The sequence below is a fragment of the Pseudomonas sp. 8209 genome (assembly GCF_028682105.1).
GTDB classification, from domain to species: domain Bacteria; phylum Pseudomonadota; class Gammaproteobacteria; order Pseudomonadales; family Pseudomonadaceae; genus Aquipseudomonas; species Aquipseudomonas palmensis.
Genome location: NZ_JANIAH010000008.1, coordinates 170586 through 228256 on the forward strand (window position 1 = coordinate 170586; position 57671 = coordinate 228256).

Here is a 57671-nt window from a genome sequence, read left to right on the forward strand (position 1 = left end):
ATCACCTTCTGCAGGGCCGGCTCGGTGGTGGGGTGAATGACCAGGCCTTCGCTCGGGATGGTGCGCACCAGATGGTGGAACTGGCGCTCGATGGCAGCCAGATCAGGGAAGATGTCTGCGTGATCGAACTCGAGGTTGTTCAAAATGGCGGTGCGCGGACGGTAGTGCACGAACTTGGAACGCTTGTCGAAGAACGCGCTGTCGTACTCGTCGGCCTCGACCACGAAGAACGGCGTGGCGCCCAGGCGCGCCGACACCGAGAAGTTCTGCGGCACACCGCCGATCAGAAAGCCGGGGCTCATCCCGGCATGCTCCAGCACCCAGGCCAGCATGCTGCTGGTGGTGGTCTTGCCGTGGGTGCCGGCCACGGCCAGTACCCAGCGGCCCTGCAGCACGTGGTCAGCCAGCCACTGCGGGCCCGACACGTAGGGCAGGCCCTTGTTCAGCACGTACTCCACCGCCGGGTTGCCCCGCGACAGTGCGTTGCCGATCACCACCAGGTCGGGGGCCGGCTCCAGCTGGGCGGCGTCATAGCCTTGATGCAGCTCGATGCCCTGGGACTGGAGCTGGGTGCTCATGGGGGGATAGACGTTGGCGTCGGAGCCGGTGACGCGGTGGCCAAGCTCCTTGGCCAGCACCGCCAGCGAGCCCATGAAAGTACCGCAGATACCGAGAATATGAATGTGCATGGTCGACCTCACGAAACGTGGAGGCAGGGTAGCTTAGGGTGGGAAAAATCGCATCCTGAGTTTGCCTAGGCGCCCCGTGCAATCCCGTGCTTGCGCAGCTTGCGGTACAGCGTATTGCGGCTGACCCCCAGTTGCGCCGCTACCTGGGTCATGTGCCAGCGCTTGTGCTCCAGCGCCTGCAGCAGCGCGGCCCGCTCGGCGTCGTCCAGCGGGTGTTCGGCCTGCGGCCTGGCCACCGTGGGCTCGAGCGCTGCCGGGGGCTGGCGCACTACCGGCGGCAGGTCGTCGAATGCGATGCGGCCATCCTCGCACAGGGCCACCAGGGTACGCAGCACATTGCGCAACTGGCGCACGTTGCCGGGCCAGGCAAATTCCAGCAGCGCCCGGCGTGCCGACGGCTCGAGCCGCACAGGTTGGCCCGCGGCCTCCTCGGCCAGGACAAAGTCGAGCAACTGCGCCTTGTCGCTACGCTCACGCAATGCCGGCAGGGCGACCTCCAGGCCATTGAGGCGGTAATACAGGTCTTCGCGAAAGCTGCCGGCCTCGACCCGGCCCAGCAGGTCACGGTGGGTGGCACTGATGATGCGCACATCCACCGCCTGCGGCTCGCCGCCGATCGGTACCACCTGGCGCTCCTCGAGCACCCGCAGCAGGCGCGTCTGCAGGGCCAGCGGCATGTCGCCGATCTCGTCCAGCAGCAAGGTGCCGCCGTCGGCCTGTTGCAGCTTGCCGCGCATGCCCTCCTTGCGCGCCCCGGTAAAGCTGCCGCCGCGATAGCCGAACAGTTCGCTCTCGATCAGGCTCTCCGGGATCGACGCACAGTTGAGCGCGACGAACGGTTTTCCCGCGCGCTGGCTGGCCTGGTGCACGGCCTTGGCGAAGGCCTCCTTGCCACACCCGGTTTCGCCGTTGAGCAGCAGCGGCACGTCGCGCTCGAACACCCGCAGCGCACGCCGAAAATCCTGTTGCAGTGCCGGGTCGACCAGGCAGATGCGTTGTGCCGGCATTGGCGTGCTGGTGGCCGACGGCGCAAGCGGTGGCGCCATCGCACGGGCCTGGCCGCGCAGGCTGGCGAACAGCACACGGCCATCGCGGGTACGCAGCGGCCAGCTGGTGCTGGCGGCCGCCGTGGCACGCCCGAGCAGTTCATCCAGCGCGCAGTCGAAAAACGCCTCCACTGGCTGGCCGAGCAGCCCACCGCGTGCCGTTGCCAGCAGGTTCAGCGCACTCTGGTTGACCGCACAGATACGCCCCTCGCCATCGAACGCCAGCAGCCCCTCGCTGAACAGCCCGACCGATTCGGCCTGCAGGTGAAAGCGCAACAGCCAGTGGTTGTCGAAATGGCGCAGGAAGTAGCAGCTCTCGATCATCTTGGCCGAGAGGTTGACCAGCGCCATGGTGTGGAACTGGCTCTGGCGCGACATGTCGGGGCGCGCCGACGACACGTCGAGCACTGCCAGCAGCTCGCCCTGCGGATCGAACACCGGGCTGGCCGAGCACGTCAGCCCGGTATGGCGCCCGCGAAAGTGTTCATCCTGGTGAATGGTCAGGGCCTGGCGCTCGACCAGGCAGGTGCCGATACCGTTGGTGCCTTCGCAGGCCTCGCTCCAGTCGGCGCCCAGCCAGAGCCCGGCGCGCTCGAAGATGCGCCGCTCGGTGGGTGCGGTGACGCAGTTGAGGATCACCCCGCGCGCATCGGTCAGCAGAACCGCGTGCCCGGCGCCGCAGAGTTGCTGGTGCAGGCTGTTCATCTCGTTGCCGGCGATCTGCAGCACCTGCTGCAGGCGCTCACGGCTCTCCAGCAGCCGCCCGTGCTCGAGCACGGTGGGCGCAACGCTCTGGGCCGGGTCGAGGTGGTAGTCCTCCAGGCAGCGCAGCCAGGAACGGGCGATCGACGGGTCGCTGCCCGGCCCCTGCAACAACGCCTTGCCCTGGGTGACGGTGAGCACTTGCCGGGCGTGCCGGCTCAGGTGATTGCTCTGCACTTTTTATTGTTCTCCGCACACGAGATGAACCCAGCATCCTCCTGCCGCCAGTGCATTGCAATGGTGGCGGGACCGTCGGGTCACGTTGTGTGCCACAACGGGTACAGAGTGTCACCCAGGCTGTGCCGGGGCTGGCACACAGCGCCTGCGGGGCGCCCTCCGCGCCGCGCCAAGCCCTTGATTTCACTAGGCCAGCGGGCAGTGGCCCGTGCCTTGCACTACGCTTTACATCCTCCCTACAAGCACAATAGCCAGGAGACACACCATGCGTTACGCACATCCCGGTACCGACGGCGCGATCGTTTCCTTCAAGAGCCGCTACGGCAACTACATCAACGGCGAGTTCGTGCCACCGGTCAAAGGCGAGTACTTCACCAACACCTCGCCGGTCAACGGCCAGCCGATTGCCGAGTTCCCACGCTCCAGTGCCGAAGACATCGACAAGGCGCTGGACGCCGCCCATGCGGCCGCCGATGCCTGGGGCACCACCTCGGTGCAGGCACGCTCGCTGATCCTGCTGAAAATCGCCGACCGCATCGAGCAGAACCTCGAACTGCTGGCCATCACCGAAACCTGGGACAACGGCAAGGCGGTGCGCGAAACCCTCAACGCCGACATCCCGCTGGCCGCCGATCACTTTCGCTACTTCGCCGGCTGCCTGCGCGCCCAGGAAGGCAGCGCCGCTGAAATCGACGGCAACACCGTGGCCTATCACATCCACGAACCGCTGGGCGTGGTCGGGCAGATCATCCCGTGGAACTTCCCGATCCTGATGGCCGCCTGGAAGCTCGCCCCGGCCCTGGCCGCCGGCAACTGCGTGGTGCTCAAGCCGGCCGAACAGACCCCGCTGGGCATCAGCGTGCTGCTCGAAGTGATCGGCGACCTGCTGCCACCGGGCGTGCTCAACGTGGTGCAGGGCTATGGCCGTGAAGCCGGCGAAGCGCTGGCCACCAGCAAGCGCATCGCCAAGATCGCCTTCACCGGCTCCACCCCGGTGGGTTCGCACATCATGAAATGCGCCGCCGAGAACATCATTCCCAGCACCGTGGAGCTGGGCGGCAAGTCGCCGAACATCTTCTTCGAAGACATCATGCAGGCCGAGCAGAGCTTCATCGAGAAGGCCGCCGAAGGCCTGGTGCTGGCGTTCTTCAACCAGGGCGAGGTGTGCACCTGCCCGTCGCGCGCACTGGTGCAGGAATCGATCTACCCGGCGTTCATGCAGGAGGTGATGAAGAAGATCAAGCAGATCAAGCGTGGCGACCCGCTGGACACCGACACCATGGTCGGCGCCCAGGCCTCCGAGCAGCAGTTCGACAAGATTCTCTCGTACCTGGAAATCGCCGAGAAGGAAGGCGCCGAACTGCTCACGGGCGGCAAGGTGGAAAAACTCGAGGGCAACCTGTCGACCGGTTACTACATCCAGCCGACCCTGCTCAAGGGCACCAACAAGATGCGCGTGTTCCAGGAAGAGATCTTCGGCCCGGTGGTCAGCATCACCACCTTCAAGGACGAAGCCGAGGCCCTGGCCATTGCCAACGACACCGAATTCGGCCTGGGCGCCGGTGTATGGACCCGCGACATCAACCGCGCCTATCGCATGGGCCGCGGCATCAAGGCTGGCCGCGTATGGACCAACTGCTACCACCTGTACCCGGCGCACGCCGCGTTCGGCGGGTACAAGAAGTCCGGCGTGGGTCGTGAAACCCACAAGATGATGCTCGACCACTACCAGCAGACCAAGAACCTGCTGGTGAGCTACGACATCAATCCACTGGGCTTCTTCTAGGAAGCCCGGCTGCAAGCGGCAAGCTTCAAACAGCAAGAAAAAGCAGACCCCATGCGATTTGCCTTCTCTTGCGGTTTGCAGCTTGAAGCTTGCAGCTGTTCTGGCCCCTTTCGTGCAAGACCATCACCACAGGCCGGCACCCGCCGGTGACTAAAAAAAGAACAGGTGAATCCCCATGCCAAGCGATCATTCCGGCAACGCGCCGGCTTCCGTCGATTTCGAAAAGGTCGGTTCCGAGTATTTCCAGCAACGTGAACTGAAAAAAGGTGCCGCAGGCTGGGTCCTGCTGGTGGGTCTGGGCGTCGCCTACGTGATCTCCGGCGACTACGCCGGGTGGAACTTCGGCCTGGCCCAGGGTGGCTGGGGCGGCATGTTCCTGGCCACGCTGCTGATGGCCACGATGTACCTGTGCATGTGCTTTTCGCTGGCCGAACTGTCCTCGATGATCCCCACCGCCGGCGGTGGCTACGGCTTCGCCCGCAGCGCCTTCGGGCCCTGGGGCGGGTTTCTGACCGGCACCGCGATCCTCATCGAATACGCCATCGCCCCCGCCGCCATCGCGGTGTTCATCGGCGCGTACTGCGAATCGCTGTTCGGCATAGGCGGCTGGGTGATCTACCTGGCGTTCTACATCATCTTCATCGGCATCCACATTTTCGGCGTGGGCGAAGCGCTCAAGCTGATGTTCATCATCACCGCCGTGGCCGCGATTGCCTTGGCGGTGTTCCTGATCGCGATGGTGCCGCACTTCGATTCGAACAACCTGTTCGACATCGCCAAGACCGACGCAGCCGGCGCCAGCAGCTTCCTGCCGTTCGGCTACGTCGGCGTGTGGGCGGCAATCCCCTACGCCATCTGGTTCTTCCTGGCGGTCGAAGGCGTGCCACTGGCCGCCGAAGAAACCAAGAATCCCAAGCGCGACCTGCCCCGCGGCCTGATCGGTGCGATGCTGGTGCTGCTCAGCTTCGCGCTGCTGATCCTGGTGATCGGCCCGGGCGGCGCCGGCGCCGAAGCACTGAAAAGCTCGGGCAACCCGCTGGTGGAGGCGCTGGCCAAGGCCTACGGCGGCTCGACCTGGATGGGCGGCTTCGTCAACTTGGTGGGCCTGGCTGGCCTGATCGCCAGCTTCTTCTCGATCATCTACGCCTATTCACGGCAGATCTTCGCCCTGTCGCGCGCCGGCTACCTGCCGCGCAAGCTGTCGCAGACCAACCGCAGCAAGGCTCCGGTACTGGCGCTGATCATCCCCGGCATCATCGGCTTTGCGCTGTCGCTGACCGGCCAGGGCGACCTGCTGATTCTGGTGGCGGTATTCGGCGCTACGCTGTCCTATGTACTGATGATGGCCGCGCACATCACCCTGCGCATAAAACGCCCCAAAATGGAGCGTCCGTACCGGACCCCGGGCGGCATCTTCACCTCGGGCGTGGCGCTGGTGCTGGCCTGCCTGGCGGTGGTCGCAGGTTTCCTGGTCGACCCACGGGTGGTGATTGGCGCTGCGATCATCTATGGCGTGCTGATTGCGTACTTTGCCTTCTACAGCCGGCACCACCTGGTGGCCGGTACGCCGGAGGAAGAGTTTGCCGCGATCCAGAAGGCCGAAGAGGCCTTGCACTGACCGCCCCGCGCCGCAGGCCTGGCCTGCGGCGCCATGGAGATTGCGTATGAGCAGTTTTGTACACACGGTGGGCACCCAGACCTACCGCTTCGACAGCCTCAAGGACGTCATGGCCAAGGCCAGCCCGGCCCGCTCCGGCGACTTTCTCGCCGGGGTGGCGGCCGGCAACGACGCCGAACGGGTGGCCGCGCAGATGGCGCTGGCCGATATCCCGCTCAGTCACTTCCTCAGCGAGGCGCTGATCCCTTACGAAGACGACGAAGTCACCCGCCTGATCATCGACACCCACGACAAACAGGCCTTTGCCGCCGTCAGCCACCTGACCGTGGGCGGGCTGCGCGACTGGCTGCTGAGCGAGCAGGCCGACGAAGACAGCCTGCGCGCCCTGGCCCCGGGGCTGACCCCGGAAATGGCCGCTGCGGTCTCGAAGATCATGCGCGTGCAGGACCTGGTGCTGGTGGCGCAGAAGATCCGCGTGGTCACGCGCTTTCGCGGCACCCTGGGCCTGCGCGGGCGCCTGTCCACCCGCCTGCAGCCCAACCACCCCACGGATGAGCCGGCCGGCATCGCCGCGAGCATTCTCGACGGCCTGCTGTACGGCAACGGCGACGCCATGATCGGCATCAACCCGGCCACCGACAGTATCGCCTCGATCTGTGCCCTGCTGGAGATGCTCGACGCGGTCATCCAGCGCTACGACATCCCCACCCAGGCCTGTGTGCTGACCCACGTCACCACCTCGATCGAGGCCGTCAACCGCGGCGTACCGCTGGACCTGGTGTTCCAGTCCATTGCCGGCACCGAGGCGGCCAACGCCAGTTTCGGCATCAACCTCAACCTGTTGCAGGAAGGCTACGACGCCGGCCTGAGCCTGAACCGCGGTACCCTCGGGCAGAACCTGATGTACTTCGAGACCGGCCAGGGCAGCGCGCTGTCGGCCAACGCGCACCATGGCGTCGACCAGCAGACCTGCGAAACCCGGGCCTATGCCGTGGCACGGCATTTCAAGCCGTTTCTGGTCAACACCGTGGTCGGCTTCATCGGCCCGGAGTACCTGTACAACGGCAAGCAGATCATCCGCGCCGGCCTGGAAGACCACTTCTGCGGCAAGCTGCTGGGCGTGCCGATGGGCTGCGATATCTGCTACACCAACCATGCCGAGGCCGACCAGGACGACATGGACACGCTGCTGACGCTGCTGGGGGTGGCCGGGATCAACTTCATCATGGGCATCCCCGGCTCCGACGACATCATGCTCAACTACCAGACCACCTCGTTCCATGACGCGCTGTACGCACGCCAGACCCTGGGCCTGAAACCGGCCCCGGAGTTCGAGGCGTGGCTGGCGCGCATGGGCATCTTCACCCAGGCCGATGGCCGGGTGCGGTTTGGCGACAACCTGCCACCGGCCTTCCGCCAGGCGCTGGCGCAACTGGGATAAGCGAGCCATGGACAAGCAACCCACGCAGCACGACAACAGCGACAACCCCTGGCTCGACCTGCGCCGCCTGACCCCGGCGCGGATCGCCCTGGGGCGCACCGGTACCAGCCTGCCGACCCGCGCACAGCTGGACTTCCAGTGCGCCCACGCCCAGGCCCGCGATGCCGTGCACCTGGCATTCGACCATGCGGGCCTGCGCGACCAGCTGAGCGAACGCGGGCGCGACAGCATTCTCTTGCACAGTGCCGCCAGCGACCGCCACAGCTACCTGCAACGCCCGGACCTGGGGCGGCGCCTGCATGAGGAATCGGCCCGGCAACTTCGCGAGCACGCCCAGGCCAACCCGGGCGGGGTCGACCTGGCGATCATCGTGGCCGACGGCCTCTCGGCCCTGGCGGTGCACCGGCACACGCTGCCGTTTCTCAACCGTCTGCAGGAGCACATCGATGCCGAGGGATGGTCCACCGCCCCGGTGGTGCTGGTGGAGCAGGGCCGGGTGGCGGTGGCCGATGAAGTCGGCGAATTGCTGGGCGCGAAAATGACCGTGATCCTGATCGGCGAACGTCCGGGCCTGAGCTCCCCCGACAGCCTGGGCCTGTATTTCACCTACAGCCCCAGGGTCGGCCTCACCGACGCCTACCGCAACTGCATTTCCAACGTACGCCTGGAGGGGCTGAGCTACGGCATGGCCGCCCACCGCCTGCTGTACCTGATGCGCGAGGCCTGCCGTCGGCAGCTCTCGGGGGTCAACCTGAAGGATGAAGCCCAGGTCCAGACCCTGGAATCAGACGCCGACACCCCTAAAAATGGAAACTTCTTACTCGGCAATGATTGAGAACTGACCACTTTTTAGCGGATTGCGCTTTTTTCGCGCTTTAGGCAGCATCTGGGGTGACGGCTGCCCGAGGTTCGCCGCCACTCCCCATGGACCCGAGGCCTGCTTATGCGAATTATCAAAGCAACTCTTGAGCATCTGGATCTGCTCGCCCCTCTGTTCGTCAAATACCGCGAGTTCTATGGGCAATTGCCCTATCCGGACTCTTCGCGCTCGTTTCTGGAAAAACGCCTGGAGCGCGACGAGTCGATCATCTACCTGGCGCTGCCGGACGACGATGACAACAAGCTGATGGGTTTCTGCCAGCTGTATCCGAGCTTTTCGTCGCTGTCGCTCAAGCGCGTATGGATACTCAACGACATCTATGTGGCCGAAGACTCGCGGCGCATGCTGGTGGCCGACAACCTGATGCGCGAGGCGAAGAAACTGGCCAAGGACACCAACGCCGTGCGCCTGCGCGCCTCGACCAGCAGCGACAACGAGGTGGCAATGAAGACCTACGAGTCGATGGGGTTCAAGGCAGATACCGAGTTCAAGAGCTATATCCTCCCGATCCATTCCGACTGACGGGCATCCTTCGTCAGCAAAGCCGGCTTCCACAGGTCTGCGCACTGGCCATGTAGGCGCCAGCCTTGCTGGCGATGGGCTGCATAGCAGCCCCGCTGCGCTGGGGCCCAGAAATCCGCCGCTACAAACTGCTCCGCCATAATCACGCCATGCCCGTATAATGCGGCCTTTCAATTTGTGTGAAATTTTACCCTTACCCCGGGTAACGGCTACACACTTCGCACTGCCAGTCCTCGCATGCCCGTAGAGCCGGGTCTTGAACAAGGTGCCGTACATGGATTTCAACCCGCTGGACCTCATTCTGCATCTCGATACCTACCTCGATTTGCTGGTCAACAATTACGGTCCGTGGATCTACGCCATCCTGTTCCTGGTGATCTTCTGCGAGACCGGCCTGGTCGTCATGCCGTTCCTGCCGGGCGATTCGCTGCTGTTCATCGCCGGTGCCGTGGCCGCCGGCGGCGGCATGGACCCGGTACTGCTGTGCGGCCTGCTGATGGCGGCAGCCATCCTGGGCGACAGCACCAACTACGTGATCGGGCGAACGGCCGGGGAACGCCTGTTCCGCAACCCCGACTCGAAGATCTTCCGCCGCGACTACCTGCAGCAGACCCACGACTTCTACGAACGCCATGGCGGCAAGACCGTCACCCTGGCGCGCTTCCTGCCGATCCTGCGCACCTTCGCGCCTTTCGTCGCGGGCCTGGCAAAAATGGTCTATCCGCGTTTTCTGATGTTCAGCGTCGCCGGCACCATCCTGTGGGTGTGCGGCCTGGTGACGCTGGGCTACTTCTTCGGCAACGTGCCGTTCATCAAGTCCAACCTGTCGCTGATGATCGTGGCGATCATCCTGCTGTCGCTGGTGCCGATGATCATCGGCCTGGTGCGCAGCCGCATGGGCCGTGGCCAGGCCAAGGCCCAGTAACCCGCGCACATGTGGAGCCTGAGCGCCTGGCGGCGCCGTCGTACCCTGGCCCGCTACCCGATCGAGCCGCAGCAGTGGCAGCGGGTACGCGAGGGCCTGCCGATGCTCGACGGCATCAGCGACGAAGAAGATCACTGGCTGCGTGAAGCCTGCATCCTGTTCCTGCAGCAAAAGCACCTCACCACCCTGCCCGGCGTCGACGCCGATGCCGAGCAGCGCCTGCACCTGGCGGCCCAGGCGCAACTGCCGCTGCTGCACCTGGGCGATCTGAACTGGTACCAGGGCTTCCATGAAATCGTGCTCTACCCCGATGACTTCGTCAGCCCCCAGCGACATCGTGATGCCAGCGGTGTGGAGCATGAATGGGACGGCGAACACAGTGGCGAGGCCTGGCAGCAGGGCCCGGTGATCCTGGCCTGGCCCGGGGTGCTGGCCAGCGGTGGCTGGGAAGGCTACAACCTGGTGATTCACGAACTGGCGCACAAGCTCGACATGCTCAACGGCGATGCCAATGGCCTGCCGCCGCTGCATGACAGCATGCGCGTGGCGGACTGGGCGCAGGCCATGCAGCAGGCCTACGACGATCTCAACCGCCAGCTTGACCGCAACCCCGATGCCGAAACGGCCATCGACCCCTACGCAGCGGAAAACCCGGCCGAATTCTTCGCCGTGACCAGCGAGTACTTCTTCAGTGCCCCGGACCTGCTGATGCAGGCCTACCCCGCGGTTTACGCGCAACTGAGCGCGTTCTACCGCCAGGATCCGCTGGCCCGCCTGCAACAGCTGCAACGTAGCCATCCGCACTACCAGCACACGACTAATTGACCAGGCCGGGCATCTGGCCGGGCGTGGCAAGCGTTACGGAATGTGCCTATAATCGCGACCAATTTTTGGCCAAACATGGGGGCAATGCCCAATGAGCTACAGCAAGATTCCGGCTGGCAAAGACCTGCCGAACGACATCTACGTCGCCATCGAGATTCCAGCCAACCACGCACCGATCAAGTACGAGATCGACAAGGACAGCGATTGCCTGTTCGTGGACCGCTTCATGGCCACCCCGATGTTCTACCCGGCCAACTACGGCTTCATCCCCAACACCCTGGCTGACGACGGTGATCCGCTGGACGTGCTGGTGGTGACCCCGTACCCGGTAGCCCCAGGTTCGGTGATCCGTGCTCGCCCGGTCGGTATCCTGCACATGACCGACGACGGCGGCGGCGACGCCAAGGTCATCGCCGTACCGCACGACAAGCTGTCGCAGCTGTACGTCGACGTCAAAGAGTACACCGACCTGCCGGCACTGCTGCTGGAGCAGATCAAGCACTTCTTCGAGAACTACAAGGATCTGGAGAAAGGCAAGTGGGTCAAGATCGACGGCTGGGGTGACGCAGAAGCGGCCCGTGCCGAGATCACCAAGTCGGTGGCAGCCTACAAGGGCTAAGCACTGCGCTTGAGGAAAAGCCCCGCGATTGCGGGGCTTTTTTGCATCTGCGGCTCGCTGCTTGAACCAACAGCGTCCGATTATTCCTACAACACCAACAGAACCCCCTGTAATACCCCCGCTTTTGCCCGCGAAACACTTCAACCCAATGTTTATATAAACCCTTCTTTTCCCTCACTAAACTCAATCACCATGAATACATCTGGTGATCGTTTGAAAGCGCTCCTGCGCGAGTGCAACCTGACCGCTTCCGACTTTGCCGCTCAGCGCGGGGTGACGCCGCAGCATGTGAACAACTGGTTCCAGCGCGGCGTGCCCATGGCGCGTCTGGACGAGATTGCCGAGCTGCTGTGCGTACGCCCTCGCTGGCTACGCACCGGCGAGGGCCCCAAGCACCACAACCCGCTGCCGCGGGTCAGCCGCAACCGTGGCGAGCAGGAGCAGCAGGCCCCGGACCACAGCCTGTTCGCCGCGCATGGCGAGCAGGACGTGCTGCTGCCCTTCTACCATGCGCAGCCCCGGCAGTTTGCCGAAATCCCTGGCCGCCACCTGCGTTTGCCGCGCTGTGCGCTGGACAACCTCGGGGTCGATGCTGCGCAGGCGCTTTGCGTGAGCATGCCCGACTACAACATGAACCCCTTGCTGCAGTACGGCGCGACCTTGGCGATAGACCGCAGCCTGACCCGCGTGATCGAGGGCGAGATATACGCGCTGCTGCACAACGGGCGCTTGCGCGTGCACACCTTGAGCGAACGGGCCAATGGCGCATTGCGTCTGCACAGCCATGACGGTGACGAATTTCCGAGCGAAACCTACAGCCTGTCGCAAATCCGCAACCAGGGTCTGGAGGTACTGGGGTGGGTGTTCTGGTGGGCTCACCTGCGGGATGATCGCCCGCGCTAAAGCGGTTGCAGCGGTTTTTTTGCTGGGCATTGCGATCCATTCCCAGTATGCTGTGCCGCACTCAAGCCCCGGTTGCAGCCTTGCATCCTGAGGGCGTGGCGCGGCACACACTGCCCCCGCCACCCCCGGCCCCAGCGCCGGATCACGATTTGAAGGCGGTTGCGGCTTACCAAAAGTCAGCCAAGACTGTCCCCGAGAAGCCGGCCACAAGCCGGCTTTTTAATTTCTACAGCCCTTGATTTACGGGGCTCCCGCCTAGACCACCACCGCCAGCCCATACTTTGGCCCATACGTTGGCGGCAATCTGCATTCCTTCGCTACCAGCAGCGACCAGTTGAGCTGGATCACCACCACAAAGCTCTCTATAGCCGCTCTGTAGGCTTGGAGTGGAAAGCGTGGGGATAAATGAGGATTCGTCAGGCTTCATTCTGTGACTGCCCCAGCAGCTTCAGAAACTCGATGGCGAGCCTGCGGTTCTTGGGGGTGAGCGCTTGGAAGTTCCGGCGCACTAAAATCACCTCGTTGCTCTGATCTGATGCAGCCTCTTCGCCACTTTCCGAGTCAGATTCCGCTACAGCGTACAGCTCGGAAGTCTTCGTGCCCAGCGCATGGCTGAGCTTGTGCAGCAGCTCTAGGGACGGCAGTTGCTGCGATCTTTCGATCTTGGACAGGTTGCCCGCGTAAGTCCCCGCCTCCAGAGCAACCGTCTCTAGAGTGAGCCCCTTTTCCAGTCGAACCTTGCGTATAGCTGTGCCGATATTCATCAAGCGATTCTGTGGACGGGTTTCCAGCAGGGCAAAGTTACAGAGGAAAAACTTTCGCACATAATTTTTCCTTGTGAGAACATTTGCTGAGCGGCGGATTGCTTTAGGTGCAATTTCGTCAACCGGCGTGGTCTCCTAGGACGGAAAACGAATGGGTGCTCAACAGGGAAATGGTCAGGGGGACGTATCTGGACGGCGAAACGCTTGCGATTTTTGGATCAGCCGCTCGCGCTTGGGCTGGCTCAGCGTTAGATTCGACGGTGGTCCGTGCTATCCCGAAATGGTTGAGTCGCTCAAAGAGATGGTTGATCGATATGGGCACCTGATTAAACGCGGGGATAAAATCTCAGGATCTGAGTGGCTGCGACGCATCGAGCGAGGCAACGCGCGGATCACCAACCGCGAAAGGCAAGCGATTCATACACTTATGTAACGCAATCCAGGAGATCAGTACCGAATCCCCCACCTAGGCCACTTTCACATAGTCATCTCCTTGCCAACCGATTCGAATCGATAGCCATCCAGCATTATCAAAGCGCTCCCCGTGAGTAGCCTATTTTGCGACCACGTGCGATCTGGATCGGCAGCAATCGACCGAGGAACAGATATGACAATCCTCTCCCACGGGCCGGGCATTTCAGCGAGACGCTGAGGCTAGACGCTAGGATAAGATCTGTAAGCCATGGTCATCCTGTCATTGGTGCTTCACACGACTGTGTGCAAAAATAGCCGTTGACAAGGAACGCCGGCGGTTTAGCCGGCTGTTAATCTTTGAGTGACGGCACGTAGACCCAGGAGATTTGCATGGCAACGGTTGTTGGTTTTATTAGCGAGAAGGGAGGTGTAGGGAAAACCACCTCCTGCTACCATGTTGCGGTTGCTTTAAATCGATATCATGGAAAAAGAGTATTGGTGATAGATGCTGATTATCAGCGCGGTGGAATTTCAGGTAGATTCTTTCCCTCACTGATTGAGAATTTTGGGATTGTAAGCCCAACTGGCTCCACTCTCTACCAAAAATTTCAGCAACTTTATAGCGCCACGACTCAAACTTCCGATATTGAAATCTCTAACTTTAGACCAGGCTTGGACGTAGTCCCTGCAGATTCCCGCCTATCCACAGTCTCCATTAACAAGTTACCAAGCACAAATAACATCCGAGAGAATAACTTCTCCCTCCTTGCGCACATGAAGACTATAGATTTGGTTTTGCGCCCTTTATACGAACAATATGACTACATACTGATAGATTCACACCCTGAAATATCAGATGTTCTAAAGTCAATAATTTATGCGTCTCACTATTGTGTATCACCGGTAAAGCTTGATAGACAGTCAGCTATCGGAGTTGCCTCAGTCATGGCAGAAATTTCAAATGTCAACTCTGACATAGCTATGATCCGAGGAGCTCTTAACATAGAGGACAACTATCAAAACACCATCTTTTCCGGCGCCATCGGTATGATGGCAAGAGAATACGCAGAGGTCCTGAAATACACCGAACACTCCGAATATAATCTATTACGTAGATCAGGACCAGTATTTGAAAACTACGTTACCGAAGGTGACGGCCTAAGGATGGCGGCTGCTAACAGGCAAGCCGTTTACGATGTCGGCGGAGCTAATGCAGCGAAGCAAGCTCAGCAATTTCGCGAACTAACAGTTGAATTTATGCGGACGTGCCCATGATTAATCTTGCTCAGTTAATTTCCTGGCTCGGGGTCGAAGGGGCCAAAGCTGGCTTGGACAAAAGCGACCTGACTATATCTGAAATTCTAGACCTGACACCAGGTGATAAGCCTCCACAAACCAGCAAAACTCGGCGATCAGAAGCAATTGAAATGGCCATTGAGCTAAAACGGAAGGAGCTTTACAAGTCCCCCGAAGAGCTAATGGAAATGGACATTGACACTCTAAAACTATACTTCTCTGATTATAGATTTAGCAGGCAAGAAATTTTATCTCTGCTTGAGACGCTCGACATTCGCCCTAGCGGCGAAGCAAGAAAAAAGCTTAACGATTTTGCAGCGAGAGAGATAAGTGAAATAGGAAGGTTTAGGCGTGTTGCCAATGGAAAAACAAGCTTTGACCCGTCCAATAAAAAATGAGTTCGTGGTAAGAACTGGGCAACCACTTACCTCTAACACTTCCGGGTGACCTGCCCCATTCATGGCCTGGGCTTAAGACCAGGCCATAGCTATTCAACGCCTACTAGTCAGCACCTTAGTCTTCCGGCGATTCAATAAATCATCGCTTGGATGCATCAATTAGCAGCGCGCATCCATCATGCTCGTGCTCTATATCACCCCTAGAAACCCAAAAACAAACGAAAACACCCTAAATATAACCACCTGAGCATGCATCATATCTTCTCTTATACTTGACGAAAGTACATGACGGCTCACAGAAAGCCTTAAACCATCTTCATATTAGTCGTTTGAAAGAAACCGCTAACGCAGCCCTACTGACTTTAATTTCTCCACTACGAACTTCAAATGCAGCGCTAAACATTGCACTACTCATCGAATTTATTGCAAAATCCCCACAAGCCCTTACAGTAAATAGGTAAGCTGATTTTATTTCCTCCCAAAAAAATCAACATGTAATCGCTTCATAAATTCATGCGAAGGGACAGTAAGCAATGTCAAATGAAGAGGCGAATGAGTTAGGCCAAGGCTCAAGTCCTGTTGGGCGAGGCGGTGCCGGCGCGTACATCGAGGGCGAGCTTGGCGCTTTTTACCTCTTGTCACTCCTTGCTGGCATCGAGCCACGAGGGTTGCCAGGGTCGCGTATTCAACGTGTTCGCTTTCAGGGCACGGAGCTTGGTTACTCCCTAGATGATCTTGTTGTGCATGGTCTTTCCGATGCTGGAGAGACGCTTCTGGAGATCCAGTCAAAGCGCACGATCACGTTCTCGCCTAAAGACACAGTGTTCAAGGACGTCTGTAGTCAGATCGCACGAAGCTCTGGACATGGCATACCGGAGACACAGCATCAACTAGCGGTTGCTACACAGCGAACGAGCCGCGCTATTTCAGGCCCGTATCAAGATGTGCTCCAGTGGGCGCGGACAGCGGACAGCGGGACCGAATTCTTTCGGCGACTGTCGGCAAAGGGGGTGGCCGGATCGGAAATGAGGCGGTTTGGCGAAACTTTCCGAGCAAATCTCGTTGAGGCTGGCGTTCCGGACGACGACAGCATTCTCTGGGGTTTCCTCCGGCGGTTTCTGATCATGGAGTTTGATTTTGAATCGGGCGCGCCATTGACGAGGACCTACGCTTTATCGATTGCTCGTCATGTCCTGGCACCGGAAGATGGAGCCCTAGTAGAGGCACTTTGGGCAAATCTGATCCAGATCTCTCTTGAGAAAGCTAAGACGGGGGCAGCGATAGCGCGCGACGAACTTCGAGGGGTACTCGTTGATCGCGGCTTTCATTTCACCGGAGACAGAGACTTTTCTGCCGCTCGGAAGAGGTTGGCTGAAATGTCCCGCCAAGCGATTTCCGAGATCGGCAACACCGTGGCAGGCGTGCGTCTTTCACGTCAGCGTGCAGCGGAAGCGCTTGATGACGCTCTTGACCATCATCGCTATGTCGAGATACGGGGTGGTCCTGGTGTCGGCAAGTCGGCAGTGCTCCGACAACTGGCAGAGCGTATTTCTGGCGAAGCTAATGTCTTGGTGCTTGATCCGGTAGGCACACCGGAAGGCGGATGGCCTGCCTATTCCCAGTGGCTTGGCATACATGCGACTGCGGGAGAGTTTCTGACTGATCTCGCGGCCAGCGGAAGTGGTGTTTTGCTCATCGATAGCCTTGAGATGTTCACAACCCCAGGACGTCGCCGAACGGTCAACGACCTTCTACGTGAGGTCGCTGCGATCAATGGGTTCTTGGTCGTTACAACGGCACGGCCGGATTTTGGTATTGACGGAGATAACTGGCTCGCCTCCGAAGCACTATCTGCGCTTGGACCAAGCCAGACCGTCGTCGTTAGCGAACTTGACGACATGGAAGTCGAGATACTAGGCGAGCAGACTCCGGAACTCCGAGCGCTTCTTGCACCTGGCCATGCTGCAACCGCTATCGCGAGAAACCTGTATCGCTTATCGCGTCTATTGAAAGTCCCGTCATCCACGTCAATCCGCACAGAAGCGGCGCTTGCAAATGACTGGTGGCGGACCGCAGATCATGCAGAGATGGTGGACCGACGTGCCTCCCAGCGCCTAATTGCGGACCTCGCAGACGCCGCGCTCGCGGGTGACGACGTCATTGAGTCCCGGGATGACACGCCCGCTCGGATCCATCTACTGCGTTCGCAGACTTTGGTAGAGCCCAGACGTGATCACCTTAACTTCTACCATGATGTGCTACGAGACTGGGCCGTGGGCGCGCGGGTGCATGAAGACTATGCTGCGATAGGCAGACTTGATCTCGCCGCTCCAGTGTCAGCTAAGATCGCGCGCGGAATCGAGTTTGCTGGACGTCTGTCGCTGGAGTTAACGCAGGACGGCAATCAATGGCTTGACCTTCTAGCAGTACTCTCTCCCGCCGGATCGCATAGTTCATGGCGGAGGCAGGCGCTTCTGGCCATTATGCGCTCAGAGCTGTCGGCAGCACTTCTTCAGCGAAGCAGTGCGGAGTTACTTATTAACAATGGTGAACTGCTCCTAGAGCTCTGTACCGTCATCGCAGCAGTAGAAACGGTGTCCCCTGCTGACCTCGCTCGCGAGTTGTCCGGCGACGTGACCGTCGCGACTGCTTCACTTCCGAAATCGATACGAATCGCAGCAACCGCATCTCCTGCCAAGCTTCTGAATTGGTGCGTCGCGCACTCGGAGGAAATACCGATTCAGGCAATTGGCGCTGTTGTACGGCTCGTACAGACGCTTCTCCCTTATTTCTCGAGTAGATCTACCACTGCCGCTTCGGTAGCCGGCATGTTGTTTAGCTGGCTGCGACAGCTTGATGAGCCAGAGGCTTGCGCGACCATTCCTGGAAGAGATCCTAATTTCTTCGGTCAGGAATATATGCGAATGCTCGCGGATCTAAGGATGATGTCGCTACTTTTATCCGTCCATGCGCCGGAGCAGATCAAAGCCTACTTGCGCGCATTGATCAAAGAAAAAGACTCCTACAAGGTCAAGGATATCCGTCCGTTGAGTGCAGCAATCGCGCCAGTGGCTCCAAAGGAGTTCGCGAAGCTGATCGAGGCAAGCCTGCTTGAGGAAACTGGTCGCAGAAATTCGGGAATGCGTCGCGAAGGTGCACTGAGTTTTGCCGACAGTGACTACCTACCTCCATCGCCTGCACAGCCCCCATTTCTCGATTTGCTTGGGGCAACTCCTGAGGTAGGCCTTGATCTCGTGCGACGGCTCGTCGATGAGGCCATCACGTTCCACTACGGCGACAGGAACCCAGGAACAGATGGCTTCACAATTGCTTTTGTTGACGGCCCGAGGTTCTTTCCTTGGGAACGAACCTACTTCTGGTCGAGAGACCAGGCGAGCGAGTACTCGGTTGCGTCTGCTCTCATGGCCCTGGAGGCATGGGGGCATGACCGCATCAAATCAGGCGATTCGTTAGAGTCCGTAATCAACGACATTCTTGGCCCCGACGGTGGTTGCGCGGCCTACCTTCTGGTTGCGGTCGATATCATGTTGTCTCATTGGCCAGCTAGCCGTGAGCTGTTGGTGCCTTTGGCGGGCTGCCCTGAGCTTCTTGCAACGGAGCGGGGGAGAACCTTACATGACAAACTGACGGGACTCCTGGTGGGAACAGAACCCGCCGGAAGGGTGCGCCTCGCTGACCTTCAGTCCAAACCATCGCGCCGTATTGTCCTTGAGAACTGCCTGCCGAAATACCTAGGGGAAGACACCGCGTCCGTTCGCTTGCGTGGATTACTTAAGGCAGCTGTGGCAAGACTGGGAGCTTATAGCGATCACGCCGACTTCGGAGACCCTGCCTTCATGGGGGTCTATGCCCTTAGTCTGCTCAATCTCGAAAACTGGATCGAAACCGAAGGCCGGCGCCAGTATCGTCTCCCCGCTGCTGAGGAAGAGCATCTTGCCCACTTGCACCGTAATCGAGAGATCCATCTGCGTGCCAGTGAAATTGAAGCAGAGATTCAACTGGCGGTGGACGATGTAACACGAGGATCTACCAGACTTGCACGCGAGGCGGCAGAGTTCGCGGCTGGCAAACTTCCCGACTTCGATACCGATACACTGAAATCCCGCTCGACTCAGTTGGCTGCAACCGCACTGCTCGTTGCCCGAGATGGGGACGATGAACTGCTAGGGCATTACGAGAATTGGGTGCGTGACGTTGTTGCGATGACGCTAGCGCAGGACGAAGGGTTGCCGCACAGATCTACCGCTTCCATCGCGTACAACCGTCAAGCTCTTGTCGTGCTCGCTCTGATCCACCTTTGGCAGCGATGCGGGCAGAAGGTAGACCGGAACTTGCTAATCGAGAGCGCTGCGCGACGAGACTGCTGCTCCGTAGCAGCGCTATCACTGGTACTGGATTCCATCATCCAAGAAGATCCTTGGCTGCTGAAGTCGGTTTTGCGCGTAGCTTTAAAGGCAAGCAGATGGCGGTGGGGTCCTTGGAACGAGGACGAGGTAGAAAAGCAGGCGTATACGCAAACCAAAGACAAGGGTGACAAGCTTGCCGTAGTCGCGGAAATCGCGTGGCTAGATGGCGGTAAGGAGCCACTATGGCCGACGTTTCCTGATGAGGAACCGCATATCAGGCATGCACCAAAGATCCGCGTCAAGGATGAGCAAGAATTCGACAGACCACATCCTGAGCCTATGGCAAGCGTTCATGTTGATAGCCAGGCTGCGGGGCTCTGGCTCAGCCTCCTAACAGATCGGAAGTTGCCTGCTTGGTATGCGGAGCTTGTTCTGGCCTATTCCAATTGGTCGGCCAAGATGAACGGATGTGGCCAACCGCTCGAAGCAGAGATCGATCGTGCACCCACGGAGTGGAACGAGCAGTTTTACATATTAGTAGCGCACCAACTGATGGAGGCGGACGCCAGTCGATTCGACGACTTGCTTAAGCTGGTCGAACAACTCCCCGATCGCTCTTTCAGCGACGTATCGGAAGTATTGATTCACGCGGTGGATGTCTGGTACTTCAACAGCACATCACGGTCACACATCAGGCCACTAGAGCTACGCGAGCGGCTGGTCAACCGGACGATAACTCTGCGCCGCTGGCTCCGTACTCTGAGGCCTGGAGATCTCTCCGCAGATATCGACACTGGCGGCATGATCGCCAAGCTGCTCATGAATACCCACAGTCCGTTCAGCGGCACTCGTAGCTACTTGGTGCCCGCTGTGTTCGACCGTATCGATCCTATTCTCGATACGCTTCGACCATTGCTGACAGGGGGGCCTACTCCTTTCGTTGCGCTCTGCACGATGAACACACTGTCAGTGGCGTACAGGGCGCGCCATCTCGATCTTGTTTTATTTGCAGCGGAGTCATGGCTGGACCGTCTGCCCACCGATACAGGGATGTGGATAGAGCTGGGGATTGGACGAAAGATCGTTGAGTGGTTCGTCGCAGCTATTGCCGAACAGCCATCGCTTTGTGAATGGAAGCATCCTATGCGGCGTCGTATCGATGCGCTCATAGGCCGTCTCATTGGACTAGGCGTTCCGGGTGCATATGAACTCGAGCAGCAAGTAAAGCGACCATGACCTATGACCTGCCTGTCGTAACATCCGGCCCGCAGAAAGCGCTAGCGGTTTTTCGCGACCCGTTGACCTTCAGGTTCGCCCGCCACGATGCACTTCGGTCATTAGGCTTGCAGGGGCCGTCATTCAGTGGGTGCTGGAACGTACCCAAGCCGATACTCTCTGCACCTTGAAACAGGTGAAACTTGGCCCAAAAAGGGGCAGAAATCGTAATGTTTCCCAGAGAAAAGTGAGGCACCAAACAACAAAGCAGCGCCTAGTCGGCACTGCTTTTGAGTCTGCTCCCGCCTCACTGCTCTGTGTCATTCAAGACTTCGAATCAAGCTGGTCTGCCACCCATTGCTCGATTTCGACGGAGTCCCAACCCACAGCACGCCGTCCGATTTGCTTCCGCTGCGGAAACTTCCCCTGCTTCATCAGCGCATAGATATGGCTACGCCGAAATCCACACATCTGCTCCGTCTCCTTGAGCCGCATGATCCGACGAACGCTCCGCTGCTGAACCACCTGGGTTTCTTGCTTGCCCCGCTTCATTTCCAACCCTTACGCCTCTATGGCGGTCAATGGACTCGTGGCAAGGGAAGCTACGCATGAAAACGCGCACATTAAGGTAATGCGCGCGTTTATTTTTTTGCCTTGTTCAAAACCCGCCTCACTTGGGACGGTGATTTCTCCAACCGCCTGGCGATCACCGACGTGACAAGTCCCTGCTCCTTGAGAGCAATTGCCTCTTCGTACCAGGTCGGCTTTTCGATCTTCTCGCGGTTCCTTTCAACCGTTGCTCGCTGCTTCGCAAGGACAGAGGCCTTCAACTCGTCCACGAGGTCATTCACCACACCAGAGCCTTCGACTTCCGATAACTGAACAAGGGCGTGAATAGTATTCAGGTCCACGAGGATGGCGCCGCGATGTTCAGGTGCTTTACGGATCTTACGGGCGCTGTAGTAAAGGGCCAGGGCACCAACCTCGATGCGATGATACTCACCCCATTTCTCCAACTCATCGATCCACACCGCCGCGTTTTCTCGGCTGAGTCTTAACCCATCCAGCACATCCTCTGGTGCGAACGACAGCAGCAGCTCAGCTATCACGTCCCGTTCCATGCGATGCCCTTAGCGACTCGTTTGCATTTCAAGGTGGATAGCATCACCAAGCGCGAGTGTGCTGACGAAATCGGCCCACGACTCCATCAACGCTCGCCTCTTTTTAAAGAGGTCCGAGCGCGAGTATGCCCCCTCGGTCTGATCTCGCTCGTCGTGAGCAAGCGCCAGCTCACAAACCTCACGTGGATGACTGGTGTTCTCTCCAGCCCAGTCACGGAAAGAGCTACGGAAACCGTGGCGGGTGATGTCGTCATGGTTCATGTCATGCAGCAGGTTTCGGATTGCGTTGGCGTGCATGACTCCACTCTTTCCTCGGCCAGGAAAAAGAAAGTTACTTTCTTCAACACGCGGCAACGCCTTCAACATCTCAATAACCTGCGGCGCCAGCGGAATGCTGAAGGCTTTTCTCATCTTCATACGCTCCGCTGGCAAGACCCAGATACCTGCATCCAGGTTGAACTCCGACCATTGAGCTTCTCGCACCATATGCGCACGAGCGGCGGTGAAGATCAGTAATCGGGCGGCGACCGCCGCACGGAATTCGCTCTCGGCAAGCCGGTGCATGAGCGCAGGCACTTCCTTCCAACTCATCGCGGCGAAGTGCTCTCGTATCCGTGCTTTCTTTTTGTCGGCCTTGTTCAGCAGCTTATCCAGATGGCCCCGCCAGCGAGCCGGGTTTTCCCCATCGCGCAGATTGCGCGCCTTGGCAGCATCCAGAACCAGCTCGATCTGCCCACGCACCTCATCTGCCGTTCGCGTTTTGGTGGACCAGATAGGCTGGAGAACCTTGAGCACCAGGTCGGTATCGATCTCACCGACTGGCACCGCACCAATCCCTTCGAAGGCATACAGTTCCAGCTTCCTCAGCCAGCCCCTTCGCCATTTTTCAGACCATCCAGGGCCATGAGCCTCGGCATATTCCTTTGCCATCTGCTCGAACAGAACGCGCTTCGCATCCTCAGCGCGGCGCTGACTGATCAGGCGGTCACGCTCATTATCTCGGGCGCTCTTGGGACAGATTCCGTTAGCCCGCAGCTTGCAGGCATCAGCGTGTTTGATGCGGGCTTCCGGCAAAGAGACTTCCGGGTAAACGCCCAGTCCCATTTCGGTCGTTTTCTTGTTGAGCTTGTACTTGTAGATCCAGCTAGTACCGCCGGTCTCCCCCACCTTGAAGTACAAGCCGTTGCCATCGTTCTCCAGACCTTTCTCACCAGCCCTGGCGAGCTGCTCCACCTTCTTGACCGTCAGCTTCCCCATCAATCCTCCGCGACGTACATCCTCACAGCCCACACCCCAGCCCATACTTTGGAGGCTGGCTTTCCTTGGTGGCATCTGGCCTTTAGTGGACGAACATACACGGAAAACCCAGTAAAACCCAATGGTTACCGGGATCGCATATAAAATCAGTGGAGTTCTCTGGACAACCTATAAGCCGGCCACAAGCCGGCTTTTTAATGCCCAGAAAAACCCTCCCCCCCCCCCCTGAAGCATCAGTATTGGTAGCGCAGCGTCACCGCAAAATTGCGCGGATCACCGTAGTACAGGCCGCCGAAGTTGTTGGAAGTGGGCAAGGACTGGTAGTAGACCTTGTCCAGAACGTTGTTGAGGTTGTACTGCACGCTGAACTGTTGGTTGATCTGATAGTGCGCATGCAGGTTGAGCAAGGTGTAGCCGCCCTGCTTGATGTCGTACCCGGTCACGTCGGCGGCAGTGCGGCTCTGTGCATAGACATCGCCGCCCACACGCCAGTGGTCGAGGACACCGGGCAAGCGGTAGTCGGTTGCCACCTTGAGCAGGCGGCGCGGGATCTTGCGGTAGTAGTCCGACCCCTTGCTGGCGCCCGCCACATATTCGGGATCGCTATAGGTATAGCCAGCGCTGACATTCCAGTTCTCCAACGGCTCGCCGGACACCTCCAGTTCGAAGCCACGGTTACGCACTTTTGCGCCTGTTTCATAGCACTTGCTCGTCCCCGTCACACCACAGGTGGGCGACACCGGCAACGCCTCGGGCATGTTCTCCAAGCTCGTCTGGAAGATTGCCAGCGAGGTGTTCAGCCGACCATCGAAGTATTCACCCTTGATGCCGGTTTCGTAATTCTCGCCTTCGATCGGGTCAAGCAAGGTATTGCCGACACCGTAGTAACTCTGTGTCTTGTAGATCTCGGTGTAGCTGGCATACCAGGTGTGGTGCTTGTCCAGGTCCAGCACCAGCCCGGCATAGGGCACCAGCCGGCCATTCTCCCGGTATTGGTCATTGGTATAGGGGCTGGCCACCTTGTAGTCCGACCAGCTCACCCGCGTACCGACGATCAGGCTCAGGTCATCGGTCAGGCTGAAGCGCGAGGCACCATACAGGCCGCGCTCCTTGCGGGTGTAGTTGTAGTCTGCGCCGATAGCATTGAGGATCGGGCTGGGCAGGGCACTGTAGTCGAAGTCGGTGATGTCGATCGTCGGGTTGTTGGTGGCGCTCTTGATCACCGCGTCGAACTCGTCCTTGCGCGTGTTGGCCCCGAGCATCAACTGATGCTTGCGCCCGAACAGCTCGAAGGGCCCGGTAGCATAGAGGTCCAGGGCGAACTGGGTGTCTTCGTAATCGGCCTGGGAGACGGTCATGCGATAGTTGTCGCCCGCTACCCGGTTCGGGTACGCGGAGAGAAAGTCGGCGTCCGACCAGATCGCATTCATGGCCAGGGTCAACTTCCACTCGTTGTCGAAGGTGTGCGTGAGGTCGCTGAACAGCGTGTAGTTGTTGCGATCCAGATGGGCCCACTTGCCGTTGAGGTTGGTGGAACGCGAAAGCGGATAGAAGGAGCCGTCACGACGAGTGTTCAAGCCGCCCCAGTCATAGCCGTTCTGGTTGTCTTTCTGGAGAGTGGCGCCCACCGTCAGTACGGTGGAATCGTTCAGATCCGCCTCCCCCACCAGGTACAGCAACTGGTTGTCACGCTCGGAGCCGTCGCGGTAGCTGTTGGCGTTGTTGTAGTAGGCCACTGCACGGCCGCGAACATTGCCCGTAGGGGTCAGTGGCCCGGAAACATCCACCTGGCCACGGTAGTTGTCCCAGGAGCCTGCCCCCAGCTCCGCGCCCAGACGAAAGTCCTGGGTCGGCCGTTTGCGTACCAGGTTGATCGCCGCCGACGGGTTGCCCGTGCCCTGCATCAGGCCGTTGGCGCCGCGTACGACCTCGACGCGGTCATAGATGGCCATGTTCGAGGTGGACATGACGTCCATGGAGTAGTTTTCCGAGATGTTGGTCGGAATGCCGTCATATTGCAGGTCGCTGATCTCGAAGCCGCGCGAGTAATAGGTGGAGCGATCAGTGCCGATCTTGGTGAGGGTGATACCGGTCGCCGTGCGCGCGATGTCGTCCAGGCTCTGGATGTTCTGGTCGTCCATCCTCTTGCGGGTGATCACCGTCACCGACTGCGGTGTTTCCCGCAGGCTCAGGGCGAGCTTGGTCGCCGTGTTGGTCGAACCCGTGGTGTACGAACCGGTGCCCTCGGTCGTGGCGCCCAGGCCCTGCCCGTTGACGGTGGTGGCGCCGAGCACGACCGCGTCCGAGGAACCGTCCTGGACCAGCAGATACCCACCATTGGCCTGGCGCTGAGCGCGCAAGCCGCTGTTGGACAGCAGCAGCGCCAGCCCCTCATCGACCCCATAGGCACCATCAAGGCCCGGGGTGGTCAGCGCGTGGATCTGCCGCGGATCGAAGGAAATCGTCACACCCGCCTGCACGCCGAACTGGGTCAGCGCGCTACCCAGCGGGCCTGCGCCGATGTGGTAGGCGATACGGCTCTGGGCGTGAGCCGCAGCAGGCATCAGCACCACCCCCGGCACACTCGCCATCGTCAGGCCGAACATCGCCAGGCGCACTGCGCGGGGCAATGAGATCGAGGGGGAGAAGCAAAGCTGGGGCATGAAATGATCCTTCTGTTGTCTTGGCAGAAATCCGCTGTCATCGCGGCTCCTGTCATTGACGGATGAGAATCATAATCAGCAAGGTGCTCCGCGTATTTTCTGTCAGTGACGGTTCAGACAGCCTCGACACTGACCCAGTAGCGGGTCAGGTAACGCAGCTTCACCGGCAAGGTCCGGGTCAGGTTTTCCAGGACCGCATCTGTATCGTCGATACGGAACGCTCCGGAAATGCTCAGGTCGCGAACCGCTCCGGCGCAGCGCAGCACGCCCGGGCGATAGCGCCCCAGCTCGTCGATGAACTCCCCGAGGCGCCACTCGTCGACACTCAGCATGCCCTGCACCCACGCGGTCGAACCCTGTGCCAAGACACCGGCAGGATCGGCGCGATCAGGATCGAACGCCGCCTGCTGACCGGCCTCCAGACGCACTGCCCGCTCCGGGTGACGGCGAGGACGGAGCTCGACCGCCGACTGCAGCACACCCACGCGGGTCCGGTCCGTCATCTGGCGCACGCTGAAGCGCGTCCCGAGCGCGTGGATGCGCCCGTCCTGGGTCTCGACGATAAACGGCCGCTGCCCAGGATCCTTGGCGGTTTGCACGAGGATCTCCCCGCGGTAAAGACGGATAAGCCGAAGTTGCCCGTCGAAGCTCGCATCCAGCGCGGTGTTGGCATTGAGTTCCAGCTGCGACCCGTCGTCCAGCCGCAGCGAGCGACGCTCGCGCGCGCCCGTGCTCTGCTGAGCGAACAGGCCATGGTTCGCCAGCGGTTTGCCGATCATCCAGCTGCTGCCCCCGACGGCCAGCAACACGCCGAGGATCTTCAATACCTCGCGGCGTTGCGCCTGGGCCGCATCCAGCCCTGACCGGGCGGCATGTGCGGGTACCGTTGCCCATTGCCGCTGGAACGCCTCGACCCGCGCCCATGCCTCGGCGTGCAAAGGATCTGCCCCCAACCATTGCTGCCAGGCCCGGGTGCAAGCCTCGTCCACCCCTGCATCGTTGAGCTGCACGTACCAGGTCGCAGCAGCCTCGAGGGTCCGACGATCGAGCGCCGAGCTCATCAGTTGTCCGCCAGCAACAGGCACTCGGTCATGGCTCGCACCAGATGGTTCTTCACCGTGGTGACCGAGACCCCGAGGCGTTCGGCCACCGCCACATAGGTCTGCCCTTCCAGCTGCACCGACAGAAAGATCTCCCGGGTACGCTTGCCCAGCCCGTCCAGCAGGCTGTCGACCGCCACCAGCATCTCGAGAATGGACAAGCGCACCTCAGGTGATACCTCGACCGGTTCAGGCTTCTGCGCCAGGGCCACCAGATACGCCTGCTCGATCGCCCGTCGCCTCGACTTGTCGATCAACAGCGAGCGCGCAATTGCAGTCAGGTAGCCCCGCGGCTCTCGGATCGGCGCGGCGTTGCGTGCCGTCATGACCCGCACGAAGGTGTCCTGGGCCAGATCCGCAGCATCGGCCGAATTGCCCAGGCGCATGCGCAACCAGCCTTTCAGCCAACCGTTGTGTTCGGAATAAAGCTGGTGAAGTGCCAAAGGCTCGAGTGCGGACATAAGGGGGCCATTAAATATGCAAATGGTAATTGATCGCATTATTTAGGGCGAGCGCAGTTCGTGCAAGGGGCAATCCGCCCGCCAGGTGTGCATCTGGCCTGATGATGCCCAGGGCAAACTACGCACCTGCCCCCTCTCCCTGCCCGCGAAAACCCAACCTCCAGCACTTTCCCTGATGACACCCCACCCATTAAGTTGCACTCTGCACCAAACTGATTCAGCCGGAACCGATTTTGATGGAAAGCACACCCCCGACCGTTGCCGCCGAGCGCCTGCTGGAAAGCGCGCGACGGCTGTTCTGCCGTGAAGGCATTCATGCAACGGGCGTTTCGCGCCTGCTCAGCGATGCCAAGGTCGCGCGGCGCACGCTGTACGAGACCTATGGCTCCAAGGAGAACCTGCTGCGTGCCGTGTTCGATCGCGAGGCAGCGATGTGGTTTGGCTGGTTTGACCAGGCACTGCCTCAGCGTACCGACGACCCGGAGCAACGCCTGATCTTTCTGTTCGACCTGCTCGAGGAATGGTTCGCCAGCGGGCGCTTCTTCGGCTGCCTGTTCACCAACGCCGTCGCCGAACACGACAAGTCTTCCAGCTGGGTACGTGACCTGGCCCAGGCGCACTTCGATCGGGTGCATGACCGCATCGAGCAACTGGCCGCGGCCTGCGGGCTGCCGGAACCGGCCTGGGTCGCGCAGCAGATCTCGCTGCTGATCGACGGTGCCATCGCCACCGCGATGGTTTCGCGCAACGCCAGAAGCGCACAGGTTGCGCGCTCGATCCTGCTGACCCTGCTGCGCGAAGCGAAAGCCGCCTAGCCCGCCCCCTGCACCGCTGCCGGTGCAGGCCTCGGCGCCTATATGCTAATGGGGCATAAGCTAAGCTTAAAATATTAGTTCTGCTTATATCGCAGATCTCACATACTTCACGCGCCTGCCGAGAACGATCGGTCTACCTGTTTTGGGATGCGTGTGATGAGAGATTTTTTCCAGCGATTGTTCTCCACCAGTGGCGCGCAAGCGACGCCCGCACTCCAGTCCAACCTGAGCCGCCGCTCGTTCATGTGCGCCTGTGGCTGCGGCATGCTGGCGCTGAGCGCCGCCGGCACCGCGCTGCTGGCAGCGGCCAGCAAGGTCGAAGCTGCCACCGGCGGGCCGCTGCTGCGTGTGGGGCACATGCCCGCCGGCTGCGTGTCGCACCTGCTGCTGGCAAAGCTGCGCGGTGATTTTGCGGCGGCCGGCCTGCAGGTGGAGCTGACGCAATTCAACAGCCCAAGCGATGCCCTGCAGGCCTTGTTGGCAGGTCGCCTGGAACTGATGCACGGGCCCTGGACCATGACCGCAGCCGCCTACGCCAAGGGCACCCAGGAGCTGCGCATCATCGGTGGCTCGGGGCAAGGCGGCATCGAACTGGTGGCGCGCAACGGCTCGGTGGCCAGCCTGGATGAATTCATCGCCGCCGCAGGCAGCGGGCTGCGCGTCGGCACCCTGCGTCTGGATACCCTGGAACTGGTGGGCTACGGCTCGATGGCGCGCCACGGCAAATCCTACAACGACTATCAGATGACCTTCTTCCCGAGCATGGCCGGGATGGGCGAAGCCATCGCCAACGGCCGCCTCGACGTGTGCACCCTGGCACAGCCCTATGCCCAGAACGTGGTCAGCACCACCGGCGCACGCTACCTGAGCGACTCCAACGCGGTGTGGGGCCCGGAGGCCGCCGACTGCGTGATCACCACGCAGGTGCGCACCAGCCAGGAACAGGGGCCGCTGCTCAAACGCTACCTGGAACTGCTGCAGGCATCGGCCACTGCGATGAAAGCCGACTTCGACAACGCCATCCAGCAATTGCAGCCGATCTACGGGGTATCCAACGAGGTGCTCAAGGTGGCCCTGGCACGCCAGGCGCCCAACCCGGTCATCAGCCCGGTAGGCGTGGCCGGCCTCAAGCGCGGCGCCGGCTACCTGGTCGAACTGGGCTACTTCACCGACAACCCGATCGATGCGGTTCTCGACCTGCGCCATCAACCTGCTGCCCAGGTGACGGGATGAACCAGGCCGTTCTGACCCTGAGCCGGCAGCCCGACGTGCGCCGTGCCCCGCGTTATCTGGACGCGCTGCGCGACACGCTGTGGTTCCTGCTGGCGTGGGCATTGCTGATCGGCGCATGGGAGCTGGCGGTGCAGTCTGGCTGGCTGGATGGCCGCGTGCTCCCGCCGCCTAGCGTGACCCTGCCGTATGCGTTTTCCGGTGAAGCGGTGGTGGGTTTCGGGCAGCAGCGCAGCGGCTTGCTGGAGGCCCTGCTGGTGACCCTGCTGCGGGTCAGCGGCGGGTTGCTGGCTGGCAGCCTGGTGGCGCTGCTGCTGGCGGTGATCACCACCGAGGTGAAGCTGCTACGCCGCCTGATCCTGCCGCTGGTGCAGACCCTGGCGCCGATCTCACCGGTGGCCTGGGTCCCCTTCACCATCGCGGTGATCGGCATCGGCGGACAGGCCGCGGTGTTCGTGGTGTTCCTGGCCGTGCTGGGCACCATGACGCTGTCGCTGGTCGCCGCGCTGGATGCCATCGACCCGCAGTACCTGAACATCGCCCGCAACCTGAGGTGCACGCGCCAGCAGATCTGGCTGCGCGTGCGACTGCCGGCAATCGCCCCCAGCGCGATGACCAGCCTGCGCATGGCGTTCTTCGGCGCGTGGATGGCGGTGCTGGCCGGGGAGATGGCGGGAATCAATTCCGGGTTGGGCTACATGATCATCATGGCCCAGCAGATGTACAACATGCCGTTGGTGATGGTGGGTGTGATGACCATTGGTGTCGTGGGTTTCGTGGTGGATCGCCTGATGCTGTTGCTCGGACGCCGCCTGACCGGGTGGGCGTCATGAGCCGGGGCGCCACGCTGAGTTTTCGTGGCCTGAGCAAGCAGTTCGAAGGCGGCACACGGGTCGAGGTGGGTGACCTGGATATCAAGGCCGCCAGTTTCACCGTGCTGCTGGGGCGCAGCGGGTGCGGCAAGAGCACCCTGCTCAACATCGCCGCGGGCCTGCAGCAACCCAGCACCGGGCAGCTGCTGTACGACGGCCAGGCAGTGAGCGGCAACCAGCCCGACAGTGCGCTGATCTTCCAGCAGAACAACCTGTTCCCGTGGATGAGTGCGGTGGAAAACATTGCCATCGCCCTGCTCAACCGCGGGCTGGACCGTGAAGCGGCCACCCGGCGCGCCGAGCAGTTGCTTGCCGACGTGGGCCTGGCCGAATTCGCCCGGCACCGGCCGGCGGCATTGTCTGGCGGCATGTGCCAGCGCATCGCCCTGGCCAGGGCACTGGCCCTGGAGCCACGCCTGCTGCTGCTCGACGAGCCGTTTTCGGCACTGGACGCACAGACCCGGCGCCTGATGCAGGGCCAGTTGCTGCGCGCCTGGAACACCAGCGGCGCCACGGTGCTGATGGTGACCCACGACCTGCAGGAGGCGCTGCTGCTGGCCGACCGTATCGTGCTGATGGCCAGCACGCCCCACGGCCGCATCGCCCAGATCCTGGAAATCGACCTGCCGCGCCCGCGCCAGGTGCGCTCGGCGCAACTGCTTGACCTGCAAGAACGGCTGGACGCGTTTCTGACCCACGAAACCCGGCTGGCCGAGCATTTCTAGTCGACACGGGACCTCCCGATTAACTGATTGGCACACGGTCATTCGACCGCCATGCCGCCCCTTGAAGAGCACAGACCATGAGTGAAACCACCCACCGCGTCACCATCAACGGCCTCCAGGCCAACGCCGGCCGAGCAGTTCGCGAACGCATCCGGGCCGATGGCGAGGGTGACATCGCACGCCCGCTCTACCACACCAGTGTGCAGTGGACCGAGGGCTACCAGACCCTCACCAAGGTCAAGTCCGGTGCCGTGCTGCACGGCGACGAGCCCTGCGCCTACGGTGGCGCCGGCCTGGGCGCCACGCCCCAGGAACTGTTGCTGGCGGGTATCGGCAACTGCCTGGCGGCCACCTACATCGGCGGCCTGTCGGCATCCGGAGTCAAGGTCAACAGCCTGGTGCTGGACGTGAGCGGCCGCGTGGATTTCCGCGCCGCATTTGGCGTGACCAGCGGCAACCCGGGCTTTGAAAGCATCCAGGTGCAGGTGTCGATCGATACCGAAGAATCACCCGAGCACGTGGACGCATTGCTGGCCAAGCTGCTGCCGACCGCGCCGATCCCCGACACCATCATGCGTCCCGTGCCCCTGACGGTGGAGGTGCAACACACCGGCGGCGCCACCCATGGCTGACAACGCGCACAGGGTGCTGGTGGTGGGTGGCGGGCCGGCGGGGCTGTCCTGCGCCTACGAGCTGGTACGCGCCGGCCTGCGCCCGCTGGTGCTGGAGCGCACGCAGGCCGTGGGCGACGTGTGGCGCAACCACTATGACGGCCTGCGCCTGAACACCGGGCGCTGGTTTTCCGGGTTGCCGGGCGGGCGCTTTCCATGGGCGGCAGGCCGCTGGCCGAGCCGCGATGACCTGGCCCTGGTGCTGGCGTCACTGCCGGCCCGGGGCGGCTTCGAGGTGCTGACCGGGTGCGACGTGGAATCGGTCGGCTACCTTCAGGCGCAATCGATGTGGCAGGTGCGCTGCCGTGATGGCCGCGAGTGGCGCGCACCGGCGCTGGTGGTCGCCACCGGTACCTCGTGCGTACCGTCGATCCCGCAGTGGCCGGGGGCACAGCGCTTTGCCGGGCAGATCGTGCATGCCGCGCACTTCGGCAATGCACGTGCCTACGCCGGCAAGCACGTGGTGGTGGTCGGCAGCGGCAATTCGTCCTGCGAGATAGCCAGCCGCCTGGTGCCCCATGCCGCGTCGGTCACGCTGTCGGTGCGGCGCGCGCCGCACTTTCTGCCCAAGAGCCTGTTCGGCGTGCCGCTGGCGGCACTGGGTACGCTGATCCGTCGGCTGCCACCCCACGCGAGCGACGCGGTGCTGAGCTGGTTGTCGCGGCGCTGGGTCGGCGACCTGTCGGCCTACGGCCTGCCACCACCGGCACAGGGCGTGTCCGGGCTGGGCAGTGTCACGCCGACGCTGTTCATGCCGGTGATCGACGACCTGAAACAGCGCCGCATCAAGGTGGTCGGCCCGCTGCTGGAACTGAACGAGCAAGGCGCCGTGGCCCACACCGGCATCGACCGCACCGAGCGCTGCACGCTGCGCATGGACGTGATCGTTGCGGGCACCGGCTACACCACCGGCCTGGAGGCGCTGATCCAGTACCCCGAGGCGCTCACGGCAGACGGCAAGCCGACCGTGGATGACGACGGCCAGTCGAGCGTTGCGCGGGGCCTGTTCTTCATCGGTTACCGCAACCCCTTGAGCGGGCAACTGCGCGAAATCGGCCTGCAGGCGCCTGGCGTGGCAAGGGCGGTCAAGGGCTATCTCGACGCCACGCAACTGGCGCCTTGCACCGGCTCGGCGAAGGTTTCCCTGTAGGCGTAAAGCCCCGGGGTGCCACCGGTCATGATGAACAGCACGTTTTCGCCGCGGCGATAGCGGCCCTGTCGCAGGTCGGCCAGCAGCCCGGCGAAGGCCTTGCCCGAGTACACCGGGTCCACCAGCACACCTTCGCAGCGCGCCATCAGGCGCACCGCTTCGAGCATGGCCTGGGTCGGCAGCCCGTAGCCTTCGCCCAACTGGCTGCCATCGATGTTGATCGCACTCGCATCGAGGCTTGCAGCATGGCCCAGCAAGGCCAGCGCCTGGCGAGTCAACTGCAGGGTCGTGGCCGCCGCGGTCTGCTGGTCGGCCAGCACCGACCAGGACCTGACGCTCGCCGCACCCCGCCCCAGTACCTCGAACCCCGCCGCAAGCCCGGCATGGGTGCCGGCGCTGCCATTGGGAACCACGACCTCGTCGAATCGCACGCCCATCGCGGTTTCCTGCTGCACGATCTCTTCGGCGCAACGGGCGTAGCCCAGGCTGCCAAGCGGCGTGGAACCGCCGGTGGGAATGACCAGCACCTTGCGACCTGCCGCACGCAACTGCTGCGCGCGCGCCTCGGCCGCTGCCAGTGCATCGGCGCCCCTGTCCAGCACCTGCACCCTGGCCCCGAACAGCTGGTCGAGCAGCACATTGCCATTGAGCTCGTAATCGCGATCGGCCCTGGGCACCGCACGGCTGAGGATCAGTTCGCATTCAAGCCCCAGCCGGGCGCACACGGCGGCCGTCAACCGGGCGTGGTTGGACTGGATGCCGCCCACGGTGATCAGGGTGTCGACGCCGTTCTTCAGCGCCTCGCCCAGGTGGAACTCCAGTTTGCGCAGCTTGTTGCCGCCACCGCCGACAAGCATGTGGTCATCGCGCTTGAGGTACAGGCCGACACCCATGGCCGGCAGGCCCAGATGGTGCTCGATACGCTCGGCGCGTTGTATGCCGGTGGCGCCCTGCAGCAGATCGGCGCGCTCGAATGCGCCCAGCGCCTGGCTCAGTACATGTCGCATGAGATGACCCCTCGTGCTCTGGTTCAATGCCACGGACTATAGGGATAAACTAAAGCGCAATAAACGCACGCCAGGTTAGCAATTGGATCACTCAACGTTAGCAATCATCTCCTCTCGGATCACTCGATGAGCAAGCTCAGGCAGATGGAAGTATTTGTTGCCGTGGTCGAAGCCGGCAGCTTTGCCGGGGCGGCTGCCGCGCTGGGGATGTCGGCGGTGATGGTGGGGCGGCATGTCCAGAGCCTTGAGAAAACCCTGAACACCCGGCTGGTTCAACGCACCACACGCCGGCAGACCATAACTGGCGAAGGCCGCATCTTCTATGCCGAGGCCAGGACCGCCCTGGAGCAGGTCGCCTACGCCTACAACCGGGTAGAAGCCTCCAGCGACGCACCCAGTGGCCTGCTGCGGGTGACCGCGCCGATGACACTGGGGATATCGCTGGTCGGCCCGCTGGTGACCGAGTTCATGCAGCGCTACCCGCAGGTTCAGGTCGAGCTGATCCTGAGCAACGAGGTGGTGGACCTCTACGAGAGTGCATTCGACCTGGGCTTCAGGATCGCCGAGCTGGTTGACGCCAACCTGGTCTCGCAGCCCCTGCCGCCCTATCAGATGGTGATCTGCGCCGCCCCGAAATACCTCGAGAAGGCCGGCGAGCCGAAAACACCGGAGGCGCTCCACGCCCACCGAATCCTCACCCACACCTCCTGGAACAACCGCTTTGCCTGGCCACTCAAGCAGGCTGGCAAGGAGGTGTTCTGGCCCGAGCAGGCGGTGCTTCGCAGCAACGATGGCCAGGTACTGCTGCAGGCCGCCATTGCTGGCAGCGGGATCCTGATGCAGCCGGACTTTCTGGTGGCCGCCGCGCTGGCGAACAAGGAGCTGGTGAGCATTCTGGGGGCGTATGTACCGGCCCACAAACCGGTGCAGATGGTGTATCCACGCTCGAAGAAGTCACTGCCCAAGCTCACTGCCTTCGTCGCGTTCATCCAGGCGCGGCTCGGCTTGCCGAGTCAGCCCTGATCGCAGGGCCGGCGGGCCGTCAGGCCTGCGCCGCGTCGCGCACCTGCATCAGCGCGAAGCCCAGCAGGTTCAGGCCGCGCCAGCGGTCCGGCCGGTGGGCGTTCTGGTCATCCTGCGCCAGGCCGATCCCCCACACCCGGTCCACCGGGCTGGCCTCCACGATCACCCGCGTGCCGGTGCCCTGCAGGAAGGCCCCCAGTTCCGCGTTCTGGGAAAACTTGGCCTGGTTGGCCCGCACCACGATCGCGAAACGCTCCTGTGCCCACCGCGCCTCGTCGAACCCACGCACCTGGCGTCCGAGTGCCTTGGCCGCATTGGGATCGGTCGCCTCGATGATCCGTGCCCGCGTCTGTTCATCACCAAACAGCGCCGCCTTCTCGGCCATCATGTAGTGCTCGGCCGACTGGTACGACTGCCCGCCCACCTCGAACGGCGCCACGTACCACTGGCTGAAACACGAGGCGGTGACACCCTTGCGGCTCACCTGATGGCCCCAGAAGAATACGAACTCGGGCCTTTCGCCGGCCAGGTAGCGGGACACCAGGTCCTCGAGCATCTGTGAATCGTTCACGCTGATTGCCTCTCCAATAACACCATTGCAACGGTCATCCGGCCGCAGCACCGAACGGTGCCTGCCGGCCAGGACGGTGATACTACCGCGTAATGCAGCACCCGCTCACAGCGCCTCCAGAAATGCCTTCAACGCCTTCAACTCCACCCGGTCCAGCCCCAGCGCCTCGAACTGTGCGGAGGTGACAGGAAACAGCGGATCGCCCTGCTGCCCAGGCTTCGGCACCGGCCTCGGCATGCCCACGTTGTAGAACGCCAGCACCTGATCGAGGCTGCTGGCGAAACCGTTGTGGAACCACGGGCCGGTGCGGCTCACCAGGCGCAGCGAAGGGGTGCGAAAACGCCCCACGTCCGCGGCCAGGCCGGTGACTTCATGGCGACCCAGGTCCTCGCGGCTGCGCCCGTAGAACGTCAGGCCGGCATTGTGAAAACGCTGGTCGCTCATTCCCGGCCCGAAGTGGCAGTTCATGCAGCGCGCCTTGGTGCGAAACAGGTGCAGCCCATGTAGCTGCTGGTCACTCAGCGCAGCAGTGCGGCCGCGCAGGAAGCGCTCGAACGGCGTGCGCTGCGCGACCCGCAACAGATCGCGCTGATAGGTCGCCAGGGCTGCGGCAATCTGCTCGGCACCCAGCGCCTGCCCGGGAAACGCCACGGCAAACAGTGCCGGGTAATCGGCGCTGGCACGCAACCGGGCCACCAGTTCGTCGACGCTGAAGGCCATTTCCGCCGGATCGACGACCGGCATCAGCGCCTGGGTTTCCAGGCTGTCGGCGCGGCCATCCCAGAACAGCTGTGGGGCCAGGCCACTGGTGACCACGCTCGGCGCATTGCGCCGGCCTGGCGCACGCCCATGCCCGAACGACACCCGGCGCCCATCGGCGAACGCCAGGTCCGGCTCGTGGCACGAGGCACAGGCGATCTGCCCCGACCGCGACAGGCGCGGGTCGAAGAACAGCGTGCGCCCCAGCGCTGCCTTCTGTTCGGTGTAGGGGTTGTGCGCAGGCGAGGGTGCACGCTCGGGCAGTGGCCCCAGCTCCTGCCAGGCCACGCCGGCGTCCACCTGCGGCGCCGGCCAGTGTGCCGGCGGGCGGCTGTAGGCCTCGCGCAGGCAGGCCGCATCAGCCGATGCACACAGGGGTGCGTGGTGCTGCGCCCACAGGGCCGGGCTGGCCAGCATGAGTGCGATGCCAATCAGGAACAGGCGCATCTCAGAAGGTGTACCCCACTTCCAGCCAGTACTGGCGACCCACTTCATAGGTCGACACCGAATTGCTGTTGACCGTGGCGTTGGCATTGACCGACTTCTTGTCGAGCACGTTGAACACGTCGACGTTGACGAAGATGGCCTGGTCCCGTGCGGTGGGGATACGCCAGCCCAGACGCGTGTCCCAGGTCAGCGCCGCGTCGAATTTCTGCTCTTCCCACACATCCACCGAGGTGCCCCTGTAATCGACGTTGCGCCCGGTGTCGCCGATGCGCTTGTAGCCGGCCCGGTAGCGCCAGAAGTTGCTCCACTGCAGGTTGGCCTGGGGGATGTCGGTGATGGTGGTCAGGCGCGCCGTCCACGGTCGGTTGTAGTTGGTCGCCGGGCGGTCCTGGTAGTTGATGAAGCTGCCCTGGTACTGGATCACGTCATTCTGGTAGTAGGTGTCGTCGGCCTGCACGTAGCTGGGCGAGGAAGCCTTGCTGTCGGTCCAGTTCAGTGCCAGCTGGCCGCCGGTCTGCGTGCCCAGCAGCGTCCAGCGCTGCATCGGCGTCACGGTCAGGGTGTAGGTGTCGGTCTCGCTCTTGCCGTCGTTGGTGTAGGTGGTGTAGTTGCTGGCCAGGTCAGGGTCGGTGGACGGCTGCCCCAGGGTGCGCCCGGACACCTGTACCACCTGGTCACGGCCCTTGCGGTTGACGTACTTGAGGCCGTACTCGATGCCGGCCCACTGCTGCACCACGCCCAGCATCAGCTCGTCGTCATAGGGGATGTCGAGCTGATTGAACAGCGTCTGGTTGCTGCCGTTGGACTTGGTCACCCAGGGTTTGTCGAGGCTCGCGCGGGTTTCGTTGAAGCGCAGGCGGTTGCGCCCGTCCTGCAACTGCCAGCTGGTGACGCTGCGGCCGTAGTAGCGGTTGGCACCGGCACTGAGCAAGGTGGTGCGGTCACCGAACACGTCGTACTCCAGGGAGAAGCGCGGTGCCCAGGTGGTCTTGTCCATGTAGTCGTCACTGTCCACGCGCACGCCGGGGCGCAGGGTCAGCTTGCCCAGGGTGATCTCGTCCTGCACCCAGCTGCCCCAGGTGGTGGTGGTGAAATCGAATTCGCCGGGGGCATAGCGGGTGCGGCTCTTCATGTACTGGCCGGCCCAGCCACTGACGGTCTCGCCCATGTTGCAGGCAACGGTATCGGTCACCCCCGCGCTGTTGGTACAGCTGTTGGTGGCGGCCGGGGCCACATAGGTACTGCTGTCGGTGAGGCGCTCGTAGCGTACGTACTGGCGGGAGAACTCCAGGCCGGTCTGCGGGCGGTGAATGGCGCCCAGCCAGTCGAAGCTGCGCCAGTCGGCATTGAGCTTGTACTGCCAGGTGCGCTGCTGCTGTTCGATATCGCCCCAGCCCCCCTCCAGGGTGTTGGCGGTGGTCTTGCTGCCGATGCCCCAGTCCTTGGTGGTCGACTTGCGCCAGGTCCAGTAGTCGGCCGAGTCCGAGGTGCGGCTCTGTTCCTGGCGGCTCCAGGCCAGGGTCTGTTCGACGCGGGCCAGGTCGCCGTCCCACACGGTGCGCAGGTTCAACTGGGTACCGCCAACCTTGTTGTCATAGCCGGAGTTGGCGACGTTGGCCCGGAAGTAATGGCTCTCCTCGGGCGCGTGGGTCACGCTGGTCTCGACGGTGAGCCGGTCGCTGGCCTGCCACACCGACTTGAGGAAGTAGTTGTCGATGCGCCGCTCCTGCTTCTCCTTGTGATAGCCCATCTCTTCGACGTTGTTGTAGGAGTAGAGGCTCAGCGGAATGGTCGAGCGCTTCTGGCTGAAGTTGCCGATCAGGCCGAAGGTGTCGGTCAGGTGGCCTTGCAAGGTACCGCGCACGATGACCTTGTCGAACTCGGGCTGCTCGTCGGGCGAGCCGGAGTTCTCCATGCGCTGCTCTTCCGTCTCGTCGATGTGGTATTTGGTCCAGGCCGAGCGCGTGGTCTGTACCGAGAACTTGCCGTGCAGGGCCTTGGTCGGGGCGCGGGTCTGGGCGTCGATCACCCCACCGTTGAAGCCGCCATAGGCGGCCGGCACGTTGCTGTCCAGAACCGTGATGTTCTCCAGCAGGTCGGTGTCCAGCGCCAGGCCCTGGCTGCGCCCCGGCACCCTGTCCAGCAACTGCACGCGGTCTTCGGCCGGGTCGATGTCGTTGTTCATGTTGATGCCGTCGACCAGGAAGGCGTTCTGGTAGAACGCCGCGCCGTTGATGCTGATGTTGGCCGGGGCGATTTCTCCGGGTGTCTTGCTGCTGAGCTGGTTGTCGTCGAACTGAACGTTGGGGTGGCTGCGCAGCAGGCTGGTGATGTCGCCGTTGCCGGCCGGCATTGCCTCGATAAGCTCGCGATCGATATGGGTTTCACCCTGTGGCAGCAGCGCCCGTTCGCGGACCTTGGTGTTTTCCAGCTGGATCTGGTCGGCACGCGGACGCACCACCCGTTGCAGCAGCAGCGCGTCGTCGCCGATATGCACCCATTCCAGGTCGCTGCCCTTGAGCAGGATCGCCAGCGCCTGATCGGCGCTCAGCTCGCCACGCACCGGCGGGGCACTGAGGTTGCCCAGCAACTGGCTTTCGACACTGATCTGCAGGCCGGTCTGCTGCCCCAGCGCCATCAGCGCAGAGCCCAGCGGCTGGCGCGCGATATCGATGCTGTGGCGCGCCGGCTCGTCATCGGCCAGCACCGGCAACGACACTGCCAGCCCCACTGACAGCAACAGCAGGCGCGCACTGCGCCGACGACCCTGCAACGACTCTTGGGTGCGAATGGACATGCTCTGGTGAACTCCCCGTGCGGCGCGAACGATACGCGCCTGTAAATGAGAATCTGTACGATTAACTCAGCGGGGCAATAAACGAACGGCGATGGGGAATTTCCAGAACTTCGTGAATTTATTTTTTTCCAGGCGGCGAAGCGCGCTCACGGATGACCGTGATGTACGGCCCCCATTGCGTCAGCTGCCCGCCCAGCGGGGCGATGGCCAGTTGCAGCGCGCTACCTGGCGACCGCAGGTTCAGCGACGCGGTGATGCGCCGCTGGCCCAGGGCACGGTCCTGCAGCAGCAACACGCCGGGGTAATACGCACGCAGTTGTTCGATGACTTCGGCCAATGGACGGTCGTTGACCAGCAACTGCCATTGGCGCCATGCCGCAACCTGCTCCAGCTGCACCCGGCTGCGCTGCGCCGGGCCCTGGTTCAGCCCCACGCGCAGACTGTCGCCCGCGCCCAGCGCCGGCGCTGCCAGTTCGCCGCGCCTGTCACGCACCTGCACCGAGCCGCTCTGCACTGCTACCGACACCGCGCTGCGGCTCAGGTCCACATCGAACGCCGTGCCGGTGACGGTCACCTTCACGTCTTCGGCCTGCACCGTGAAGGGCCGCGCGGCGTCATGGCTGACCTCGAAGAATGCCTGGCCCTTGAGCAGCGTGACCGCACGCGCACCCGGCTCGAACGCCACGCGGATGGCGCTGTCGCTGCCCAGTTCGATGTGGCTGCCGTCGCTCAGGCGCACCTGCCGGTGCTCGCCCGCCGTGCTGCTGTAGTCGGCCGGCGGCGCACGCCCCACCAGCAACAGCACGCAGGCCGCCAGCGCGCTCGCCGCCAGCGCCCGGCGTGGCCAACTGCGCCGGCGGGCTGCCATGCGCGGTGCGGCGGGCACCTGGTGCGCCGTTGGTGGCTCCAGCGGGTCGATGCCGGCGCTCAGCATCCAGACCTTTTGCACCTTGCGCCAGGCCGCCGCATGGCGTTCGTCAGCGGCCAGCCAGCGCGCATGGGCCTGGTGCAGCAGCACGTTGTCCGGTTCGACATTGCATTGCAGCAGCCAGTCCATGGCGGCCTGCCACACCGGGTCGTCCTTCAGCGAGCCGGGCGTTCGGCAAGACGGGGTGGTATCAGTCATCGGCCAGATGCTCCGCACAGTGGGTCAGTGCGTCACGCACCAGTTGGTGCGCCAGACTAGTCGAAATATTCAAGCGGGCGGCAATTTCCTGAAAAGTCATGTGCTGCAAGCGGTGCATGTGAAAGGCCTGCCGCGCCCGCTCCGGCAGCAGCGCCAGGGCGTCCTGCAGCACACGCAACTGATCGCGGTGCAGGGCCTGGTGCTCCGGCGACGGTGCGCTCGACGGCAGCTCATCGAGCCGTTCGCCGCCATCGGGCTGGCGGTTTTCCAGGGTCGTGCGGCGTAGCAGGTCGAACGACAGGTTGCGCACGATGCGGTACAGGTACCCCACCGGATTGCCCAACTGCGCACCGGCGTCGGCCTGCCCGCAGAAACGCAGCCAGGCCTCCTGCACCACGTCCTCGGCCTGCGCACGGCAGCCGACGATGGGTGCCGAATAGTCGACCAGCGCAGCACGGTGGGAAAGGTACAACTGGAGTTTATCGCTGGGGCAGGACACGGCGACGACCATTGAAGGCAGGAGCGGGTTGGGAGGGCCGCTATTCTGCATTCAATTGCGAATGATTATCAACTGAAATATCAGGCCTGCTCCTGCGCCTTGAGGTGAGCTAGCCCGCCACCACCGCGGGTTCATGCACTGTCACCCGGTTGCGCCCGCCGTGCTTGGACAGGTACAGCGCATGGTCGGCCCAGGCAATCAGTTCGGCGTGGCTGCTGGAGGGCTGGCTCAGATCGGCCACGCCCAGGCTGATGGTGAAACGGATGTCCTGCCCCTCATGGCTGACGCTCAGGCGTTCGACCGCCTTGCGCAGGCGCTCGGCAAAGATCAGCGCGCCGGCCTTGTCGGTGTCCGTCAGCACCACGCCGAACTCTTCGCCACCGTAACGGCCGGCCACGTCGCTGTCGCGGATCTGCTCGCGAACCACCCTGGCCACCTGGCGAATGACGGCATCGCCCGCCGGGTGACCATAGGTGTCGTTGACTCGCTTGAAATGGTCGATGTCGAACATCACCAGGCTGGTGGCATTGCCATAGCGCTGATTGCGCGCATGCGCCAGTTGCAGGCACTCCTCCCAATGCCCGCGGTTGTACAGGCCGGTCAGGCAATCGGTGCTGGACAGCTTCTGCAACTGCGCGTTGGCGGCCTGCAACTGGTGGCGGTTGGTGGCCACATCGGTCACGTCGTAGATCACCAGGCAGATCTGGCGGATCTCGCTGTCGGTGGAGCGCAACGGCAGCAGCGTGGTGTTCTGGTACATGAAATCCACCTGGCCGGTGATCGGCTGGTAGTTCTTGAACCGCACCAGGTACGGGCGCTGCTCCCAGATGGTGAAAGCCGGGGTGCCCAGGGTCGCGACGCTGTCCACCTTGTGGCTGAACCATTGCCGGTCGACCTCGGGGAACAGGCTGAAGAAGCACTGGTTGTAGGCATCCCTGGGCTGCACCCCCGAGCGGTTTTCCATGAAGGTGTTCCACACCTGCACCCGATGTTCGCGGTCGAGCACCACCACGCCCACATCGATGCTCTGCACGATGCTCAGCAGCCAGTGAAATTCCTTCAGGTCGATAGGATCGCGCATGGGCTCAGTTCATCAGGTAGGCAAGTTTATGGGTCAAGCGCTCGATGGAGTCTTCGGTGAACAGCAACAGCAGGTCGAAACGGATATCGTGCCCTTCCAGGCTGTAGCTGATCTCGACCGCCAGGGTTTTCTGCCAGCGTTGGCCGTTGACCTGGATAAGCTCGTCGATGGTGCCGTGCTGCCCGAGGATCTGCGGGTGGCCCTGGGAGAACACCACGTCGATCTGCTCGGCAATGCTGCTCAGGCACGCACCGATCAATACGCTGGAGAAGTCCAGCAACAGCTCCATGTCGGAATACTCGATGCTCTGGTGGCGCATCAGCTTGGCCATGTCGGCGATTTCCGAATCGTGGAACATCAGCAGGGCCTCGCCGGCGATGCCGCTGCCGATGAAGCCCTGGCAGATTGCCGTGAGCCGCTGGCTGCTGCCCGCGTCGGCCAGCGCCATGTGCAACTCGCCCACCTCGAAGAGGTTGACGCTGGGCACCGGCAACTGCACGAACACGCCCAGCACCTTGGCGATCAGGGCCGCGGCGCGGCCGATGGCGACGTTGACCGTTTCGCTGAACACCTCGCGAAAGCCGATGACGGCAGTCGCCGCGCCGGCCAGCGGTGTCGCCGAGCGCTCACCCAACAGCCCCAGCTGGGCCAGCAGGCGGCGCAGCTCGTCCTGGTCGAAGGGTTTTTTCAGAAACGCCAGCGCGCCCAGGTCCAGCACCCGGCGCACGGCCTCTTCCTGCACATCGCCCGAGATCACGATGACCTTGGGGCTCAGGCCTTCGTCACGCAGCGCAGCCAGCACCTGGTAGCCATCCATGGTGGGCATGGTCAGGTCCAGCAGCACCACCTGGCCCAGGCCGCGGCGTATGGCGTCCATGGCCTGGCGCCCGTCGCTGGCCTCGGTAACCGTTACCGGCCAGTTGGCGGGCAGCGCGCGCAGGACCTGCTTGCGGGCCACCATGGAGTCATCGCACACCAGCAAGGACATCGTTGACACAGACGGGGCGCTCATCGAGTGAATATCAATATAAAAAGTAATGGCATCATGCCATGATCCGACGCCAGGTTCTACGTACCCGCGGCGTCAGCGGTGCTGAGCGAATCCACTTGCACATTCCCTGCCAGGCCATCGCGCAGCATCTGCACGAATGCCTCCCGCGCCGGATGTCGCCCCGCCCCCTCGTGCCAGTAGAACAGGTTGTCGACCGCCTTCAGGTCGGCGAACTCGTGCCCGATCCACCCTGCGCCCTGGCGGTACTGCTCGTAGATGCCGCGCGGCACCAGCGACACCCCGGTGCCGGCGCTGACGCAGCTGACTATCGCACCGTAGCTGCCGATGCCCACGATGGGCAGCTTGTGCCCCTGGGCCTGCAGCCAGTGCTCCAGTGCCGCCCGATACGGACAGCCTTCAGGCCACATGAACACGGCCTTGCCCACCAGGTCCGCGGCGCTGCGCAGCGGCCCCAGTGACGGTGCGCCGATCAGCAGCAGGTCTTCCTGGTACATCAGGGTGCGGCGCAGGTGCGGGCGCTCGACATCCACCGCCACGATCGCACCATCGAGGCGGTGGTTGAGCACATCGTCGAGCATCTGCGACCAGGTGCCGGTGCTCAGCTCCAGCGTCACCTCGGGATAGCGCGCATGGTACTGCGCCAGAAACCGCGGCAGACGCCCGCTGGCCGAGGACTCGATGGCGCCGATGCGCAAGCGTCCGGATGGTTTGGCGGACGGCGCCAGCGCCTGCCTGGAGGCCTCGGCCAGGGCCAGCATCTGCGTGGCATAGGGCAAGAAGGTTTCCCCCGCCGGACTGATCACCAGCCCGCGCCCGCGGCGATGGAACAACGGCACGCCCAGCTCGGCCTCCAGCGCCTTGATCCGCGCCGTGATGTTGGACGGCACGTAGTGCAGCACCTCGGCCGCACGGGCAATGCTGCCGGTGTCGTGGACGGTCTTGAACATGCGGATCTGCATCAGCTCCATACATCACCCAAAGTGAACGATTGGCTCAGTATAAGTCGATTGTAGTGAGCAGTAGGCGTTCCGATACTGAGCGCACCCGCCCTTCGGAAGCCCACCCCATGACCCGCCCCAGCTCACTGAAAATTGCCTGCGCCGTACTCTTCGTGCTGCTGTGCTGGGCCTACTCGCCCACCGGCATCCGCCTGGGCTTGCAGGGCTATGCGCCCACGCATCTGGCGCTGGCGCGCTTTATCGTGGCGTCGCTGTTCATGGCGGTCATCGCGCTGCTGCGCGGCATCGCCCTGCCCCGGCTCAGGGACGTGCCCACCCTGCTGTTGCTTGGCCTGTTCGCGGTCAGCCTGCACCATGTGGCCATCAACTACGGCCAGCGTGGGGTCAGCGCCGGGGCGGCCAGTGTGCTGGCGCAGTCCACGCCGCTGTTCAGCCTGCTGATCGCGCACTGGGTGTTCAAGCAGGTGGCCGGGGCCTGGCATTGGGGCTGCCTGCTGCTGGGCATGGCCGGCGCGGTGATCGTGGTGGCCGGCGATCGCGGGCTCGGTCAGTTCGACCCGCACGGGTTGCTGATTCTGGTGGCGGCATTGTCGTGGAGCATCTATTTCGCCCTGCAGAAACACCACGGCCACCGCTACGACGCGCTGACCATCACCTGCTACACCGTATGGTCGGGCACTGCATTGCTGATGGTGTACCTGCCGGGGCTGCTCGACGACCTGGGCCACGCACCGCCCCAGGCCAACACTGCGGTGCTGGTGCTGGGGGTATTCCCCAGCGCGCTGGCCTACCTGGCCTGGGCCTGGGTACTGCGCCACTGCGAGGTCACCCGGGTGACCCTGGCGCTGTACCTGATACCCGCCTTCGCCATGCTGATCGCCGCAGCGCTGCTGGGCGAGCGGCCCTCGGCATCGGTGATGCTGGGCGGGCCGTTGGTGCTGATCAGCGTGCTGGCGCTGAACCTGAGGCCGCCTCGGCTGCCGGTTCAGCCGGGTCGCCAAACTTCACATTGAAGTAGTCGAGCAGGGTCTGGCCACGACGCAAGGTACTGCGCACCTCTTCGCTCTGCGCCAGCAGTTCGGCGCTGGGCCTGGCATGCTGTTCAGCCGGCAGCGGCGTCGACCACGCCTTCACCTCAGGAGGTATGCCCGCCTTGGGCCGGTTGTTGACCCAGTGCGAGATATGGCACGGCAAGGTCCAGCCGCCGAAGGCCTGCACAAACAGAAAGCCAAACCAGTGCTGCCACCACGGGAAGTTGTCGCGATAGCCCTGGCGGGCCATGTGGAAGAACGCCACGGTGCCCTCCTCGAACTCTTCATCGGGCGCTGGCGGCAGGCTCGCCGGGCCCTCTTCCATGTACACCCGGATCGCTTCCCATTCGGCAATCGCCGCGCCCAGGTGGCCGCTGGGCACGTTGATCCACAGCACATTGCCGGTGTCGGCCTGACGCAGGCAGAACATCAGGTTGAAGGCGGGCAGCACGGCGTACTCGGTGACGGTGCGCCCCGCGCTGACGCAGGCGATCACCGACTCCCACGGCACGAAGATCGGCGCCGCGCCCCGAGTGGGCACGAACGCCACCTCGCGGCGCTGGCGGTTGAAGCGTATCGGCGGGTGAATCGTCACCTCGCGCATCACCCGCAAGAACATCCCCGCATACAGCAACGACAGGCAGGCGATGAAGCCCCAGATGAACCCGTTGGCCATGAAGTCGGAGAAGGTGCTCCAGAACGGCTCCACATGGCGGCGTGCCCAGGAGCCGAGCAAGGCAGTGAGCATGAAACAGGTAACCACGCCCATCACCGAGGCGATGCCGCAGCGCGCCATGAACTCGAAGTTGCCCTGGCCGATGGCAAAGTCCAGGTACACCTCGTTGGATTCGCGGTGCAGGTTGCGGCTGCTGTAGGCCGGCATGCCGGTGGGGATCGGCAGGGGCGAGAGGTAGACGATCTCGGTGCCGGCCACCCGCTCGAAGTCACCGGCGTGGGGCAGGCGTTCGTATTTGCTGTCGGTCATCGAGCTATTCCTCTTCCAGCGTCAATGGCCGCGCCATGTCTTTGATCCAGTGCCACAGGATGTAGAAGATGGGGCTTGCGCAGCAGACACCGATCAACAGCAGCCCGACAGCATTGTTGAGCAGCTGGCGCGGGTTGCACTCCAGGGGGCCGCTGTTGCCCTTGCCCATGCGCACACAGCCATGCTCCGGATAGGCCATGACATAGGCGCCCCAGGCAAACAGCGCGGCCAGCAGGGCGAACAGCAGCATCAGGCCCACCTCGGTATCGCGATTGCCCAGGCGCTCCCAGCGTTGCGCCAGCCGCAGGTTCAGCATGCGTCGACATCCTTGTTCATACAGGCTCCTATGAAAAACGGCGCACAGTATCACGCAAATAGTCGTCGAGCAGTTTTACATCGCCGTGGGGCCTGGGCAGTGCCGGGGCGGCTCCCCCTCGTGCCAGCTCGCTCTCGATGAACTGGTGCAGCAGTACGCGGCGAGGCCCGTAATCGGCTTCGCTGGCGATGCGTTTGACGCGAAGCAGCTCGTCCAGGTCGGCCAGCAGCAGCGGGTCGTGCAGGGTCGCCTCCACCAGTTGGGCGAACGCGGTGGGCGGCATGCCCAGGCCCTGTTCGATCCAGCGCACCGCCAGCAACGGGCGCAATACGTAGAGGTACTTCTTCAGGCGCACCTCTTCGCCCTGCAGGTAGATGCGAAAGTTCTTGGTAGCCATCGACAGGTAGTGGTGAAACGCCGCCTGCGGCGAATGGAACTGTCTGGCCAGGCCGCGCAAGGCTTGCAGCGCCCCCGGCTCGGCGCGGTACACCAGCGGCGAGTCGAGCCATTCGAGCAGGGTCGGGTTGGCATTGCGCAGCAGGCGCAGGGTCTTGCGCAGCTCCCAGCCACTGATGTCGAGTTCGTCGGTGAGCGGGCGCTCGATCACGTCGCGTGGCTCGTCGATGCGCAGGTACCAGTCCTGGCGGTGCACGTAGATGAAGCGCACGTCGAAGTCGCTGTCGGTGGAGGCAAAACCCCAGGCGCGGCTGCCGGATTCGCAGGCGTAGAGCACGCGCACGTCATGCTCGCGCTCGATGCGTTGCAGTTCTTCGAGTACCCAGCTGCGCATCGCACTGGGCAGGGGGTGACGGTCTTCCATGTTCATGTTCGAATCCTCGTTGTACCCCTTCGCCGGCACGGCCGGCGAAGAGGCCGTCAGCCTTTCACACACACCACCTGACGCAACGTGTGCACCACTTCCACCAGCTCGCGCTGCGCCGCCATCACCGCATCGATGTCCTTGTAGGCCATCGGGATCTCGTCGATCACGTCCTTGTCCTTGCGGCACTCCACATGCGCGGTGGCGCGCACCTGGTCCTCAAGGGTGAAGGCCTGTTTGGCCCGGGTACGGCTCATGACCCGCCCGGCACCGTGGCTGCAGGAGCAGAACGATTCCTCGTTGCCCAGGCCGCGAACGATGAAACTCTTGGCGCCCATCGAGCCTGGAATGATCCCCAACTGGCCCTTCTGCGCCGACACCGCGCCCTTGCGCGTCACCAGGATCTCCTGGCCGAAGTGCTGCTCTTTCTGCACGTAGTTGTGGTGGCAGTTGACCCCCTGCAGGTTGGCCTCGAACGGCTTGCGGATGACCTGGCGCGTTGCCTCGATCACCGCGTGCATCATCAGCGCACGGTTCTGCCGGGCAAAGTCCTGGGCCCACTCCACCGCCTGGACGTAGTCGTCGAAATGGCGGCTGCCTTCCTCGAAGTACGCCAGTTCCTTGTCCGGCAGGTTGGCGATGTGCTGGCGCATGTCGGCCTTGGCCAGCTCGATGAACAGGTTGCCGATGGCATTGCCCACGCCCCGCGAGCCGCTATGCAGCATGAACCACACGCGGTCGGCCTCATCCAGGCACACCTCGATGAAGTGGTTGCCGCCGCCCAGGGTGCCCAGGTGCTGGCGATTGTTGGTCTTCTGCAGTTGCGGGTACTTGTCGGTGATCGCCTTGAAACGCCCGGCCAGGGCCGACCACGCCTGATCGGCGACGGTCGGTACGTGGTTCCACGCGCCCTGATCGCGCCGGCCGAAGGTCTTGCCGTGGGGCACTGCCTTCTCGATGGCGCTGCGCAGCCCTTGCAGGTTGTCGGGCAGGTCGGCCGCCATCAGCGAGGTGCGCGCCGCGATCATGCCGCAGCCGATGTCCACGCCCACCGCCGCCGGGATGATCGCGCCCAGGGTAGGGATCACGCTGCCAATGGTCGAGCCCTTGCCCACGTGCACATCGGGCATCACGGCCAGGTGCTTGAAGATGAACGGCAGGCGCGCGGTGTTCATCAGTTGCTGGCGTGCGTCCTCGTCCACCGGCACGCCCTGGGTCCAGAGCTTGATCGGTTTGCCGTTGGCCACTTCGAGGATGTTCATGTGTTTCATCTCAATTGTCCTTGTAGCCCGCCAGGCCCGAAGGCCTGGCAGGTGTCATGCGGTTTTCAGGCTGACCAGCCCATTCAACACCTGATCCAGCCCGCCGAATACCGAAATCCGGTCGATGCGCTCGGCCACCCGCTCCAGGGTTTCCAGCTCCTTCAGGCGCAGGGCCGTCGGGTTGTCTTCCATGACCTTGGCGGTGTTGAGCAGCGAACGGGTCGCCGAGGTTTCCTCGCGGCGCCGGATCACGTTGGCCTGGGCCGCCTTCTCAGCCTCCACCACCTGCGCCAGCAGGGTCTTCATTTCACCCGGCAGAATGATGTCGCGCACGCCCAGGCCGCTGACCTCGATGCCGCTGCCCACCAGTTTCTCGGCCAGGTACTGGCTGACGGTGTCGTCGATCAGTTGCTTGTTCTCCAGCAGCTCGTCGAGGGTACGCGTGCCCACGGCCGCACGCAGGCCGAACTGCACCTCGCGGTACAGGTGCTCCAGCGGTTTGCTGAGGCTGGCGAAGGCCATCAGCACGTCGCTGTAGCGCCAGTTGGCCGCCAGGTTCAGGCGCAGGCTGACCTTGTCGCGGGTGAGGATCTCCTGGCCGCTGACCTCCAGCGACTGGATGCGCATGTCGACCATGTCGACGCTCACCTGGCGGTTGAAGCGCCAGAAGCCGTACTGACCGGCCGGCAGCAGCTCGACCACTGCGCCATCGACCTTGAGCACGCCCACATGGAAGGCCGGCACCGGCGCCAGCAGCACCGCATCCAGCCCGGCCAGGGTGCGACCGCGCAGCTTGGGCTGACCGAGCTGGCCGAGCAGGATCGGCTCCAGGCGATAGCTGTGGGTCAGGTCGATGCGCTGCAGGGTCTGCGCGCTCTGGCCCTTCCAGTACAGCTGGCGGCTGCCCGGTGGCAGCAGTTCCGCCAGTGCGCCATCCTCGAAACGCAGGCCCACTTCGTGTTCGGCCAGGTCCATGCGCTCGAAGTACTGATCCACCACCGCCGGCTTGCTCTGGCGCAGGTAGCCGGCCAGGCGGTGCTCGAAGCGCGGGGTGTTGAGGCTGAAGGTTTCCACCGTCAGCCGGTTATGCAGGTCAAAGCGCTGATGCACGCCCGGTTCCAGGATCGACACGAAGTCGCCCTCGCAGAACAGCAGGCCGCGTTCGTTCTTTTTCACGATGAAGCGCTTGAGCAGTTTCATTCTGTATTTCCCTTTCAATGAATTCCGTGGTGCCGGTGCTGCCGGTACGCCGAGCGCTGCAGGTGGGGCCCGGGGGGAGGTGCACGCGTCGGGACATCAGAGTCCTTTGCCGACCGAGTCCTTCGGTCCGACGTTGCGCCTTGCCCCGGGCCCGGCCAGCAGGCCGGGCGTACCAGCGGTGGCGGGGGCGTCCTTCGCGACAGTCAGCCATCCTGGCTGCAAGTGCGTTGCCCTCGCCTCACCGGCGGGTGTTACGGGTACAGCTACCGTGGAGGGTATGTAACGAGTTCTAGGCTCGTTGGCGGCCCCATCCGGGGTTGCGCCAGCGACCGGTCGTTGCGGCGGCGGCATGCACGACACCAACACCAGGGGTGGGCTCGTGCACCGGTGGGGTTGTGAACCCCGACCCGTTGGCCTGCTTGGCGATGCGGTCGAAAGCGTTATTGCGAGGGGCGTGCCAGGTTTCGTCAAAGCGCTAGAATTTATTTTCAACTCATTGATTTATAAGTGTTTTATTTTCATCTTCGTTAAATCAACCTGCGCACCGGGCAAATGCTTGAGGGCTTTTATGTATACTTTTATCTCTTCATTTATCCAAAAAGATAAACAGCATGCACAAGCGCAGCGTTGCCATCGGCTTCATCGGTACCACCCTCGACCGCAACGGAAAGGGTGCCGCGCGCTGGAACAAGTGGCGGCCCACCGTCGCGCTGTGCCAGCAGCCTGATCTTTCGATCGACCGCCTGGAGCTGATTCACGGCAAGAGCGAACGTGATCTGGGCCTGGCCGAGCGCCTGCGCGAGGATGTACTCAGCGTGTCGCCCCACACCGAGGTGCGCCTGCACCGCTTGGCTCTGCACAACCCGTGGGATTTCGAAGAGATGTACGGCGCGCTGCATGACTTCGCCAGCAGCTACCACTTCGACACCGAGCACGAGGACTACCTGGTGCACATCACCACCGGCACCCACGTTGCGCAGATCTGCTGGTTTCTGCTGACCGAGGCGCGCTACCTGCCGGCGCGACTGGTACAGACCTCGCCGGCGCGCGGCAAGGAAGAAGAGCGTGACCCGGCCGGCACCAGCACGCTGATCGACCTCGACCTGTCGCGCTATGACCACATCGCTTCGCGCTTTCAGCGCGAGCAGGCGCACAGCCTGGCGTTTCTCAAGGCCGGCATCGCCACGCGCAACGTGGCGTTCAACCACTCCATCGAGCAGATCGAGCGCGTCGCCCTGCGCTCAACCGCCCCGATGCTGCTGGTGGGGCCGACCGGTGCCGGCAAGTCGTTCCTGGCCCGGCGCATCCATGAACTCAAGCGCACGCGCCACCAGCTGGAGGGCCGCTTCGTCGAAGTGAACTGCGCCACGCTGCGCGGCGACGGCGCCATGTCGAGCCTGTTCGGGCATATCAAGGGCGCCTTCACGGGAGCACAGAACGCCCGCGACGGCCTGCTGCGCGCCGCCGACGGCGGCATGCTGTTTCTCGACGAAATCGGCGAACTGGGCGCCGACGAACAGGCCATGCTGCTCAAGGCCATCGAAGAGAAGCGCTTCTTCCCGATGGGCGCAGACAACGAGGTGCAAAGCGACTTCCAGCTGATCGCCGGCACCCACCGTGACCTGCGCAAGCAGGTGGCCGAAGGGCTGTTTCGCGAAGACCTGTATGCGCGCATCAACCTGTGGACCTTCGAACTGCCGGGGCTGGCCGGGCGGCGCGAAGACATCGAGCCGAACATCGATTTCGAACTGCAGCGCCACGCCCGCGAACAGGGCCGCAACGTGCGCTTCAACCTTGAAGCCAAGCGCCAGTACCTGGCGTTCGCCCATTCACCGCAAGCACGCTGGGCCGGCAACTTTCGCGAGCTGTCGGCCTCGATCACGCGCATGGCGACCCTGGCCGACAGCGGACGCATCGACGAGCCCCTGGTCAGCGAAGAGATCACCCGGCTGCAACGGGCCTGGGGGGTTGCCGCGCCCACCGAGCCGTTGCTTGAAGGGCGTGAGCTGGACCTGTTCGACCGCCTGCAACTGGAGGCCGTGCTGCGGGTGTGTCGCGATGCCCGCTCGCTGTCCGACGCAGGGCGCCAGCTGTTTGCGGTGTCGCGCCAGGACAAGGAAAAACCCAACGATGCCGACCGCCTGCGCAAATACCTGGCGCGCTTCGAACTGGACTGGAACCAGCTGCGCAGCTGAGCTGCCATGCTAGAATCCGCGCCCCGGCCGTATTGGCCGGCACACTTTCCCTTCCACCGAAAAAGGACTCTCGGTCTTGTCGTTCATGACATCTCCTCGTCTGCACTTTGCCACCCTCAGCCTGTTCACCGCCCTGAGCCTTACCGCCACCGCCAGCTTCGCCGACGAAGACGAGGCCGTTGCCAAGGGCCGCTGGCAGGGCCTGGCCGGCATGGCCAACCTCTACCTGAACGATGCCGACGCACAGGAATTCATCGATGCCGGCGACAAGGAGAAAAGCGAGCACGACAACATGGCTGGCGCCCTGGCCTATTACCTGACGGCCGCACGCCTGGACCCGAAGAACGCCTATGCGTCCTACCAGGCCGGCGCCGCCCTGGCCTCGATGGAGAAGTTCGATCTGGCTGGCGACCTGCTCGACCAGGCCCGCGAGCGCGGTTTCTGGCAGGCCGTGATCCTGCGTGACGACGACGAGCTGGAGAGCATGAAGGACGCACCGGCCTACAAGAAACTGCTGCAGAGCGCCGAGGCCAACTACGCCAAACAGGCCAAGGATGCCGGTGCGGCGGCGTTCAGCATCCCCGAAGGCAAGGCCCCGGCCGGCGGCTGGCCGGTAGTGGTGTGGTTGTCCGGCTACGGCACCGAAGGCAGCAAGGGCATTCGCATGCGTGAAGAGCTGGTGGGCGAACGCGCCGTACTGGTGGGCGTGAACGGCACGCTCAAGCGCGACGAGGGCCAGTTCATGTGGCAGCAACACACGGTCGAGCCGACCGAGAAAGCCGTGGCGGCCGCGCTCAAGGCCCTGGAAAAGCAGACCCGCATCGACCGCTCGAACGTGGCGCTGATCGGCTTTTCCCAGGGCGCCGAACATGCGGCGCACCTGATCGCCGAATACCCGCAGCATTACAGCGGCGCAGTACTGCTGTCGCCGGGCGGCTTTCGCATTCCATTCGCCGTGCAGAAGGCCAAGGACAAGCGCATCGTGATCGTGCACGGCGCCAAGGAGCATTCGAGCAACCTGGAACTGACCGCAACCACGCAGAAGGCGTTCGAAGGCAGCAACCCGGTGCAAAGCCACGAACACCCGGCCGGGCACACCTTCCAGGATGACTGGGAAACGGCGTATCGCGGGTACCTCGATTACGCGTTGGGGCTGACCCCGGCGGGCTGACTACAGCGCGGCTTTCGCCAGCAAGGCTGGCTCCTGCAGGGTTGGGATAAACGGCAGGAGTCAGCCTTGCTGACGAAGAACCCTTCGAGATCTGTCCAAAAGTCCTACAGCAGGCCCCAAAAAACCATTCTATGCTTGCACCTGAGTTCGACGCCCCTGTGGCTCGAAGCTGGGGGGCTGTTATCGATGCACCGGGGCGCCGCAAGCCAATCCCGACACCGATACAGCCCCTCTTTTTTTGCCTCAGCGCAGCCCCAACTGCCCCCGCAGGTAGTCATACAGCCCCGACGCACTCTTGCGATAGCCATCAGCCGTCAGGTGCACCAGGTCGCCTCGCGCCAGCCCCTCTGCCTGCCACCGCGCAATCGAGCACTCCCCGCCCATGTAGGCCTGCCAGTCCCAGAACAGCACGTTGGCCTGGCGTGCCACCTGGCGCTGGATCTGCACCACCTGCGGCAACGACTGCGGGCGCCGCGTCGCGCAGGTGCGCGCGCCACGCTGCTTGATCGAATCCGAAGGCCCCACCAGCAGGATCACCGCCCGTGGCTGCACCCGCTTGAGCTGGGCCACGGTACGGCGCAACTGGTCACGGTACTTGGCCATGTCCAGGGTGTTGTCGAACGCCTCGTTGGTGCCATAGGCCAGAATGATCAGGTCCGGGCGCAGGGCCTTGAGGTTTTCCTGCCAGCCAGCCTGCCATTTGTCCTGCACCTCCAGCCGCGCACCGTTGATACCCAGGGCCGAATAGGTCACCCCGGCGTTCTTCTGGCCCTGGATGTACCAGCCACCCAGCACCGTGCCCGGGTGGGCATTCAGGCTCATGTCCACCGGCAGGCTGATGCTGTTGAGCGGCGGGCTGAAGCGCCACTGCCCGTTGCTTGCGGCCAGCATCACGCGGCGCGCCGCGTTCTGCCCGCCACGGGCGGTAAGGCTGCTGTTCTCCCGCGCCTGGTACAGGGCCGAGATACGGTAGCGCTGGGCACTGGGTTCACGCGCCTCCAGGCGCACGCTCGGGTTCGCCGCCAGCGGTACCGACAGGTAGCCCCCCAGCGGGAACTGGGTGCTTTGCTGGTTGCGCGCCGACACCAGCTCCCACTGGCGCCTGGCCGTCTTGAGGATCAGGTTGTCGTAGCGCGTGCCAGGTACCGGTGTCGCCGCCACAAAGCCTATGCCGCCATCGCCGTACTGCGACTGCAGCAGGCGACGCATCTCGCCGCTGAACAGGTCGGCGGCAGTGTGCGAATCTCCGAATTGCACGATATTGACCGGTGTGCGACTGGAGGTGCGCAGCTTGCCGGCCAGCACCGCAAGGTTGCCGTCACGGCTGCCGGTCGCCTTCTGCTGCACGGCGAGGGGGCGCGCGGCCGGCGCGTTGACCGCCGCCACCGGGCTGCAGCCCGGCAGTGCGCAGATAAGCGCCGCCAGCACCAGGATGTTGTGCGCTCGGCGCATGCTCAGTGTCCCGTTACGGTCAGGCCCGGGAAGGCGATCATCGACAGTACCTGCTCGGCGATCAGCTTCTGGCCCGTGGTGGTGAAGTGGATGCCGTCGTCGACACGGGTCTTGACCCGTTTGCCCTGGCTGTTCTGCAGGGTATAGGAGAACTCGTCGGCCTGGTAACCGAGCACGCCGTTGGCCGACACGTAATGCTGCTGGTACAACTGCGCCTGGCTTTCATACAGCCCGCTGAGATAGGCCATGGCCGTCGACAACTTGGGCTTTTGCATGTTGGGCGGGCCGACCCAGATTACCTGCACATTGTGCGCACGGGCCTCGTCCAGGATCCGGTCGATGCGCTTGCGGTACAGCGCCTCCCACTCAGGCGATTTGAAACGCAGGAACGGCTTGCCCTTGGATTCGGGCATGTCCCACGGGTCATTCGGGCCCAGGAACACCACCATCAGGCGGATGTTGGGGTGATTCTGCAGCGTGTCGGACACCGTCTGCGGCCAGTTGAAAAAACCGGGGTACGCCAGGCCCGTGCTCTGGCGGCTGAGGTTGACGCTCTTGATCTGGTAGCGCTTGAGCAAGGTGTTGGCCAAGTGCGGCGCCACGCCCTGCATCAGCGAGTCGCCCACCAGGAACACTTCGTCGCCAGCCGCCAGGCTCACGGCCTTGGGCGGCTGCCCCGGCACCAGCGGTTGCGCCGCCACCTTGACCGGTTGCACGGCGGGCTGCGCGGCGGGCGCCTGCGCCACAACCGGCTGCACTGCCGCTGGCTGCACAGCAGGGGGCCTGGCCGCAGGTGTCGGCGCCATCACCGGTACCTTGGCAGGCGCCGGCGCCTTGGCATGCGGCTGCGCCAGGTCAACCAGCACCACCGGCATACTGGGCGGCAGCTCGACCGTCGGCATGCCCTCGGCCTGGGCCAGCAGGGTCTGGCGCTCCAGGCTGTCGATGAAGCTGCTGCGCGCATCCCCCAGGGCCTGGGTCAGGTTGCCGCCCAGGCGCCACGCCTGGCTCTGCCCTACCCAGGGCAGCTCGCAGCTCTGGTGATACTTCTGCTGGCAGTACAGGCTGATGGAGTTCTGGTTCAGCCAGAACAGCAGCAAGGTGGTGACCAGGATCGCGTACAGCACCTTGGCCGCGCCCATTTGCGTCTTGAACAGCTGACCGGTACTAGAAGCTTGCATAGATGAACCCCGGCACGCCCGATTGCGAAGCGAAGATGACCAACGACACGAACAGCCCCAGCGGGATCGGGTAGAGCTGCCAGGGCAGCCGGCTGCTGGCGGCAAAACCCTGGCGCAGCAGCGCCAGCACCTGCGGGTACACCGCGATGTACAGCACGCAGCCCAGCAACAGCAGGCCAGTGGTGCTCAACAGCCCGCCCAGGCTCAGGCCGGCGATGCCGCCGAGCATGTCCAGCGCATCATCCAGGCTCGCGCAGCGAAAGAAGATCCAGGCGAAGGCGACGTAGTGGAAGGTCAGCAGGCGCGCCAGCACATCCGCGCCCGGCCAGCGCATCGGTTGTGGCAGCACGTAGGTTGAGGCCTTGTACAGCGCCAGCCCCACGCCGTGCAGCGCCCCCCAGATGATGAAGTTGAGGCTCGCGCCGTGCCACAAGCCGGAAACCAGCATCGCCAGCAGCATGTTCAGGTTGCCGCGCCATACGCCCTGGCGGTTGCCGCCCAGCGGGATGTACACGTAGTCGCGAATGAAGGTCGACAGGCTGATGTGCCAGCGCCCCCAGAACTCCTTGAGGTTGCGGGCCGCGTAGGGCGCATTGAAGTTGGCCGGCAGGCGAAAGCCCAGCAGCAGCGCCACGCCGGTCACCAGGTTGGTGTAGCCGCTGAAGTTCAGGTAGATCAGCAGGCTGTAGCCGTACACGCTCAGCAGCAGTTGCTCGGCGCTGAAGCCGCTTGGGGTCTCGAACACCGGGTCGACCCACTCGCTGCCCAGCCAGGCACTGAAGAAGAACAGCTTGACCACCGCCAGCGCAATCAGCCCCAGCGCCCGCTGCGGCTCCAGCACCTGGCGGATCTGCGCCGGGCGAATCTGCGGCAGCATGTGCGCGGCGCGATTGACCGGGCCGGCCACCAGGCTGGGGAAGAAGGCCAAGTACAGGGCCAGGTCCAGCGGCGCGGCCGGGGCCATTTCACCGCGGTTGATCGACACTAGGTAGCTGACCGAATGGAAGGTGTAGAACGACAGCCCGATCGGCAGCAGCACCTCCAGCACCGGCAGCGAGACGTCCAGGCCCAGGTCGGCCAGCGCGGCCTGCACGCCCCCCACGAAGAATTCCTGGTATTTGAAGACATAGAAGCAGCCCAGCACCAGCAGCAACACCATCAGGTAGGTGAAGCGCCGTCCGGGATGTCGCGCGCTGAACAGCCCCAGCAGGTAGACCAGCAGGGTGTAGCCGAGCAGGATGTACAGCGAATCGAGGCTGAAGCTTGCGACCAGCGCATAGCTGCCCGCCAGCAGCAGGACGTTCTGCAGGCGAACGCTCCAGCAAAGGCTCCAGTAGACCGCGAAAAACAGAGTGAAGCAGAGGCCGAACTCGATCGAAAGAAAGCTCACAACGTAGTCCATTACGCGACATGGAAGGGGGGACCCTGACCCGGATACAACCCGCGGCGCAGAGCGGGCGCGATTATGGCAGACAGCAGTGAGCCCCCACAATGCAAGCGGTGCAGGAAAATCAAGCCTGTTCCCACGGCATTTATGCAACAGAATGCGACGAAAGATCACAGGCGCTGATTTGCTCCCCCTGCCCTGCTCTGCTAGTGTCGCGCCGTTCAAACCGCCACCAGAGACAGCCGCCATGGCCCGAAAAAAAGCTGCCATTGACTTCGAGCAATCCCTTGCCGACCTGCAAGCGCTGGTCGAACGCCTGGAGAACGGCGAACTGTCGCTGGAAGACTCGCTGACCGCCTTCGAGCAAGGCATCGGCCTGACCCGCGATTGCCAGAGCGCCCTGACCCAGGCCGAGCAGAAGGTCCAGGTGCTGCTGGAGCGCGACGGCGAGTTGCGCGCCGAGCCGTTCGACGCGGAACAGCCGGAATGATCGCCGCCTACCAGGCCCGTTGCCAGGCCCAGGTGGATGCCGCGCTGGAAACCCTGTTCCACGCCCCCTCGAGCGAACTCGAGCGCCTGTATGCCGCCATGCGCTACAGCGTGATGAACGGCGGCAAGCGGGTACGCCCGCTGCTGGCCTATGCCGCCTGCGAGGCGCTGGGTGGCGCCAGCAGCGAT

At 63.0% G+C, this 57671-nt stretch carries 50 protein-coding genes (2 of these 50 cut by a window edge); 24 read left to right on the plus strand and 26 right to left on the minus strand.

The window, feature by feature from the left end; genetic code table 11:
• Both mpl and NP552_RS18750 read right to left on the minus strand, forming a co-directional pair.
• A protein-coding gene (gene mpl, locus NP552_RS18745; RefSeq protein WP_274097032.1) for a UDP-N-acetylmuramate:L-alanyl-gamma-D-glutamyl-meso-diaminopimelate ligase crosses the window boundary here: on the minus strand, positions 1–689 show its 5' portion. Its footprint begins 661 nt before the window's first position; only the first 689 of its 1350 coding nucleotides appear in the window; the start codon lies at positions 687–689; its stop codon lies beyond the left edge, outside the window.
• A gap of 65 nt (positions 690–754) precedes the next feature.
• Positions 755–2674 (minus strand): sigma-54-dependent Fis family transcriptional regulator, encoded by a 1920-nt coding sequence (locus NP552_RS18750; protein ID WP_274097033.1) that lies wholly within the window; start codon positions 2672–2674, stop codon positions 755–757.
• 265 nt (positions 2675–2939) lie between these two features.
• Between NP552_RS18750 and exaC the strand changes: the two genes are divergently transcribed.
• The 9 genes from exaC to NP552_RS18795 all read left to right on the plus strand — a co-directional run bounded on the left by exaC (position 2940) and on the right by NP552_RS18795 (position 12193).
• Positions 2940–4460 (plus strand): acetaldehyde dehydrogenase ExaC, encoded by a 1521-nt coding sequence (gene exaC, locus NP552_RS18755; RefSeq protein WP_043863920.1) that lies wholly within the window; start codon positions 2940–2942, stop codon positions 4458–4460.
• A 175-nt stretch (positions 4461–4635) separates the two neighbouring features.
• Positions 4636–6078, plus strand: coding sequence for an ethanolamine permease (gene eat / locus NP552_RS18760; RefSeq protein ID WP_043863921.1), 1443 nt, complete (start codon positions 4636–4638; stop codon positions 6076–6078).
• 46 nt (positions 6079–6124) lie between these two features.
• Positions 6125–7519: an ethanolamine ammonia-lyase subunit EutB gene (locus NP552_RS18765; RefSeq protein ID WP_274097034.1), complete on the plus strand. Its 1395-nt coding sequence runs from the start codon at positions 6125–6127 to the stop codon at positions 7517–7519.
• A 7-nt stretch (positions 7520–7526) separates the two neighbouring features.
• On the plus strand, positions 7527–8354 hold the full coding sequence (gene eutC, locus NP552_RS18770; protein ID WP_274097035.1) for an ethanolamine ammonia-lyase subunit EutC: 828 nt from the start codon (positions 7527–7529) through the stop codon (positions 8352–8354).
• Positions 8355–8462: 108 nt separating this feature from the next.
• Complete coding sequence (locus tag NP552_RS18775; protein ID WP_043863924.1) at positions 8463–8921, plus strand: GNAT family N-acetyltransferase; 459 nt, start codon at positions 8463–8465, stop codon at positions 8919–8921.
• Positions 8922–9195: 274 nt separating this feature from the next.
• Entirely contained in the window at positions 9196–9846 is a 651-nt protein-coding gene (locus NP552_RS18780; RefSeq protein ID WP_043863945.1) for a DedA family protein, read from the plus strand.
• A 9-nt stretch (positions 9847–9855) separates the two neighbouring features.
• A complete protein-coding gene (locus tag NP552_RS18785) occupies positions 9856–10671 on the plus strand; it encodes a zinc-dependent peptidase (protein ID WP_043863925.1) in 816 nt (271 codons plus the stop codon).
• Positions 10672–10762: 91 nt separating this feature from the next.
• Positions 10763–11290 (plus strand): inorganic diphosphatase, encoded by a 528-nt coding sequence (gene ppa / locus NP552_RS18790; RefSeq protein ID WP_043863926.1) that lies wholly within the window; start codon positions 10763–10765, stop codon positions 11288–11290.
• A 192-nt stretch (positions 11291–11482) separates the two neighbouring features.
• Positions 11483–12193: a LexA family transcriptional regulator gene (locus NP552_RS18795; RefSeq protein WP_043863927.1), complete on the plus strand. Its 711-nt coding sequence runs from the start codon at positions 11483–11485 to the stop codon at positions 12191–12193.
• Positions 12194–12609: 416 nt separating this feature from the next.
• Here NP552_RS18795 and NP552_RS18800 read toward each other — a convergent pair whose 3' ends face one another.
• Positions 12610–13017 (minus strand): helix-turn-helix domain-containing protein, encoded by a 408-nt coding sequence (locus NP552_RS18800; RefSeq protein WP_274097036.1) that lies wholly within the window; start codon positions 13015–13017, stop codon positions 12610–12612.
• A 744-nt stretch (positions 13018–13761) separates the two neighbouring features.
• On the opposite strand from NP552_RS18800, the gene NP552_RS18805 reads away from it, so the two are divergent.
• The 3 genes from NP552_RS18805 to NP552_RS18815 all read left to right on the plus strand — a co-directional run bounded on the left by NP552_RS18805 (position 13762) and on the right by NP552_RS18815 (position 20668).
• Positions 13762–14646: a ParA family protein gene (locus NP552_RS18805; RefSeq protein ID WP_274097037.1), complete on the plus strand. Its 885-nt coding sequence runs from the start codon at positions 13762–13764 to the stop codon at positions 14644–14646.
• The gene (locus NP552_RS18810) at positions 14643–15065 is read left to right on the plus strand and encodes a hypothetical protein (RefSeq protein WP_274097038.1); all 423 of its coding nucleotides are present in this window, start codon (positions 14643–14645) and stop codon (positions 15063–15065) included. The genes NP552_RS18805 and NP552_RS18810 overlap by 4 nt, the downstream gene beginning before the upstream one ends.
• 533 nt (positions 15066–15598) lie before the next feature.
• Positions 15599–20668, plus strand: a complete 5070-nt coding sequence (locus tag NP552_RS18815) for a hypothetical protein (RefSeq protein WP_274097039.1) — start codon at positions 15599–15601, stop codon at positions 20666–20668.
• Positions 20669–20971: 303 nt separating this feature from the next.
• Here NP552_RS18815 and NP552_RS18820 read toward each other — a convergent pair whose 3' ends face one another.
• The 6 genes from NP552_RS18820 to NP552_RS18845 all read right to left on the minus strand — a co-directional run bounded on the left by NP552_RS18820 (position 20972) and on the right by NP552_RS18845 (position 27249).
• The gene (locus tag NP552_RS18820) at positions 20972–21199 is read right to left on the minus strand and encodes an AlpA family transcriptional regulator (protein ID WP_260328987.1); all 228 of its coding nucleotides are present in this window, start codon (positions 21197–21199) and stop codon (positions 20972–20974) included.
• 89 nt (positions 21200–21288) lie between these two features.
• Positions 21289–21768, minus strand: coding sequence for a hypothetical protein (locus NP552_RS18825; RefSeq protein WP_123753505.1), 480 nt, complete (start codon positions 21766–21768; stop codon positions 21289–21291).
• 9 nt (positions 21769–21777) lie between these two features.
• Complete coding sequence (locus tag NP552_RS18830; RefSeq protein ID WP_274097040.1) at positions 21778–23025, minus strand: tyrosine-type recombinase/integrase; 1248 nt, start codon at positions 23023–23025, stop codon at positions 21778–21780.
• 233 nt (positions 23026–23258) lie between these two features.
• Complete coding sequence (locus NP552_RS18835; RefSeq protein ID WP_058541902.1) at positions 23259–25688, minus strand: TonB-dependent siderophore receptor; 2430 nt, start codon at positions 25686–25688, stop codon at positions 23259–23261.
• A 113-nt stretch (positions 25689–25801) separates the two neighbouring features.
• On the minus strand, positions 25802–26749 hold the full coding sequence (locus NP552_RS18840; protein WP_274097041.1) for a FecR domain-containing protein: 948 nt from the start codon (positions 26747–26749) through the stop codon (positions 25802–25804).
• Positions 26749–27249: a sigma-70 family RNA polymerase sigma factor gene (locus NP552_RS18845; RefSeq protein WP_043863930.1), complete on the minus strand. Its 501-nt coding sequence runs from the start codon at positions 27247–27249 to the stop codon at positions 26749–26751. The genes NP552_RS18840 and NP552_RS18845 overlap by 1 nt, the downstream gene beginning before the upstream one ends.
• Before the next feature lie 236 nt (positions 27250–27485).
• On the opposite strand from NP552_RS18845, the gene NP552_RS18850 reads away from it, so the two are divergent.
• The 6 genes from NP552_RS18850 to NP552_RS18875 all read left to right on the plus strand — a co-directional run bounded on the left by NP552_RS18850 (position 27486) and on the right by NP552_RS18875 (position 32712).
• Positions 27486–28064, plus strand: coding sequence for a TetR/AcrR family transcriptional regulator (locus NP552_RS18850; protein WP_043863931.1), 579 nt, complete (start codon positions 27486–27488; stop codon positions 28062–28064).
• 156 nt (positions 28065–28220) lie between these two features.
• A complete protein-coding gene (locus NP552_RS18855) occupies positions 28221–29297 on the plus strand; it encodes an ABC transporter substrate-binding protein (RefSeq protein ID WP_052504310.1) in 1077 nt (358 codons plus the stop codon).
• Positions 29294–30127, plus strand: coding sequence for an ABC transporter permease (locus tag NP552_RS18860; protein ID WP_274097042.1), 834 nt, complete (start codon positions 29294–29296; stop codon positions 30125–30127). Before NP552_RS18855 ends, NP552_RS18860 begins: the two co-directional genes overlap by 4 nt.
• On the plus strand, positions 30124–30891 hold the full coding sequence (locus NP552_RS18865; protein WP_274097043.1) for an ABC transporter ATP-binding protein: 768 nt from the start codon (positions 30124–30126) through the stop codon (positions 30889–30891). The genes NP552_RS18860 and NP552_RS18865 overlap by 4 nt, the downstream gene beginning before the upstream one ends.
• Before the next feature lie 77 nt (positions 30892–30968).
• Positions 30969–31523, plus strand: coding sequence for an OsmC family protein (locus tag NP552_RS18870; protein ID WP_274097044.1), 555 nt, complete (start codon positions 30969–30971; stop codon positions 31521–31523).
• Positions 31516–32712, plus strand: coding sequence for a flavin-containing monooxygenase (locus NP552_RS18875; RefSeq protein WP_123753510.1), 1197 nt, complete (start codon positions 31516–31518; stop codon positions 32710–32712). Before NP552_RS18870 ends, NP552_RS18875 begins: the two co-directional genes overlap by 8 nt.
• Here NP552_RS18875 and NP552_RS18880 read toward each other — a convergent pair.
• A complete protein-coding gene (locus NP552_RS18880; protein WP_274097045.1) occupies positions 32655–33719 on the minus strand; it encodes a D-cysteine desulfhydrase family protein in 1065 nt (354 codons plus the stop codon). The genes NP552_RS18875 and NP552_RS18880 overlap by 58 nt on opposite strands.
• 126 nt (positions 33720–33845) lie before the next feature.
• On the opposite strand from NP552_RS18880, the gene NP552_RS18885 reads away from it, so the two are divergent.
• Positions 33846–34742, plus strand: a complete 897-nt coding sequence (locus NP552_RS18885; protein ID WP_274097046.1) for a LysR substrate-binding domain-containing protein — start codon at positions 33846–33848, stop codon at positions 34740–34742.
• Between the two features lie 19 nt (positions 34743–34761).
• Here NP552_RS18885 and NP552_RS18890 read toward each other — a convergent pair whose 3' ends face one another.
• From NP552_RS18890 to NP552_RS18925, 8 genes are all read right to left on the minus strand, one after another.
• Positions 34762–35313 carry an NADAR family protein gene (locus tag NP552_RS18890; RefSeq protein WP_058541907.1) on the minus strand — a complete coding sequence of 184 codons (552 nt, stop codon included), beginning with the start codon at positions 35311–35313 and terminating at the stop codon, positions 34762–34764.
• A 105-nt stretch (positions 35314–35418) separates the two neighbouring features.
• Positions 35419–36519 carry a cytochrome-c peroxidase gene (locus NP552_RS18895; RefSeq protein ID WP_054916412.1) on the minus strand — a complete coding sequence of 367 codons (1101 nt, stop codon included), beginning with the start codon at positions 36517–36519 and terminating at the stop codon, positions 35419–35421.
• 1 nt (position 36520) lies between these two features.
• Positions 36521–39316 (minus strand): TonB-dependent receptor, encoded by a 2796-nt coding sequence (locus NP552_RS18900; RefSeq protein WP_082405794.1) that lies wholly within the window; start codon positions 39314–39316, stop codon positions 36521–36523.
• 118 nt (positions 39317–39434) lie between these two features.
• Positions 39435–40442, minus strand: coding sequence for a FecR family protein (locus NP552_RS18905; protein WP_274097047.1), 1008 nt, complete (start codon positions 40440–40442; stop codon positions 39435–39437).
• Complete coding sequence (locus NP552_RS18910; protein WP_043861871.1) at positions 40435–40953, minus strand: sigma-70 family RNA polymerase sigma factor; 519 nt, start codon at positions 40951–40953, stop codon at positions 40435–40437. Before NP552_RS18910 ends, NP552_RS18905 begins: the two co-directional genes overlap by 8 nt.
• Positions 40954–41050: 97 nt before the next feature.
• On the minus strand, positions 41051–42022 hold the full coding sequence (locus NP552_RS18915) for a sensor domain-containing diguanylate cyclase (protein WP_043861872.1): 972 nt from the start codon (positions 42020–42022) through the stop codon (positions 41051–41053).
• 4 nt (positions 42023–42026) lie between these two features.
• A complete protein-coding gene (locus NP552_RS18920) occupies positions 42027–43034 on the minus strand; it encodes a response regulator (protein ID WP_043861873.1) in 1008 nt (335 codons plus the stop codon).
• A gap of 56 nt (positions 43035–43090) precedes the next feature.
• Positions 43091–44002, minus strand: a complete 912-nt coding sequence (locus NP552_RS18925; protein ID WP_054916414.1) for a LysR family transcriptional regulator — start codon at positions 44000–44002, stop codon at positions 43091–43093.
• Positions 44003–44100: 98 nt separating this feature from the next.
• Here NP552_RS18925 and NP552_RS18930 point away from each other — a divergent pair, with 98 nt between their 5' ends.
• Positions 44101–45006, plus strand: coding sequence for a DMT family transporter (locus tag NP552_RS18930; RefSeq protein WP_058541909.1), 906 nt, complete (start codon positions 44101–44103; stop codon positions 45004–45006).
• On the opposite strand, the gene NP552_RS18935 is transcribed toward NP552_RS18930, so the two are convergent.
• From NP552_RS18935 to NP552_RS18955, 5 genes are read right to left on the minus strand one after another with little or no spacing between them, the layout of a single operon-like run.
• On the minus strand, positions 44936–46009 hold the full coding sequence (locus tag NP552_RS18935) for a DUF6708 domain-containing protein (RefSeq protein WP_274097048.1): 1074 nt from the start codon (positions 46007–46009) through the stop codon (positions 44936–44938). The two genes, NP552_RS18930 and NP552_RS18935, sit on opposite strands and share 71 nt — an antisense overlap.
• A 4-nt stretch (positions 46010–46013) precedes the next feature.
• On the minus strand, positions 46014–46325 hold the full coding sequence (locus NP552_RS18940; RefSeq protein ID WP_043861876.1) for a hypothetical protein: 312 nt from the start codon (positions 46323–46325) through the stop codon (positions 46014–46016).
• Positions 46326–46353: 28 nt separating this feature from the next.
• Positions 46354–47151, minus strand: a complete 798-nt coding sequence (locus tag NP552_RS18945) for a nucleotidyltransferase domain-containing protein (protein ID WP_043861877.1) — start codon at positions 47149–47151, stop codon at positions 46354–46356.
• Between the two features lie 50 nt (positions 47152–47201).
• A complete protein-coding gene (locus NP552_RS18950; RefSeq protein ID WP_274097049.1) occupies positions 47202–48416 on the minus strand; it encodes an RtcB family protein in 1215 nt (404 codons plus the stop codon).
• Positions 48417–48461: 45 nt separating this feature from the next.
• Positions 48462–49607: a slipin family protein gene (locus NP552_RS18955; RefSeq protein WP_274097050.1), complete on the minus strand. Its 1146-nt coding sequence runs from the start codon at positions 49605–49607 to the stop codon at positions 48462–48464.
• Between the two features lie 611 nt (positions 49608–50218).
• Between NP552_RS18955 and rtcR the strand changes: the two genes are divergently transcribed.
• The gene (gene rtcR, locus NP552_RS18960) at positions 50219–51802 is read left to right on the plus strand and encodes an RNA repair transcriptional activator RtcR (protein WP_043861879.1); all 1584 of its coding nucleotides are present in this window, start codon (positions 50219–50221) and stop codon (positions 51800–51802) included.
• A gap of 85 nt (positions 51803–51887) precedes the next feature.
• Positions 51888–52973 (plus strand): dienelactone hydrolase family protein, encoded by a 1086-nt coding sequence (locus NP552_RS18965; RefSeq protein WP_274097051.1) that lies wholly within the window; start codon positions 51888–51890, stop codon positions 52971–52973.
• A gap of 243 nt (positions 52974–53216) precedes the next feature.
• Here the strand turns inward: NP552_RS18965 and NP552_RS18970 are convergent, their stop codons facing one another.
• The 3 genes from NP552_RS18970 to NP552_RS18980 are packed head-to-tail and all read right to left on the minus strand — an operon-like array spanning position 53217 to position 56996.
• Positions 53217–54425 carry an SGNH/GDSL hydrolase family protein gene (locus tag NP552_RS18970; protein WP_043861881.1) on the minus strand — a complete coding sequence of 403 codons (1209 nt, stop codon included), beginning with the start codon at positions 54423–54425 and terminating at the stop codon, positions 53217–53219.
• A gap of 2 nt (positions 54426–54427) precedes the next feature.
• Positions 54428–55606: an SGNH/GDSL hydrolase family protein gene (locus tag NP552_RS18975; protein WP_196932646.1), complete on the minus strand. Its 1179-nt coding sequence runs from the start codon at positions 55604–55606 to the stop codon at positions 54428–54430.
• The gene (locus NP552_RS18980) at positions 55593–56996 is read right to left on the minus strand and encodes an MBOAT family O-acyltransferase (protein WP_238596467.1); all 1404 of its coding nucleotides are present in this window, start codon (positions 56994–56996) and stop codon (positions 55593–55595) included. Before NP552_RS18980 ends, NP552_RS18975 begins: the two co-directional genes overlap by 14 nt.
• 244 nt (positions 56997–57240) lie before the next feature.
• Here NP552_RS18980 and NP552_RS18985 point away from each other — a divergent pair, with 244 nt between their 5' ends.
• Positions 57241–57483 (plus strand): exodeoxyribonuclease VII small subunit, encoded by a 243-nt coding sequence (locus NP552_RS18985; RefSeq protein WP_043861884.1) that lies wholly within the window; start codon positions 57241–57243, stop codon positions 57481–57483.
• On the plus strand, positions 57480–57671 hold the 5' portion of the coding sequence (locus tag NP552_RS18990; RefSeq protein ID WP_210014646.1) for a polyprenyl synthetase family protein. It continues 696 nt past the right edge of the window; 192 of the gene's 888 nt are visible here — the first part of the coding sequence; its start codon is at positions 57480–57482; its stop codon lies beyond the right edge, outside the window. The genes NP552_RS18985 and NP552_RS18990 overlap by 4 nt, the downstream gene beginning before the upstream one ends.

Coding starts and splice junctions, on each gene's coding strand:
- NP552_RS18865 (WP_274097043.1), top strand. CDS start 30,124: ATGAGCCGGGGCGCCACGCTGAGTTTTCGTGGCCTGAGCAAGCAGTTC.
- ppa (WP_043863926.1), top strand. CDS start 10,763: ATGAGCTACAGCAAGATTCCGGCTGGCAAAGACCTGCCGAACGACATC.
- NP552_RS18855 (WP_052504310.1), top strand. CDS start 28,221: ATGAGAGATTTTTTCCAGCGATTGTTCTCCACCAGTGGCGCGCAAGCG.
- rtcR (WP_043861879.1), top strand. CDS start 50,219: ATGCACAAGCGCAGCGTTGCCATCGGCTTCATCGGTACCACCCTCGAC.
- NP552_RS18805 (WP_274097037.1), top strand. CDS start 13,762: ATGGCAACGGTTGTTGGTTTTATTAGCGAGAAGGGAGGTGTAGGGAAA.
- NP552_RS18860 (WP_274097042.1), top strand. CDS start 29,294: ATGAACCAGGCCGTTCTGACCCTGAGCCGGCAGCCCGACGTGCGCCGT.
- NP552_RS18850 (WP_043863931.1), top strand. CDS start 27,486: ATGGAAAGCACACCCCCGACCGTTGCCGCCGAGCGCCTGCTGGAAAGC.
- NP552_RS18965 (WP_274097051.1), top strand. CDS start 51,888: ATGACATCTCCTCGTCTGCACTTTGCCACCCTCAGCCTGTTCACCGCC.
- NP552_RS18950 (WP_274097049.1), bottom strand. CDS start 48,416: ATGAAACACATGAACATCCTCGAAGTGGCCAACGGCAAACCGATCAAG.
- NP552_RS18925 (WP_054916414.1), bottom strand. CDS start 44,002: ATGGAGCTGATGCAGATCCGCATGTTCAAGACCGTCCACGACACCGGC.
- NP552_RS18940 (WP_043861876.1), bottom strand. CDS start 46,325: ATGCTGAACCTGCGGCTGGCGCAACGCTGGGAGCGCCTGGGCAATCGC.
- exaC (WP_043863920.1), top strand. CDS start 2,940: ATGCGTTACGCACATCCCGGTACCGACGGCGCGATCGTTTCCTTCAAG.
- NP552_RS18975 (WP_196932646.1), bottom strand. CDS start 55,606: ATGCAAGCTTCTAGTACCGGTCAGCTGTTCAAGACGCAAATGGGCGCG.
- NP552_RS18815 (WP_274097039.1), top strand. CDS start 15,599: ATGTCAAATGAAGAGGCGAATGAGTTAGGCCAAGGCTCAAGTCCTGTT.
- NP552_RS18880 (WP_274097045.1), bottom strand. CDS start 33,719: ATGCGACATGTACTGAGCCAGGCGCTGGGCGCATTCGAGCGCGCCGAT.
- NP552_RS18780 (WP_043863945.1), top strand. CDS start 9,196: ATGGATTTCAACCCGCTGGACCTCATTCTGCATCTCGATACCTACCTC.
- NP552_RS18775 (WP_043863924.1), top strand. CDS start 8,463: ATGCGAATTATCAAAGCAACTCTTGAGCATCTGGATCTGCTCGCCCCT.
- NP552_RS18895 (WP_054916412.1), bottom strand. CDS start 36,519: ATGCGCCTGTTCCTGATTGGCATCGCACTCATGCTGGCCAGCCCGGCC.
- NP552_RS18840 (WP_274097041.1), bottom strand. CDS start 26,749: ATGAGCTCGGCGCTCGATCGTCGGACCCTCGAGGCTGCTGCGACCTGG.
- NP552_RS18765 (WP_274097034.1), top strand. CDS start 6,125: ATGAGCAGTTTTGTACACACGGTGGGCACCCAGACCTACCGCTTCGAC.
- NP552_RS18945 (WP_043861877.1), bottom strand. CDS start 47,151: ATGAACATGGAAGACCGTCACCCCCTGCCCAGTGCGATGCGCAGCTGG.
- NP552_RS18935 (WP_274097048.1), bottom strand. CDS start 46,009: ATGACCGACAGCAAATACGAACGCCTGCCCCACGCCGGTGACTTCGAG.
- NP552_RS18900 (WP_082405794.1), bottom strand. CDS start 39,316: ATGTCCATTCGCACCCAAGAGTCGTTGCAGGGTCGTCGGCGCAGTGCG.
- NP552_RS18930 (WP_058541909.1), top strand. CDS start 44,101: ATGACCCGCCCCAGCTCACTGAAAATTGCCTGCGCCGTACTCTTCGTG.
- NP552_RS18785 (WP_043863925.1), top strand. CDS start 9,856: ATGTGGAGCCTGAGCGCCTGGCGGCGCCGTCGTACCCTGGCCCGCTAC.
- NP552_RS18970 (WP_043861881.1), bottom strand. CDS start 54,425: ATGCGCCGAGCGCACAACATCCTGGTGCTGGCGGCGCTTATCTGCGCA.
- NP552_RS18870 (WP_274097044.1), top strand. CDS start 30,969: ATGAGTGAAACCACCCACCGCGTCACCATCAACGGCCTCCAGGCCAAC.
- NP552_RS18955 (WP_274097050.1), bottom strand. CDS start 49,607: ATGAAACTGCTCAAGCGCTTCATCGTGAAAAAGAACGAACGCGGCCTG.
- NP552_RS18875 (WP_123753510.1), top strand. CDS start 31,516: ATGGCTGACAACGCGCACAGGGTGCTGGTGGTGGGTGGCGGGCCGGCG.
- NP552_RS18835 (WP_058541902.1), bottom strand. CDS start 25,688: ATGCCCCAGCTTTGCTTCTCCCCCTCGATCTCATTGCCCCGCGCAGTG.
- NP552_RS18825 (WP_123753505.1), bottom strand. CDS start 21,768: ATGGAACGGGACGTGATAGCTGAGCTGCTGCTGTCGTTCGCACCAGAG.
- NP552_RS18920 (WP_043861873.1), bottom strand. CDS start 43,034: ATGAGCGCCCCGTCTGTGTCAACGATGTCCTTGCTGGTGTGCGATGAC.
- NP552_RS18915 (WP_043861872.1), bottom strand. CDS start 42,022: ATGCGCGATCCTATCGACCTGAAGGAATTTCACTGGCTGCTGAGCATC.
- NP552_RS18905 (WP_274097047.1), bottom strand. CDS start 40,442: ATGACTGATACCACCCCGTCTTGCCGAACGCCCGGCTCGCTGAAGGAC.
- NP552_RS18910 (WP_043861871.1), bottom strand. CDS start 40,953: ATGGTCGTCGCCGTGTCCTGCCCCAGCGATAAACTCCAGTTGTACCTT.
- NP552_RS18820 (WP_260328987.1), bottom strand. CDS start 21,199: ATGAAGCGGGGCAAGCAAGAAACCCAGGTGGTTCAGCAGCGGAGCGTT.
- NP552_RS18830 (WP_274097040.1), bottom strand. CDS start 23,025: ATGGGGAAGCTGACGGTCAAGAAGGTGGAGCAGCTCGCCAGGGCTGGT.
- NP552_RS18845 (WP_043863930.1), bottom strand. CDS start 27,249: ATGTCCGCACTCGAGCCTTTGGCACTTCACCAGCTTTATTCCGAACAC.
- NP552_RS18885 (WP_274097046.1), top strand. CDS start 33,846: ATGAGCAAGCTCAGGCAGATGGAAGTATTTGTTGCCGTGGTCGAAGCC.
- NP552_RS18810 (WP_274097038.1), top strand. CDS start 14,643: ATGATTAATCTTGCTCAGTTAATTTCCTGGCTCGGGGTCGAAGGGGCC.
- eat (WP_043863921.1), top strand. CDS start 4,636: ATGCCAAGCGATCATTCCGGCAACGCGCCGGCTTCCGTCGATTTCGAA.
- NP552_RS18795 (WP_043863927.1), top strand. CDS start 11,483: ATGAATACATCTGGTGATCGTTTGAAAGCGCTCCTGCGCGAGTGCAAC.
- NP552_RS18985 (WP_043861884.1), top strand. CDS start 57,241: ATGGCCCGAAAAAAAGCTGCCATTGACTTCGAGCAATCCCTTGCCGAC.
- eutC (WP_274097035.1), top strand. CDS start 7,527: ATGGACAAGCAACCCACGCAGCACGACAACAGCGACAACCCCTGGCTC.